This is a genomic window from Agrobacterium sp. 719_389 (assembly GCF_900188475.1).
In the GTDB taxonomy this organism is placed as follows: Bacteria; Pseudomonadota; Alphaproteobacteria; order Rhizobiales; family Rhizobiaceae; genus Agrobacterium; species Agrobacterium radiobacter.
On record NZ_FYEM01000005.1, the window covers coordinates 113,445 to 171,115 of the forward strand.

Sequence of the window (57,671 nt, forward strand, 5' to 3'; positions counted from 1 at the left end):
GACTTCCAGAATGGAGGCGGCGAAAGCCACGCCCAGCGCCAGGCTGATCTGCTGCAGTACAGACGCCATCGAGGTCGCCTGACTGGCCTGGCTGTCCTCGATATCGGAATAGCTGAGCGCGTTCGACCCGGTGAAGAAGAAGGAACGGGCAAACCCCGCCGTGACAAGGAAGATCATGATCAGCGGATAGGGCGTTTCCGGCGTGAAGAAGCTGTTGGCAAGCGTGGTGAAGGCGCCAACGATGCCGGCCCCAATCAGCGTTGATCGGAAGCCTGTCGCCGCAAAGACCCGCTTGGCCATGAATTTCGTGGTGATCGCACCGATCGCGCCTGCAAAGGTGATCATGCCTGACTGGAACGGGTTCAACCCGAAACCGATCTGCAGCATCAGTGGCATCAGGAAGGGAATGGCGCCCGTGGAAATGCGGAAAACGGTGCCGCCGACGGAAGCCGCCCGGAAGGTCGCGTTCTGGAATATGCGGAAATCCAGAATGGGGGCGGGGTGGCGTGCGGCGTGGCGCATGTAAAGAAAACCGCAGATAAAACCGATGATCGTCGAGGCGATGCCGATGGCGGGCGGCAGGGCCGGAAGGCTGACGACCGAGAGGCCGAATACGACCCCGGAGGCGGCGATGCCTGAGAGCACGAACCCTTTGCCGTCCATCGGCGGTGGGTTGGTGGTTTCGATTTCCGGCAGGAAGATCGTCGAGAGCCAGATGCCGATGACGCCGATGGGCACGTTGATCAGGAAAATCCAGTGCCATGAAAAATAGGTGGTGATGAAGCCGCCGATGGGCGGGCCGGTCAGTGGTCCCACAAGTCCGGGTATCGTCAGCAGCGCCATGGCGGAGACGAGCTCGCTGCGCTTGGTCGTGCGCAGCAGCACGAGGCGGCCGACGGGCGTCATCATCGCGCCGCCCATGCCCTGAAGGAATCGCGAAAGCACGAATTCGAACACCGACGAGGACACCGCGCAGCAGATCGACCCCACGACGAAGACGCCGATGGCGAAACGGAAGATTTTCTTCGCACCGTATTTGTCGGCCATCCAGCCGCTGATGGGAATGAAGATCGCCAGCGCCACCATATAGGCGGTTAGCGCGAGCTTCAGCGTGATCGGGCCAACATTGAGGTCGGCCGCAATCGCTGGAAGCGAGGTGGCGATGACGGTGGAGTCCATCTGCTCCATGAAGAGAGCGACTGCCAGGATAAGGGGAATGATGCGGTTCATGAGGCTGCCTGCGGCTTTCCGCTGCGACAAAGGATATCGCCGTTCCTCCTACGCCTGATGAGCGGGCTTGCCAACACGTTAATTATCAATTTCTCAAGTTCCGATCAAACCTGCGTGAGGCCGGTTTTCTTGCAACTTTCTCGCTCTATTGTCCGTTGGGTGAGTTCAGTTGGCGATCACGGCCAGTTGGCGATATCGGGAGAAAGATGATGACCAAATCCTTGAGCATGAGCAGACGCGGCCTCATCGGTGCGGCCGGTGCAAGCGTTCTCGGCGCGCCGCTTTTGATGGCGCGCAGCGCAAATGCCCAGACCAACCAGCCGCAGACTTCCATGGAGATCAAACACGCCATGCCGCCGGAAACCAACCGCTTCAAGCTCGGCAATTTCGAAGTGCTCGTGGTGAAGGACGGCTCGCGCGCCGCACCCAATCCCGGCGAGACCTTCGGCACGGATCAGTCGGCGGAAACGGTCGGCAAATTGCTGGAAGACAATTTTTTGCCGAAGGACCAATTCGTCAATTCCTTCTCGCCGGTTCTCGTCAATACAGGCACGGACCTCGTGCTGTTCGACACCGGTTTTGGTGAGGCCGGTCGCGGCGCCGGCAATGGCCGCCTGACCGAGGGCATGGCGGCGGCCGGTTATTCGCCTGAAGATGTAACCGTGGTGGTGCTGACCCATATGCATGGCGACCACATAGGCGGGCTGATGGAAAAGGGAGCGCCTGCGTTCTCTAAAGCGCGTTATGTTTTCGGACAGGCGGAATATGATTTCTGGGTGGACGAGAAGCGTGTCGGCACACCTGCTGAGGGCGGCCACAAGGGCGTACTCGCCGGCGTCAAGCCGCTGGCGGAAAAGGCGACCTTCATCGGTGATGGCGCCAATGTGGTGTCCGGCATCACCGGCATTGCGGCTTTCGGTCATTCGCCGGGACATATGATTTTCCGTGTCGAATCGGAAGGCAAACAGCTGATCCTGACGGCGGATACGGCCAATCATTTCGTCCTGTCGCTGCAAAGGCCGGACTGGGAGGTCAAGTTCGACATGGACAAGGCGGCAGCCGCCGCCACCCGCAAGAAGGTCTATGACATGATCGCCACCGACCGGCTACCTTTCCTCGGCTATCACATGCCTTTCCCTTCTGTCGGTTATGCGGAAAAACTGGATACGGGTTATCGTTTCGTGCCGAAATCCTACCAGTTCGACATCTGATCTCTGCTGCAATGCAGCAACAGAATAAGCCCGGAAGGCAATTCCGGGTTTTTTCTATTCCCTTCCTGTCATGAACGTGTTACCAGCCCTCGCCAACTTCCAAGCAATCCTTGCAGGGCGCCGGGGTGAACTTTTCGTTCCGGAACGGCCACGCATTTTCATTATGAAGGAATTTGGTCATGGCACGCATCATTCAAACACCCACTGGTTTGGACGCTCTCACATTTGACGATGTGTTGCTGCAACCCGGACATTCCGAGGTTATGCCGGGACAGACGAATATCGCCACCCGCATCGCCCGCGATATCGATCTCAACCTTCCAATCCTTTCTTCCGCCATGGACACGGTGACCGAAGGCCGTCTTGCCATCGCCATGGCCCAGGCCGGCGGCATCGGCGTTATCCACCGCAACCTGACCCCCATCGAACAGGCCGAAGAAGTCCGGCAGGTGAAGAAGTTCGAAAGCGGCATGGTCGTCAACCCGGTCACGATCGGCCCGGATGCGACGCTTGCAGAAGCACAGGCCTTGATGAAGGCGCACGGCATTTCCGGTATTCCGGTGGTTGAAAACGGCGGTTCCGGCGGCCACAAGAACGGTCGCCTCGTTGGCATTCTGACCAACCGCGACGTGCGCTTCGCCTCCGATCCGCAGCAGAAGATCTATGAACTGATGACCCGCGAAAATCTGGTCACGGTCAAGGAAAGCAGCGTTGATCAGCAGGAAGCCCGTCGCCTGCTGCACAAGCACCGCATTGAAAAACTGCTGGTGGTGGATGGAAAAGGCAATTGCGTCGGCCTCATCACCGTCAAGGATATCGAGAAGTCGCAGCTGAACCCCAACGCCACCAAGGATGCGCAGGGCCGCCTTCGCGCCGCAGCCGCCATCAGCGTCGGCGCTGACGCCATCGAGCGCGCCGAGCGCCTCATCGACGCCGGCGTCGATCTTCTGGTCGTAGACACGGCGCATGGCCATTCGCAGCGCGTGCTCGATGCCGTTTCGGTGGTCAAGAAGATGTCGAACTCGGTTCGCATCATTGCCGGCAATGTCGCGACCGCTGACGGCACCAAGGCGCTGATCGATGCCGGCGCCGATGGCGTCAAGGTCGGTATCGGCCCCGGTTCCATCTGCACCACCCGCATCGTCGCCGGTGTCGGTGTTCCGCAGCTCGCGGCCATCATGTCGTCGGTTGAGGTGGCCAATGCGGCTGACATTCCCGTTATCGCCGATGGCGGCATCAAGTTCTCGGGCGATCTGGCCAAGGCGATCGCCGCCGGTGCCTCCGCCGTCATGATCGGCTCGCTTTTGGCCGGTACGGATGAAAGCCCGGGTGAGGTGTTCCTCTATCAGGGCCGTTCCTTCAAGGCCTATCGCGGCATGGGCTCCGTTGGCGCCATGGCGCGCGGCTCGGCAGACCGTTATTTCCAGGCGGAAGTGCGCGATACGCTGAAGCTCGTTCCCGAGGGCATCGAAGGTCAGGTTCCCTACAAGGGTCCGGTTTCCGGCGTCCTGCACCAGCTGGCCGGTGGCCTGAAAGCCGCCATGGGTTATGTCGGCGGCAGCAACATCAAGGAATTCCAGGAGCGCGCCACCTTCGTGCGCATCTCCAGCGCCGGCCTGCGTGAAAGCCACGCCCATGACGTGACGATCACCCGCGAAAGCCCGAACTACCCCGGCGCAGTTTGATCTTTCGAGGCGAATCCGTAAAAGGATAATTGTATTTGGCGCTCCCCGATTCACGCCGGATCGGGGAGCGTTTTCATGATTGGAGGAGAAAGCATGTCACCAACGACCGCAATGTTCTGGCCGATGATCGCCCATGTCTTTCTCGTTTTCTGGCTTTACGCACTACTGCTCTACCGTCGCAAGAAATACACCTTCACGGATCGTGAATCGGCCATCCGGCTTCGCGACAAGAGCGAGGAAGCGCGGGAAAGCTATCTGGTGAACCGCAATATCGCCAACCAGTTCGAACTTCCCGTCCTATTTCACATCGCCTGCCTGCTGCTTTACATCACCGATGCGGACAATATCGTCACCATCGTGCTGGCCTGGCTGTTCGTGCTCTCGCGCTACGCCCACTCCTATGTCCATGTCACCAGCAACCGCCTGCGTCATCGCGGCGCATTGTTCGGCATCGGCTTTGCGCTGGTCGTCTGCCTGTGGGCATGGCTCGCCATATGGTTGGCGCTGGAATAAATCAGCACCGTGAGGTTGCCTCATAAGTGAGACAATCCCGCCTCGCAAAATGCTCCGATTTGCGATGGGTCAATTCCATGACGCCTCATCCCCGCTAATCTCCGCCTGCCGTCGAGGATTTCTGGCGGACAGAGATTAGGGAGTATGTCATGGCTAAGACAATGAAGGCGGCGGTTGTCCGCGCATTTGGAAAACCGCTGACCATTGAGGAAGTGGCGATAACGGATCCCGGTCCCGGTCAGATTCTCATCAACTACAAGGCGACGGGCATTTGCCATACCGACCTGCACGCCGCAACGGGTGACTGGCCGGTGAAACCCAACCCGCCCTTCATTCCCGGCCACGAAGGGGTCGGTTATGTCGCCAAGATTGGTGCCGGCGTTACCGGCATCAAGGAAGGCGACCGCGCCGGCACGCCGTGGCTCTACACAGCCTGCGGATGCTGCATTCCGTGCCGTACCGGCTGGGAGACACTGTGCCCAAGCCAGAAGAACTCAGGCTATTCCGTCAACGGCAGCTTTGCCGAATATGGCCTTGCCGATCCGAAATTCGTCGGCCGCCTGCCGGATAATCTGGAATTCGGCCCTGCCGCGCCCGTGCTGTGCGCCGGTGTCACCGTCTATAAGGGTCTGAAGGAAACCGAAGTCAGGCCCGGTGAATGGGTGGTCATTTCAGGCATTGGCGGGCTTGGCCACATGGCCGTGCAATATGCGAAGGCCATGGGCATGCATGTCGTTGCCGCCGATATTTTCGACGACAAGCTGGCGCTTGCGAAAAAGCTCGGTGCCGATGTCATCGTCAATGGCCGCGCCCCTGACGCGGTGGAGCAGGTGCAGAAGGCGACCGGCGGCGTCCACGGCGCGCTGGTGACGGCGGTGTCGCCGAAGGCCATGGAACAGGCTTACGGTTTCCTGCGCTCCAAGGGCACGATGGCGCTTGTCGGCCTGCCGCCGGGCTTCATCTCCATTCCGGTTTTCGACACGGTGCTGAAGCGCATCACGGTGCGTGGCTCCATCGTCGGCACACGGCAGGATCTGGAGGAGGCGCTGACCTTTGCCGGAGAAGGCAAGGTGGCCGCCCACTTCTCGTGGGACAAGCTCGAAAACATCAACGATATCTTCCATCGCATGGAAGAGGGCAAGATCGACGGCCGTATTGTCGTGGACCTCGCCGCCTGATGTGAAAAACCGGAGGCGGCGGTCACGCAAATGTGTGACGCCGCCTCCGCCCGCCTCGTTCCCCACCCTGCGATCTGCGCTATCCTTCCGCATCCGAGCGTTCAAGGAGGATAGAGCGATGGACAAGCCCAAGATTACGCAGGCCATGATCGACGCTTACGATGAATATACCCATCTCAGCCTCGACCGTCGCAAATTCATGGAAAAGCTCACCGTGCTGGCCGGCTCCGGCGCGGCGGCAGCCGCAATCGCCCCGCTGCTTTCCGCCAACAGCGCCCATGCGGCAATCGTAGCACCCGATGATGCGGGGATCGTTGTGGAAGATGTGACATATCCCGGCCCCGCCGGCGAGATGAAGGGTTACCTCGTTACGCCGAAATCGGCATCAGGTCCCATTGGCTCGGTCATCGTCATTCATGAAAACCGCGGTCTGAACGATCATATCCGTGACGTCGCCAGACGGGTGGCGCTTGCCGGTTTCCGGGCGCTTGCGGTCGATTTCCTCTCGCCGCAGGGCGGCACGCCCGCCGATGAGGAGAAGGCGCGGCAGATGTTCAGCGGCCTCGACATGGATGCGACCGTCGCCAATGCCGAAGCGGGCCGGGTGTGGCTGGCGGCAAGGCAGGGGGCGAATGGCAAGGTCGGTGCAGTCGGTTTCTGCTGGGGCGGCGGGCTGGTCAATCGTTTCGCCACGAAGTCGGCAGGTTTGAATGCGGGTGTCGCGTATTACGGCCAGCAGGCCCCGGCGGCCGATGTGCCTGCCATCAAGGCGCCGCTGCTTTTGCATTATGCGGGTCTCGACGAGCGCATCAATGCCGGCATCGACGCCTACAAGAAGGCGCTGGAGGAAAACGGCAAGACCTTCGAAATCTTCGTTTATGACGGCGTCAACCACGCCTTCAACAATGACACGTCCTCGGCGCGCTACGACAAGGCGGCGGCCGATCTCGCCTGGGGCCGGACGACGGAGTTCTTCAAGAAATATCTGGCGTGATGGGGTTTTGGCCACGTAGCGGACCGAAGATGCGTGGGGCTTACCCCCCTCTGCCCTGCCGGGCATCTCCCCCTCAAGGGGGGAGATCGATCTGCGGCGATGTTTCGTCCATCTTGAAGCTTGAGAGTGAAGCGACAAGCGGGCCTCTTGCCGATCTCCCCCCTTGAGGGGGAGATGCCCGGCAGGGCAGAGGGGGGTAAGCCCCACGCCCCTCCGGTCCGCTGATCTAAACGCCCCCAGCCCCGCGCTTCAAATGCTCATCGAGCCTCGGCATGATCTCCACGAAATTGCAGGGCAGGTGGCGATAATCGAGCTGGGCTTTTAAAATACCGTCCCACGCATCCTTGCACGCCCCCGGAGAACCGGGAAGCACAAATATGAAGGTCGCGTTCGCCACGCCGCCGGTCGCGCGTGACTGGATGGTGGCGGTGCCGATCTTGTCATAGGAGATGCGGTGGAAAAGGGCGGAAAACCCGTCCATGCGCTTTTCGAACAGCGGTTCCAGCGCTTCTGGCGTCACATCGCGACCGGTAAAGCCGGTGCCGCCTGTCGTGATGACCACATCCACGCCTTCAGAGAGCGTCCATTCGCGCACGGTGCCGGCAATCGCTTCCCTGTCATCAGGCACGATGGCGCGGGCGGCCAGCCTGTGGCCCGCATCTTCCAGCCTTGCGACGAGCGTATCGCCGGATTTGTCATTCTCCAGCGTGCGGCTGTCCGAAACGGTCAAAACCGCAATGCCCAAGGGGATGAAGGGTCGTTCGCCTGCCATAGCCTAATCCTCAAATGGTCCGAGTCGCCTGAAAGTACCAGCCGGGGCGTTTCTTTCGAAGCGATGTTTGCGCTATCAGGGCCGCTTCAAGGGAATGAAAAATCCCGAAACAGGTTGCACCCGAACCGGACATGCGGACAAGCGCAGCACCTTCCTGCGAGAGTAACCCGGCAATCTCCCCGATTTCCGGAAGCAGCGCCTGCGCTGGTGGTTGCAGATCGTTACGGCTCCGGGCGAGAAAATCCATCCAGCCAATTGTCGCATGGGCGGGCAGGGGCGGATTGGCCTTGTTCTGCAATCGCCGGAAAATCTCCGGTGTAGAGACGGCCTTCAGCGGATTGGCCAGAACCAGGAACAGTTCCGGCAAATTGGTGACCGGTTCAATGTCCTCGCCGATGCCGCGCGCGATCAGGGGTCGGCTCTCAAGGCACATCGGCACATCCGCTCCAAGCTTCAGGGCCATGGAGGAAAGCGCATCCGGCGCCACCCCGGCGCGCCAGTGCCGCAAAAGCCCTCGCAGCGTCGCCGCCGCGTCCGCCGAACCGCCGCCGATGCCTGATGCCACCGGCAGGTTCTTTTCAAGGTGAATGGCGACCGGGCGTGCTGGCCGACCCGTCGATACAAGTCTATCGCGCAACAAATCTCTGGCGCGGGTGACGAGATTGTCGCCGCCATCACCGGCGCGCAGAAGATCGCCGAAGGGGCCTGAGATGGAGAAACTGTCGGCATCGGCGTCGCGGATGCGGATCGTATCGCCGGCTTCGGTGAAGGTCACCAGCGTTTCAAGCAGATGATACCCATCCGCTCTCTGGCCGGTCACATGCAGCGCCAGATTGATCTTGGCCGGGGCCGCCTCGATTGTCTCAGCCGCCCCGGTGATGCCCTGCGTCGGCATATGGCGTCAGGATTTCTTGTCCGGAGCAGGGGCCGCCGGGGCAGGAGGAGCCGGCGGTTGCGGCGCTGCATCCTTCTTGGCGGTATTTTCGGCGTCCTTCTCCACCGGCGGCAGGCCGTTGGCGATCTTTTCCTTCACCTTGGCCTTGTCCACATCATCATTGTCGCCGATCAGGGCGCGGTTCCATTGATAGACCGCCTCGATCTTGCGGCCAACGCGCCAATAGGCGTCACCCAGGTGGTCGTTAATGGTCGGGTCGCCTGCCTTGAGCTCGATTGCCCGTTCCAGTTCGGTTACCGCCTCATCGAAAGCGCCGAGGCGATAATGCGCCCAGCCGAGCGAATCGACGATATAGCCGTCATTCGGCCTAAGCTCGACCGCGCGGCTGATCATCTTCATGGCTTCATCGAGATTGATACCCTTGTCCACCCAGGAATAACCCAGATAGTTCAGAACCTGCGGCTGCTCGGGGTTCAGCTCCAGCGCCCGCTTGAAATTCGGTTCGGCCTTGTCCCATTCCTTCAGCCGCTCATAGGCGATGCCGCGCTGGAAGAAGACCGTCCAGTCGGATTTCTGCGGCACGGAGCCGATCACCTCGATGGCCTTGTCGTAGTTTTCGGCCATCGCCCTGTAGTCCTTGGCGTCGGAAAGCACGCTGCCATAGGCGAGATAGGAACGGATGTCCTTCGGATCGGATTCGAGCAGGGATTTGAGATGCTTGCGCGCCTCATCCACCTTGCCCGTCTGCGCAAGCGTCAATCCGAGCTGCAGCTCGGAGATGCGATACATCGGGGAATCCTTCGGCACCTCGCGGTAGAACGCAATGGCGCGGTCAGGCTGTTTCAGGGCTTCAGAAAGGCCGCCGAGAAGGATGAGCGTATCCGGGCTCTTGGGATCGAGCGCGCGCGACGTCTGCAGATAAAGCGTCACGATCTCTTCGGCGCCTTCGCGGTTCAACGCGCCGGCGATGGAGAACATGACGCTGGCGGCGCCTTCCACGGCATTGGTGATCTGCTGCTCCGGCTTCTCACCATTTTCGATGGACTGACGAAGCGCTTTCAGCGGCGCGTAATTCGGCGCGAAAGTGTCGCCGACCGCAATCGCGTCCAGCGCCTTCTGCTTGTTGCCGGCGGAAGCTTCGAGCCGGGCAAGCGCCATGACCGCACGCATATAGGTGTCGGAGGCGGTTGCCCCGCCTTCGCGGTCCGTCACCGCTTCGTTCAGGCTCTTGCGGGCGGCTTCAGTATTGCCGGAAACAAGGGCGATGGCCGCCGCATTATATTTCTGGAAGATCGAAATCCAGCCCGGGCCCTTCATATTGTTGACGAGCGCCAGCGCTTCCTTGGGCTTGCCGGAACCGGCGCGCGCCCAGGCGGTCAAGAGCGTGTTGACCATGCGGTCGAGATCGTTCGGGCCCGCATATTTCAGGATCTTCTCGGCCTTGGCGAATTCCTTGTCCTTGATGGCGTCCAGACCGCGCACGATGGTCGTGACGCGCTCCACCGAGCTATCGTCCTTCATCGAATCGGCGATCTTGGCGCCGGCTTCGAAATTGCCGCTCAGAAGTTCGGCGATCATCAGCCGCTGGCGGATTTCCGAATTGGCCGGATCGAATTCCAGCGCCTTCTTGTAGAGCGAAATCGCGGTCGGATAGTCCTGATCGACATCGGCATTGCGCCCGGCGAGGAAGGCGCCGGAGAAGGTATTTACCTTGCCGGGATCGAAAGTGACGGCTTTGTCTTCCGGTGTCGCCTTCGTCTCCGCAAAGCCGGGGCTTGCACCCGCGCCGATTGCGAGAGCAGCGGCGAGAGCCGCGCTGCAGAGAAGACGGAGTGCTGGTTTACGCCGCATGAGGGAACCTTTGCCTTTGTGCAGAAGCACGGAAAAATCAGTTTCCATTGTTGGTCACGATAGAATGGCTTTTTTGAAGCAACGCCGCAAGAAATTATGGCCCCGGCCACAATCACGCCTTGCGGAGAAGCTGACCCGGACCCTCGGGCGGATGGTCTTTTCCATCCGCCGTTCGCCCGGCCTCCGGCGTCAGTTCAGACGCTCGATGCAGAAGTCGATCACTTCCAGAAGCGCATCTTTCCACGGGCTCTGCGGCAGCGGCGCGAGCGCGTCACGGGCAATGGTTCCGTAATGCGTGGCGCGGCCGATCGTATCGCCAAGACCGTTATATTTGGTGATCAGCCCAAGCGCCTTTTCGAGGTTCTCGTCGCTGCTTTCGCCTTTTTCGATGGCGGTGCGCCAGAAAGCGCGCTCATCCTGCGTGCCGCGGCGATAGGACAGAATGACCGGCAGCGTGATCTTGCCTTCGCGGAAATCGTCCCCGGTATTCTTGCCGAGATCGGCGGACTTTCCACCGTAATCCAGAACATCGTCGACCAGCTGGAAGGCAAGGCCGAGATTCATGCCGTAGGATTTCAGCGCGCTGCGGGTCGCCTTGTCGGTCTTCGCGACGATGGGGCCGACTTCCGCCGCCGCCGCGAAAAGGGCGGCCGTCTTGGCGCGAATCACCTGCAGATAATCGTCTTCGGTCGTTTCCATGTTCTTGGCGACCGAAAGCTGCAGCACCTCGCCCTCGGCGATGACGGAGGCGGCGGTGGAGAGCACGTCGAGCGCATCGAGAGAGCCGACATCGACCATCATGCGAAACGCCTGGCCGAGCAGGAAGTCGCCGACGAGAACGCTCGCCTGGTTGCCCCAGATGGTGCGGGCGGTGGATTTACCGCGGCGCAGATCGCTCTCATCGACCACATCGTCATGCAGAAGCGTCGCCGTATGCATGAATTCCACGCTGGTGGCGAGCTTGACGTGGTTGTCGCCCTCGTAACCGAACATCGAGGCCGAGGCGAGCGTCAGCATCGGCCGCAGGCGCTTGCCGCCAGAGGAGATGAGATGATTGGCCACTTCGGGTATCATCTGGACATCGGAACCGGCCTTGGAAAGGATAAGCTGGTTCACCCGTTCCATGTCGGGGCGGGTCAGGTCGACAAGCGGCTTGACGGATGCGAGTTTGTTTTTGCTTTCTTCAAGCGGTATGACGACGCCCAAGGGACAGGACTCCAGTTCGAATTTGAATTCGACAATAAAAACTGACGCCTTGCGCGGCAAGGGGCGAATTGCCGCTAGCCATTCAAAAAGATGGGAATTTAGGGCTTATCCATGCGTGAACTGATCCGTACCAACGATGCCGTACTTCTGTCCTTCGCGGAAAGCCTGATGAAGGATGCCGGCATCCATTGCCTCATTGCCGATCAGGCGATGAGTATTCTGGAGGGATCGCTCGGCCTTCTGCCTCGTCGGTTTCTGGTGGAGGAAGATCGCGCGGATCAGGCCCGCCGCATTCTCATCGATGCCGGGCTGGGCGACGAGTTGCGCAACGAAGAGGCTTGAACGGCGGTGGGCGACGGCATTTCCGAAACGATCGACGCCTTTCACCGGGGCCGGTTTCACATCATCCAGCCGAAGGGCAGGGGGCACCGGGCCGGAATGGACGCCATGCTGCTTGCCTCGCTTGTGGCCGATGACCGCGCCTGCCGGGTTGCCGATCTCGGCGCCGGAGCCGGCGCCGCCGGCATGGCGGTCGCAGCGCGGCTCCAGAAGGCCGATGTGACGCTCTACGAGCGCTCGCCGGAAATGGTAGAATTTGCCCGCCGCAGTCTCGAATTGCCCGAAAATGCTGCTTTTTCCGCCCGTGTCAGCGTGCGCGAGGCTGATGTGACCCTGCGAGCGAAAGCACGCATTGAGGCGGGATTGCCGGATGACTATTTCCACCACGTCATCATGAACCCGCCCTATAATGACGCAGGCGACCGCCGCACGCCGGATGCCCTGAAAGCCGAGGCCCACGCCATGACGGAGGGTCTGTTTGAAGACTGGATCAGGACCGCGGGTGCGATCATGGTTTCGGGCGGGCAGCTTTCCCTGATTTCAAGGCCTCAATCGGTGGCGGCGATCATTGCCGCCTGTGGCAGCCGTTTCGGTGGCCTCGAAATCACCCTTATCCATCCGCGTGCCCGTGAGGACGCGGTGCGCATGCTCGTCACCGCCATCAAGGGTTCACGCGCGCGGCTGTCCTTCCGCGCACCGCTCATCATGCATGAGAGCGGCAGTCACGCCTTCACCCCCTTCGTGGATGACCTGAACAATGGCCGCGTCGCCTATTCGCGTAATGTAAGGGCAATCCGGCCCGCGCCATAAATATCGCGGTTCCGCCAGCCGCAAACCATTGTGTTTTGCGGGGCGATACATACATCCGTGACGAACGGATAAATGCTGCGAGGATTGAATAGTGGGTTTTCTGAAGTATCTGGTGCCGAAACGCTTTCGTAAAAAAGAGCTCGTCATCCCGGTCGTGCGCATGCATGGCGCGATCATGGCCGGCGGCAACCAGTTCCGCCCCGCGCTCAATCTCGCCTCCTACGCAACCCTTCTGGAGAAGGCCTTCGCCGTCAAGGATGCGCCGGCCGTCGCCATTTCGCTCAACTCGCCCGGCGGGTCGCCGGTGCAGGCGAGGATGATCTATAACCGCATCCGCCAGCTTGCCGAGGAGAAGGAAAAGAAGGTCCTGATCTTCGTGGAGGACGTTGCAGCCTCCGGCGGCTATATGATCGCACTTGCCGGCGACGAGATCATCGCCGATCCCACCTCCATCGTCGGTTCGATTGGTGTCGTCTCGGGCGGTTTCGGTTTTCCGGAAATGCTGAAGAAGCTCGGCGTCGAGCGTCGCGTCTACACCGCCGGCGAGAACAAGGTCATCCTTGATCCCTTCCAGCCGGAAAAAGAAGGCGATATCGACTACCTGAAGTCGCTTCAGGTCGAAATCCACAATGTTTTCATAGACATGGTCAAGATGCGCCGCGGCTCGAAGCTGAAGGACGATCAGGCGATCTTCTCCGGCCTGTTCTGGACCGGCATGCGTGGTCTCGACCTCGGCCTGATCGACGGGCTGGGCGACATGCGCGAGATTCTGCGCCGCCGTTACGGTGAAAAGGTCAAGCTCCAGCTCGTCAGCGGCGGGCGTTCGCTGTTCGGCAAAAAAGTGCCCGGCGTGAATACGGCGCTCGGCCTCAATGCCGAAAGCCTCGCGGCAGGCGCCGTCTCGGGGCTTGCGGAGGTCGCCGAAGAAAAGGCATTGTGGTCGCGTTTCGGTCTATGATGTCGCAGGAATAGGGCCTTATGGCGCAGCTTATTACAATTATTCTTCTGGTGGTGGGATCCGTCATCCTTTACCGCCGCTTCGTCCGCGATGCGGAAAAGCTTTCCGCGAAATCGAAACAGCGCGAGAAGGAACGCGAAACCGGCGCCATTGGCACGCTGATCAAGGACCCCGAAACCGGTGAGTACCGCGTGAAGCGCGACGACGAGGCGTAAGCCGGCGTCGAAGCGCATAAATCCTTGACCCCTTCGCCATGCCGTGGCACCAGTCCGCATCCGAAGTAAGTCAATGCTTACTTGTCCTCCTAACGCCGCGATGACTGCAATGACCGATATTCCAGACCATATGAACCCCAAGCGTTCCTTTCAGGCGCTTATCCTGACGCTGCACAACTACTGGGCCGACAAGGGCTGCGCGGTGTTGCAGCCCTACGATATGGAAGTGGGCGCGGGTACGTTTCATCCGGCCACGACCCTTCGCGCACTCGGCCCGAAGCCGTGGAAGGCTGCCTATGTGCAGCCGTCGCGCCGACCGTCTGACGGCCGTTACGGTGAAAACCCCAACCGCCTGCAGCATTATTACCAGTATCAGGTCATTCTGAAGCCCAACCCTTCCAACCTGCAGGAACTCTATCTCGGTTCGCTGAAGGCCATCGGCCTTGATCCGCTGCTGCATGACGTTCGCTTCGTTGAAGACGACTGGGAAAGCCCGACGCTCGGCGCCTGGGGGCTCGGCTGGGAATGCTGGTGCGACGGCATGGAAGTGTCGCAGTTCACCTACTTCCAGCAGGTTTGCGGCATCGAATGCTCGCCGGTTGCGGGCGAGCTGACCTATGGTCTGGAACGCCTCGCCATGTATGTTCAGGGCGTCGACAATGTCTACGACCTGAATTTTAACGGCCGCGAGGGTGAAGAGAAGATTTCCTATGGCGACGTCTTCCTGCAGGCCGAGCAGGAATATTCCCGCCATAATTTCGAATTTGCCGATACGGCCATGCTGCATCGCCATTTCATCGACGCCGAAAAGGAGTGCCTGGCGCTTCTCGCTGCCGGTGCGCCCGGTGATAACGACAATCAGCGCCTGCATAAATGCGTGTTCCCGGCCTATGATCAGTGCATCAAGGCAAGCCATGTCTTCAACCTTCTGGATGCGCGCGGTGTAATTTCGGTAACGGAGCGGCAGAGCTATATCCTGCGCGTGCGCACGCTGGCGAAATCCTGCGGCGAGGCCTTCCTGCTGACGGATGCGGGCGGGCTGAACTGGAACCGGGCTGCCTGATTTTTGGTGGTAAGCTCTTGTCCAAAGTTTTGATGAATTTGAAAGGCCGTTCTTGACGGCCTTTTATTTTGTGTGGATTGGTATGCTGAATATAGCGATGGGTTTAACCGTGAATAATATTAGAAATTTCTGTTTTTTATTTGTGCTTACACTCGGATCCATTCTCGGCAACAGCGCGGCTGCGGAAACGACAGAGTGGATGAGCGGCAAGGAAGCCTTTGCCCGTGCCGACAAGCTGCGCTCTTTCGGAATGATCGTCACCCGCATGGATTGCAAGGATAGCGGCCAGCGCTCTCTCGATGTGGGCAGCGCGCTCGTTCGTATGCACTACACGCGCAACACGGAAATGCGCGACTGGGTTATAGACGGCTGGAACCACCTGCAAGAAAACAAGAACTATTGGGCCGAGCGCGGCTACAAGCTTGCCTCCCATACTCTTTTTGTACGCAAGACATCCGGCCTGAGATTGTATTGCACAGTCTTTTATAAATAACGGATGCTTGCTCCCCGCGGCGTGTCTCGGGCAAAAACGCAGAGAATGACCGAAGCCTCATGACTTTGCGGTAATGAGCGGCTATCGTGCGCGCAACGAAGCTGGGAATCGCAATTCATGTTCATCACGCTGGCAATCATCGCGGCAATCGCGCTTTATGTCGTCTTCATCTATAACGGGCTGGTCAAGGCGCGGCAGATGAAGGAAGAGGCGTGGTCGGGCATCGACGTGCAGCTGAAACGCCGCGCCGATCTCATCCCCAACCTCATCGAGACCGTGAAGGGTTACGCGGCGCATGAAAAGAGCACCTTCGAGGAAGTGATCGCCATGCGCAACCGGGCGCAGGCCGTGCCGGCTGGCGATGTCGAAGGCCGTGCCCAGGCGGAAGGCCTGCTGTCGCAGGCGCTCGGCAAGCTCTTTGCACTGGCCGAAGCCTATCCCGATCTCAAGGCCAACACCAATTTTCTGGAATTGCAGCGGTCGCTCGAAACCATCGAAGGCGAACTCCAGATGTCACGCCGTTATTACAACGGCGCTGCGCGCGATCTGAACGTCAAGGTGGAAAGCTTCCCGTCCAATCTGGTGGCCGGCCAGTTCGGTTTTGCGAAGGCGCCTTATTTCGAGATCGAAAACCCGGCCGACCGCGCCGTGCCGACCGTGAAATTCTAAGCGCATTGCTTCTCCGGCGGCTTAAAACCTCCCGTTCAAATTCCGATAATCCGGCTCTTCGCCGCATTCTTTGACAAGACGACAATCATGATCGAACTGACCATCACCCCGCCCGGCCACCCGCTTTCCGGTAAGGTCGAACCGCCCGGCTCCAAATCCATCACCAACCGCGCGCTTCTCCTGGCTGGCCTCGCCAAGGGCAAAAGCCACCTGACCGGCGCGCTGAAAAGCGATGATACGCTTTATATGGCCGAAGCCCTGCGCGAGATGGGCGTCACGGTCACCGAGCCTGATGCCACCACCTTCGTGGTGGAAGGCACGGGTGTACTGCAGCAGCCGGAAAAGCCGCTTTTCCTCGGCAATGCCGGCACCGCCACGCGGTTTCTCACCGCTGCCGCCGCACTTGTGGATGGCGCCGTCATCATCGATGGCGACGAGCACATGCGCAAACGCCCGATCATGCCGCTGGTGGAAGCCCTGCGCTCCCTCGGCGTCGAAGCCGAAGCGCCGACCGGTTGCCCGCCCGTCACCGTCTGCGGCAAGGGCACGGGCTTCCCGAAGGGCAGCGTCACCATCGACGCCAACCTCTCCAGCCAGTATGTGTCGGCACTTCTGATGGCGGCCGCCTGCGGCGACAAGCCTGTCGATATCATCCTCAAGGGCGAAGAAATCGGCGCGAAGGGCTATATCGATCTCACCACATCAGCCATGGAAGCCTTCGGTGCAAAGGTTGAACGGGTGAGCAACGCCATCTGGCGCGTACATCCGACCGGTTATACGGCGACCGATTTCCACATCGAACCGGATGCTTCCGCCGCTACCTATCTCTGGGGCGCGGAGCTTCTGACCGGCGGTGCGATCGACATCGGCACGCCCGCCGATAAATTCACCCAGCCGGATGCCAAGGCCTATGATGTCATGGCCAAGTTTCCGCATCTGCCCGCCGAAATCGACGGTTCCCAGATGCAGGACGCCATTCCGACCATTGCGGTTCTTGCTGCCTTCAACGAGACGCCGGTGCGTTTCGTCGGCATCGCCAACCTGCGCGTCAAGGAATGCGACCGCATCCGCGCCGTCTCGCTCGGCCTCAACGAAATTCGCGACGGTCTCGCGCATGAAGAAGGCGACGACCTGATCGTGCATTCCGATCCGGCGCTCGCAGGCCAGACGGTCGATGCCTCCATCGATACCTTTGCCGACCACCGCATCGCCATGAGCTTTGCGCTGGCGGCGCTGAAGATTGGCGGCATCGCCATCCAGAACCCGGCCTGCGTGGGCAAGACCTATCCCGGTTACTGGAAGGCGCTCGCCTCGCTGGGCGTCGACTATACCGAAAAGGAAAGCGCTGCCGAGCCGCAGCACTGAGCCATTGAGGAGGGACCGCCCGTGAAGACCATCGCCGCAAGACTTCTCGCGCTGCTCGTCTTCCTGGGCGCGGCCTTCCCGGCTTTCGCGGAGGAATTCATCCGCTCCTACCATTCCGTCATCGAGGTGGCGGCGGACGGCAAGCTGACGGTGACGGAAACCATCACCGCCCGCGCCGAAGGCCAGAACATCAAACGCGGCATCTTCCGAGATTTCCCGCTTTATGCGCTGGATGCGAATAACCGCCGCACCAAGGTGGATTTCAACGTCGTGTCGGTGGAGCGGGACGGCGCGCCGGAAAACTGGCGCACCGAGAATATCGATGGCGGCATCCGTATCTATACCGGCAGCGCCGACCGTTTTCTGCCGACCGGCGAGCATATCTTCCAGATCACCTACACCACCGCCCGGCAGATCCGTTATTTCAGCGATTATGACGAACTGACCTGGAACGTCACCGGCAATGGCTGGCAGTTCCCGATGGGCGAGATTTCCGCGACCATCACTCTGCCGGAGGGCGTGAAGGCAACGGATACCGCCGTCTTCACCGGGCCGCTGGGTGCGAAGGGCAAGGATGCGCGGGTTCTGAACGAAGGCAACGAGGTGTTCTTCGCCTCCACCCGCCCGTTTTCGGTGGGCGAGGGCATGACGGTTGCCGTCAAGCTGCCCAAGGGCGCCATCGCTGCCCCCGATTCCTCACAGGAGGCGGGCTGGTGGCTGCGCGATAACTTGGCCATCCTGCTTTCGGGCGGCGGCCTTTTCGCCATTTTGCTTTATTACCTGCGAGCCTGGTTCGCCGTGGGCCGTGATCCCGCCAAGGGCGTGGTCGTGCCGCGCTGGGATGCGCCGGAGGGGCTTTCTCCGGCTCTGGTCAACTACGTCGATAACAGGGGTTTTTCCGGTGCGGGCTGGACGGCGCTGTCCGCCTCGGCACTTGATCTCGCGGTCAAGGGTTTCGTCGTTCTGGAAGACCTGAAGAACGCCATCGTCATCAGGCGCACGGAAAAGGCAACCGCTGCCGATCTGCCAACCGGGCAGAAGACGCTGCTCTCCGCCATCGGCGGCGCGGGCGAGACGCTGACCATCGACAAGGCCCATGGTGCGGAAGTCGAAAAGGTCGGAACGCAGTTCCGCGCGGCGATAGAAAAAGAGCATCGCGGCAAATATTATCGCAGCAATGCCGGTTACATCGTTTTCGGCATTTTCCTCAGCATCGCCATCATCGTTGCGACGCTGGTGTTCGGTGATCTCGATGAAAGCGCCATTGCCGCCATTCTGGTCTTCGGCTTTTTCGCCTTCTTTTTCAGCATCCTGTCGATCGGCATCGGCCGGCAGTTCTCGCGCGGTGCACCGCTGCGCAAGCGCATTGGCGGTATTGTCATGCTGGCTTTTGCCGGTTTCGTGGCCTTTTCCGCCATTGGCGGCATCGCCACGCAAATCCTGCTGGATGTGACACATGACACCAAGTCGCTGGCTCTGGCCGCTATCGGCGGCATCGTGCTCACAAATGCGCTTTTCCTGTTCCTGATGGGCGCGCCGACGCCGCTCGGCCGCAAGCTGATGGATGGCATCGAAGGTCTCCGAACCTATCTGACGCTGGCGGAAAAGGACCGGATGAATACGGCGGGCGCCCCCGCCATGTCGCCGCAGCATTTCGAGAAATTGCTGCCCTATGCGGTGGCGCTCGGCGTCGAAAAACCGTGGAGCCGCACTTTCGAGACCTGGCTTGCGACAGCCGCTGCCGGTGCCGCTGCGGCAAGCTATGCGCCCGGCTGGTATTTGGGCAGCAATTACGGCAGCTTTGGCGACAGGATCGGCGGGTTCTCCACCTCCATGGCGAGCACCATCGCTTCCACCATCCCCCAGCCCGTCAGCTCCTCCGGCTCCAGCTTTTCGGGCGGTGGCGGCGGCGGTTTTTCCGGCTCGGGCGGCGGTGGCGGTGGCGGCGGCGGCTGGTAACGCCCGCCGGCGGTAATTTAACCGATTGCCTTGGTGACTTTTGCCGCGTTGCTTGCTAAGCCGACCTGTCGTTTTTCACGGCATACATCGTCCGACAAAAGATACAAAGATAAAGTCCTGATCCCATGCCTGATCTTCTGCTTGAACTCCGCTCCGAGGAAATCCCCGCCCGCATGCAGCGCAAGGCGGCTGGCGATCTGAAGAAACTCGTCACCGACGCGCTTGTGGAGAGAGGGCTGACCTATGAGGGTGCGCGTGAATATTGGACTCCGCGCCGTCTGACGCTGGATATTCGCGGCCTCAACGCCCGCTCCGCCGATGTGCGTGAGGAAAAGAAGGGTCCGCGCACCGACGCCAATGAAAAGGCTATCGAGGGCTTTCTGCGCGGTGCTGGCCTCAACGATGTCTCGGAAGCGCAGGTCGTTTCCGATCCGAAGAAGGGCGATTTCTATATCGCCATCATCAACAAACCCGGCCGCCCGGCGGAAGAGATCATCGCCGAGGTGATGCCCGGCATCATCCGCTCCTTTCCCTGGCCGAAATCCATGCGCTCCGGCCCGGCCTCCATGCCGAAGGGTTCCAGCTATGGCGGCATTGAAGGCAAGGGCTCGGAAAGCCTGCGCTGGGTGCGCCCGCTGCAATCCATCGTCTGCCTGTTTGGCCCCGAACACGACGAAACGCAGGTCATTCCTTTCGCCATCGACGGCATTGTCGCCGGCAACGTCACCTATGGTCATCGTTTTCATGCGCACGGCCCGATCACCGTGCGCCGTTTCGAGGACTATGTCTCCAGCCTTGAAAAGGCGAAGGTCATTCTTGATGCCGAGCGCCGCAAGGACATCATCCTGCACGACGCCAAGGACCTTGCCTTCGCCAATGGTCTCGACCTCGTGGAAGACGAAGGCCTGCTGGAAGAAGTTTCTGGCCTCGTCGAATGGCCGCAGGTGCTGATGGGCACTTTTGAGGAAGACTATCTGCAAATCCCGGCGGAAATCATCCGCCTCACCATCAAGACCAACCAGAAGTGTTTCGTCACCCGCGCGCAGGGTGCGGAAGAGGGACTTTCCAACCGCTTCATCCTGATCTCGAATATCGAGGCAAGCGACGGCGGCAAGGAAATCATCCACGGCAATGGCAAGGTCGTGCGCGCTCGCCTGTCGGATGCCCGCCATTTCTGGAGCCGCGACCAGGGCGATCTGCCAGATCTGGAAACGCTCAAAGGTTCGGCCGCTAAATTCAGCCTCGATCTCAAAAAGCCGCTCGACCAGCGCATGGCCAAGCTCGATGCGCTGAACGTTACCTTCCATGCCAAGCTCGGAACGCAGGGCGAGCGTGTGACGCGTATTCGCGAATTGGCGAAGGCGCTTGCGCCGATCGTTGGCGCGGATGCTGCGCTGGTGGACCGCGCCGTGGTGCTCGCGAAAGCCGACCTGCGCACCGAAGCCGTCGGCGAATTCCCCGAGCTTCAGGGCCTGATGGGCCGCAAATATGCGGCTCTGCAGGGCGAAAATGAAAGCGTCGCGGCGGCGATCGAAGATCACTACAAGCCGCAGGGCCCCTCCGACCGCCTGCCGGCGGACAAGGTGGCCATCACGGTTGCTCTGGCTGATAAGCTCGATACGCTCGTCGGCTTCTGGGCCATCGATGAAAAACCGACCGGTTCGAAGGACCCCTTTGCGCTGCGCCGTGCGGCGCTCGGCGTCGTGCGCATTCTGCTTGAGAAGAACGTGCGCCTTTCGCTGCTGAGCGTTGCGAAGGATGCGGACCTTCTCTCCTTCTTCCACGACCGCCTGAAAGTCTACCTCCGCGACCTCGGCGCCCGTTACGATCTGATCGACGCGGTGCTGACGCAGGAGTCGGACGATCTGCTGATGATCGCCCGCCGTGTCGAGGCGCTCACCGCCTTCATCACCGGAGAGGATGGCCGAAACCTTCTGGCAGGCGCCAAGCGCGCCACCCAGCTTCTGGCCGCGGAGGAAAAGAAGGGCACTGTGGTCGCTGACGGCGTTTCGGAAGAGCTGCTGAAGCTTGATGCCGAAAAGGCGCTTTACGCGGCGATCAAGACCGCTTCTGCCGATGCCGCGAAGGCCGTCGAGGCGGAAGATTTCCGCTCCGCCATGCAGGCGCTTTCGACGCTGCGCGCCCCTGTCGACAAGTTCTTCGAGGATGTGCTCGTGAATGACGAGGATGCGGCCATCCGCGCCAACCGTCTGGCGCTGCTGAAGGCCATCCGCGAGGCGACCGGAACGGTTGCGGATTTCTCGAAGATTACCGGGTGAGGGAATTGGGGGGCGGCCGTGACGGTAGCGTGCGCGGTTCACCCCCCTCTGCCCTGCCGGGCATCTCCCCCTCAAGGGGGAGATCGACCAGCGGCGGCCTACCAACTACATTGAACGTCGCGGGAAGCATGCCTCTTGCCGATCTCCCCCCTTGAGGGGGAGATGCCCGGCAGGGCAGAGGGGGGTAAGCTACGACCGCGACCCCCGCAGGATGATTTCCCAATGACTCACACGCCCCCCAAAATCCTCATCAGCGCCTGCCTTCTCGGCCAGCCCGTCAGATATGACGGCAAAGGCAAACCCTTCTCCCACCCGGCGATAGACCGCTGGCGGCAGGAGGGCAGGCTGGTGACAATCTGTCCGGAAATGGCCGGCGGCATGCCCGTGCCGCGTCCGCCGGCGGAAATCGAGAAAGGGGCCTCCGGTCTCGATGTGCTGGAAGGCCGCGCCCGCGTGCTGGAAGTGACCGGCGGCGATGTTACGGCGGAATTTATCGCCGGTGCGGAAAAAGCGGCCGCCTTTGCCAAAGCCAACGGCTGCACTCACGCGCTTCTGATCGACGGCAGCCCGTCATGCGGGTCGCTTGCGATTTACGATGGTTCGTTTTCGGGTATCAAGCACGCAGGCAATGGCGTGACGGCCGCCCTGCTGGAAAAAGCCGGTATTGCCGTATTTTCACCTGCCGATATCGACCGGTTGGATGCGCTCTCTCGTTGAGACGAGACCACGCAGACACGACATGGCTCGTTTCCGAACGTGCTGATACTCTCCTCCGTCATCCTCGCCCTTGAGGCGAGGATGACGCCGAATGCGTGGGGAACCTGTTGGAGAGCACGTAAAAATGCCGGGTCTGTGCCCGGCATTTTTGTTTCAATCGCATGAGACCGTTCGTTTCACCCCGCCATGCGCATCTGCTGCGCCATGCCATGAAGCTGATGGCCGGAGGAGACGCGGAAGCCGCGGATGAGGTTCAGCAGCTCTTCGGTATCCACCGCCAGCGCTTCCGCCGAAGCCGTGGTTTCTTCCGCCATGGCGGCATTGTGTTGGGTGGCGACGTCGAGCTGGTTGAGCGAGGAAGAGATCGAGCGAAGCGTCGTGTCCTGCTCGGCGGCCGAGTGGGCGATCTTGCTGACGATCTCGTTGGCGGATTTGATCTGGTCGGAGATGCGTTTCAGCGCGTCGCCGGCCTCGCCGACGAGCCGCACGCCATTTTCCACCTGGGCGGAAGAGCGGGCGATCTGGTCCTTGATCTCCTTGGCGGCGGCGGCGGATTTCTGCGCCAGTTCGCGCACTTCCTGCGCCACCACGGCAAAGCCCTTGCCGGCCTCACCTGCGCGTGCCGCTTCCACGCCGGCATTCAGCGCCAGAAGATTGGTCTGGAAGGCGATGTCGTCGATCACGCCGATGATGTTCGAAATCTGGTCGGAAGACTGCTCGATACCGCTCATCGCGGTAATAGCCTCTTCCACCACCCGGTCGCTGCGCATGGCTTCGGAGCTGACGGTGGTGACGCGCTTGGCGGCATCCGCAGCACCTTCCGCCGTCTGGCGCACGGCGACCGTCAGCTCGTCGAGCGCTGCGGAGGTTTCTTCCAGATTGGCGGCCTGTCGTTCGGTGCGCTGCGACAGCTCGTTGGAGGCCTTGCGGATTTCCTCCTTGGAGCCGCCAATATCGATGCTCTTGGAGTTCACCTTGGCCATGGCGGCGTCAAGGTGGGTCAGTGCTTCGTTGAAATTGTCACGCAGCGCCGCATAGCGATTGCCGAGATCGCCGCAACGCACGGTCAGATCGCCGCCAGCGAGCTTCTCGAGGGACTCGCCTATGGTAGCGACGACGCGTGCCTGCAATTCGGCCTCGTCGCGCTGCATGTCGAGATTGTTCTGGCGCTCGGCATTGAGCTGCCGCTGCTGCTCTTCCTCCCGGCGCTGCATGGCGTGGCGCTCACGCACCTTGTCCTGAAGCGAGGCGGTGGCCTTCGCCATCATGCCCACCTCGTTGGTGAGGCCGGTATGGGGAATGGCGAGCGAGACATTTTCATTGGCCACTTCGCCAAGCGCGCGGTGAATATCGCCGAGCGGCTTCGAGATACCTCGGATAACGTAGAAAGCGGCGGCAAGCGCCAGCACGAAGATCAGCGCGCCGATCGACAGCGCCTTCATCACATCGCCGCGAACCTGCGCGTTCAAATCATCGATGTAAACGCCGGTCACGACCACCACCTGCCAGGGTTCAAAGGCAAGGGCATAGGAGCTCTTGGCGTAATCATTGCCTTCCATGCCGGGTTTCGGGCCGTAGAAATCCGTCTGGCCGCCGCCATTGCGGCCAAGCCGCACCAACTCGTCACGATAGGCGAAACCCTTGCTGTCAGGCTTGCCCTTGAAGCTTTCGCCGACGCGCTTGGCATCGGGATGGAACTTCATCGTCACGTCGTAGTCGTAACCGAAGAGATAGCCGTCGGGAGTGAAGCGCATGGCGCTGACAGTCGCGTAAGCCTGTTTCATGGCCTCGTCGCGCGAAAGCGTTCCGGCCTTTTCCTTGTCGTTGAAGGATTGCAGGATGGAGATCGCCGATTGCACCTGCGTCCGCAGCATGCCGTAGCGTTCCTCATAGATGGCGTCGGTGGCGGATTTCAGCTGGTAAAACGTCGCCACGGCGAAGGCGGCCATCAGGGCCACCACGAGAACGATCAGTTGACGGGAAATGGAAAGGTTCTTCATGGGCGCTCACAAGCGTTTGGAATCGCGCGCCTGAAAATGCCGCGCGGTACCGATGTTTCAGAGAAGGGAGAGGCGCATGATGCGCGATAAAAGGCCAGAAAAGCGCGTGTGCGCGCCGTGGCCTCATCCTGTGCTGCATCGCACTGTAGACCCACTTAGCGGCTAAAAATTTGAATAAATATTTAATTAGCGAAAGCTTTATGAGGCTTCATGCGCAGAATAAGCAGCGGAGAAAGCAATATTCCCCGCGTGGTTGCGGCGTCATCTCGGGAATGCAGCGATGACGCGATTATTTGACGTTCGTCATGATAAAGCGTCATCGGCCGGTCAGTTGCCGCGCAATTTGAAATCCGGGAACTGGGGCGCGCCGATCACCGAGGCGCTGGCCGGCTCGGCTGCATTTTCGGTGGAAAGCTCCTTGACGGCTGCCGTGGTCGTCGTCACGTCGATACCGGCCGGTGTCGAAACCATCTCAGCCGGATGTGCCGCGGGCTCCGCCTCGTCATAGGTCGCGATGGCCGTGCTGGAGGTTTCCGCCATCCATGCGGGATTGGTGCTGACGAAGGTGACGGGCGCACCGCCAAGCCAGGCTTCGGTGCGCACCAGGGTACGCTTGCCGTCCACTTCGCGCATTTCCGTGTGCTGCGTGCCCGGCTCAATGGAAGGAATGGCATAATCCTGCGTTACGGCTTTGCCTTTCACGGGCTGGCAGCCCGCGCAATCGCGACGAACGAAGCTGCCATTGGCCACGTGCACGCCGTTTATATATTCGATGGAAGATGCCATTGCCGACCCGCCGGTCAGCGCGATAACAGCTGTCAGAAAAAGACGACGCATCGAAAAACCCCCGAAATGAAGGCGCGTCCTCGTGATCGAGACACAGTGCGCCATTCAATATTCCGGCAAGTATTACCGATGTTTCGTTTCCATCGGGTCAGCAAACTTGGTAAAAATTGAACGAAATAGTCGCGTCCAACCCCGTTTTCCTTAAGGATCAGGCCTTTTCGCGTGCGACGGCCTGCCAGCCGATATCGCGGCGGCAAAAGCCGTTTTCCCATTCCACCTTGTCCGCCAGCGCATAGGCGCGGGCCTGCGCTTCCGTCACCGTCTTTCCAAGGGCGGTGACGTTCAGCACGCGTCCACCCGTTGCCACTAGACCGCCGTCCTTCAGCGCGGTTCCGGCATGGAAGACCTTCGCCTCTTCGCTCGCCTCGGGAATATGGGCGATCGGCGTATTCTTGTCGTAAGCGCCGGGATAACCCTTCGAGGCGAGAACGACAGTCAGCGCTGCGTCGTCGCGCCATTCGGCCTCAACCTTGTCCAGCGTGCCAGTGGCGGTGGCGTAGAGGATCGGCAGCAGATCGCTTTTCAGGCGCATCATCAGCACCTGGCATTCGGGATCGCCGAAACGGACGTTATATTCGATAAGTTCCGGGCCTTTGGCGGTAATCATCAGGCCTGCGAAAAACACGCCGGAGAAGGGATTGCCGTCCTTGGCCATGCCCGAGATGGTCGGCTCGATGATCTCCTTCATGGTGCGCTCCACCATGGCCGGTGTCATGACCGGGGCGGGAGAATAAGCACCCATGCCGCCGGTATTCGGGCCGGTATCGCCATCGCCGACACGCTTGTGATCCTGTGCGGTGGCGAGCGCGAGAGCGGTCTTCCCGTCGGAAAGGCAGAAGAAGCTCGCTTCTTCGCCGTCGAGGAAGGCCTCCACCACCACTTCGGCGCCAGCTGCGCCGAAGGCGCCGTCGAAACAGTCGTCAATCGCGGCAAGCGCTTCCGCTTCGGTCATGGCCACGGTCACGCCCTTGCCGGCGGCAAGCCCGTCCGCCTTGATGACAATCGGCGCACCCTGTGCACGAACATAGTCCTTCGCCGGTTCTGCGGTCTTGAAGCGCTGGTAAGCGCCGGTCGGAATATCGTAGCGAGCGCAGAGATCCTTGGTGAAGCCCTTGGAGCCTTCAAGCTGGGCTGCCGCTTTCGACGGTCCGAAAGTGGCGATGCCGGCGGCACGCAGATCATCCGCCAGACCCGCAACCAGCGGCGCTTCCGGGCCGACGACAACGAAGTCGATTGCCTTTTCTTTCGTAAAGGCGATGACGGCCGTGTGGTCTTCCACATCAAGCGGCACAAGTGTCGCGTGGTCGGCGATGCCGGGATTGCCTGGAGCGGCATAAAGCTCATCGAGCAGGGGAGACTGGGCGATTTTCCACGCCAGCGCATGTTCGCGTCCGCCGGAACCGATCAACAGAACTTTCATGGTCAATACCCCTGCAAATTCGCCAGTAACCTTGTGTCAGGGGCGTTAAGGGCAGGGGGGCGAAAGGTCAAGGAGAAAGCGCCGCAAATGCCCGTCTTTCCCTTGAAGTGAGCCTTTCCTGTGGAATCGTTCCCGCCTCTTGTTGTCACGCCACAATCAGACATTATGTTCGCCGCTCCAGATGTGACATCAGAGAACCTCATGACCGCAGATAATGCCCGCCTCACCACGCTCATCGCCTCCGAAATCAACGCCCGCGCCGATCAGGTGAAGGCGGCGGTGGCCCTGCTGGACGAGGGCGCGACCGTTCCCTTCATCGCCCGTTACCGCAAGGAAGTGACCGGAGGACTTGATGATACCCAGCTACGCACGCTTTCGGAACGTCTCGTCTATCTGCGCGAACTGAATGCGCGCCGCGCCTCCATCATCGATTCCATCACCGGTCAGGGCAAGATGACCGACGAGCTGATGGTCAAGATCATGCAGGCCGTGACCAAGGCGGAGCTGGAAGACCTCTACCTGCCCTATAAGCCGAAACGCCGCACCCGAGCGGAAATCGCCCGCGAACGTGGTCTAGGCCCGCTTGCCGAAGCGATCTGGGAAAACCGCACTGCCGATCCGGCAAAGCTTGCTCAATCCTATGTGCAGGGCGAGGTGGCCGATGTGAAGGCGGCGCTTGAGGGCGCACGCGACATCGTGGCTGAAACCATGACGGAAAATGCCGATCTGCTTGGCCGCCTGCGTGATTACATGCGCCAGAACGCCACCTTCCGCGCCAAGGTCGTGGACGGCAAACAGGCGGCGGGCGAAAAATTCTCCGACTATTTCGATCATTTCGAGCGCTGGGCAACGGTGCCCGGTCACCGCGCGCTGGCCATGCTGCGCGGCTGGAACGAAGAAATTCTGACGCTGACGATCGATGTCGATGCGGATGATCCCTCACCGGTGAAACCCGCGCAGCGCAGCATCGCCGCCGCCTTCGATATCCGCAATATTGGCCCCGCCGATCAATGGCTGATGGAGGTCGCTGGCTGGACCTGGCGGGTGAAGCTTTCCATGTCGCTCTCCCTCGACCTGATGCGCGAACTGCGCGAGCGGGCGGAAGAGGAGGCGATCAATGTCTTCGCCCGCAATCTGAAGGACCTGCTGCTGGCAGCGCCCGCCGGCTCCCGCGCCACCATGGGACTTGATCCCGGTATCCGTACCGGCGTGAAGGTCGCGATCGTGGATGGAACCGGCAAGCTCCTGGACACCAGCACGGTCTATCCCTTCCCGCCGAAGAACGATGTGCGCGGCACGCAGGCGGAACTCGCTTTGCTCATCCGCAAGCACAATGTCGAGCTGATCGCCATCGGCAACGGCACGGGCAGCCGCGAGACGGAAAAGCTGGTGGCCGACCTTCTGGCGCAGATGCCGGCCTCTGCTTCCGGTGCAAAGCCCACCAAGGTCATCGTTTCGGAAGCGGGTGCATCCGTTTATTCCGCTTCGGAACGGGCGGCAGCGGAGTTCCCCAATCTCGACGTTTCGTTGCGCGGCGCCGTTTCCATCGCCCGCCGTCTTCAGGATCCGCTGGCGGAACTGGTGAAGATCGAGCCGAAATCCATCGGCGTCGGGCAATATCAGCACGACGTCGATCAGGGCCGTCTCAGCCGTTCGCTCGACGCGGTCGTTGAAGATGCGGTGAACGCCGTCGGCGTCGATCTCAACACGGCCTCGTCGCCGCTTCTGGCGCGGGTTTCCGGCCTCGGCACCTCGATTGCCGATGCCATCGTTGCGCATCGTGACCAGACCGGCCCCTTTGCCAGCCGCAAGGAATTGCTGAAAGTGCCGCGCCTCGGCCAGCGCACCTTCGAGCAATGCGCGGGCTTCCTGCGCATCCCGAACGGCAAGGAGCCGCTGGATGCTTCCTCGGTTCATCCGGAGGCCTATGGCGTGGCGAAAAAGATCGTTGCCGCCTGCGGCCGCGATCTGCGTTCGCTGATGGGCGACAGCGCCGCGCTGAAGGCGCTTGATCCGAAGACGTTCATCGACGAGCAATTCGGTCTGCCGACCGTAAAAGACATCATCGCCGAACTGGAAAAGCCCGGCCGCGACCCACGCCCGAGCTTCAAGACCGCGACCTTTGCCGAGGGTGTGGACGAGATCACCGATCTGAAACCGGGCATGCTGCTCGAAGGCACCGTCACCAATGTCGCCGCGTTTGGCGCTTTCGTTGACATTGGCGTGCATCAGGACGGGCTTGTGCATGTGTCGCAGCTTGCCGATCGTTTCGTGAAGGACCCGCATGAGGTCGTCAAGGCGGGCGATGTCGTCAAGGTGCGAGTCGTGGAAGTGGATGTGAAGCGCAAGCGCATCGGCCTCACCATGCGTAAGGATGGCGGCGAGGCAGCGCCGCAGCCGATGCGTGAAAAGGGCAACGCCAGCGCCATGCGCCACGCGACATCAAAACCGAAAGAGCGCAACGAGGGGTCGCAAACCGGTGGTGCGCTTGCCGCCGCGCTGGCTGAAGCCATGAAGCGGCGCTGACCCTGGGTTGAAATGATTTTTTACCAAAAAGCCTCGCCACATACCCCGGCGGGGCTTTTTCCTTGATGAAATCGTTCAATTTTTTTGAAATAAGACTATCTTGAAACTTGTGCCGAAAGGAATACGGTCTGCAAAATTGATAAGTGAGACTTAGCAATTGGGGGTGCCATGGCGTCGTCTCTGCATGTTCTTCTCGATAAGATAATCAAGATCGGTGATCTCACCGTCAACAGCCCGGGCGGCAGCCGTACTTTCGGCAACGGCACGGGAAAAAAGGTGGTTCTGGACTTCACCGATGAAGCCGCCATGCAGGAGATCGCCGCCGATCCGGCGCTGAAGCTCGCTGAAATGTACATGGAAGGCCGGGTGAAGGTTGCCGAAGGCGACATCTACGATTTCCTCGCGCTGGTCAAAGGCAATACGCTGAGCGAGGCGCTGTCCTTCGGCATGGTCTGGCGCGGCATGGCGCGCATCATCGCCGCCCGCATCAAGATGCATCTGCCGGTCAACCACAACAAGAGCAACGTCGCCCATCATTACGATCTGAGCGCCAAGCTGTTCGATCTCTTCCTCGATGAGGACTGGCAATATTCCTGCGCCTATTTCAACCCGCCTGGCATCAGCCTCTATGAAGCGCAGGTCGCCAAGAAACGGCATATTGCCGCCAAGCTGATGACCGAGCCGGGCCAGAGCGTGCTGGAAATCGGCTCCGGCTGGGGCGGCATGGCGATGTATATCGCGGAAAGCGCCGGTGCAGATGTCACCGGCATCACGCTCAGCGAGGAACAGCTGCGCGTTTCCCGCGATCGTGCGGCAAAACGCGGGCTTGCCGGTAATGTCCGTTTCGAATTGCAGGACTACCGCTATCTGCCGGCTTCGAAGAAATACGACCGCATCGTCTCCGTGGGCATGTTCGAACATGTCGGGCCGACCCACTATCGCGACTATTTCGACAAGGTGGCGGAGGTGCTTGATGACAAGGGCGTGATGGTGCTGCATTCCATCGGCCAGCCCTATCCGGCGCTGGCGACCAATCCCTTCATCGAAAAATATATTTTCCCGGGTGGGTATATTCCTTCGCTCGCCGAAGTGCTGCCGGCGATCCAGAAATCCGGGCTGCTGGTGAAGGATATCGAAATCCTGCCCATGCATTATGCGCACACACTGCGGCATTGGCGCGAGCGTTTCGTGGCGCGCAAGGCGGAAGCGGTCGCGCTTTACGACGAACGTTTCTTCCGTATGTGGGAGTTTTATCTGGCGGGGTCGGAAATGGCCTTTACCCACGAAAATTTCCATATTTTCCAGATTCAGCTCGCCAAGGACCGCGACGCCGTTCCGCATAATCGCGACTACATTGCGCAGAACGAGGCGAAGCTGCTGGAGTTCGAGAAGACGCGCGCACCGCTGGAGAAGGTGACATTCTGACGACGCCGCGGGTAACGGGCGACCGAATTGTGGAGATTGTTGACAAACATCTCCGCAATCTCGGCGTCATCCTCGGGCTTGTCCCGAGGATCTATCCACGTTGCTTAAAGTCTGTCGGATGCAGATGCTCGGGACAGGCCCGAGCATGACGGCGGTGAGGTTTTAGGCCTTGTCGCCACCCTCCCCAGGAAGCACATTTCTTCCCGCTCTGGTTAATGGAATGGAAAGACAATCCCTCTAATTCTACGGGCACCTTGTCTGTATTGCGTTTCTGGGGTTCTTTCATGTTCAAGCCATCAGCGGCCGCCGCCGCCTGTGTCCTGTCGCTTTTTTCCGTGGGCAATGCCCATGCGGAGGGCTGGTTTTCCGGCGACTGGTATCTGAAGCTCGGTGGTGCGGGTTTCACCGCGCCGAAATATCAGGGCGACAACAAGAACGAATTCGGCTTTTCGCCCATCATTTCGCTTGGCCGTCAGGGGCAGGGTGCACGTTTCACCTCGCGCAACGACAGTGCCTCGATTTCGCTTCTGGACAATGGCCCGATCAGCATGGGTCTGGCCGGTAAGCTGGTTTCCCCGCGTGACGAGGGCGATTCCGCCGATCTCAAGGGCATGACCCGCATCAAGCGTGGTGGTGAGCTTGGTGGTTTCGCCGAGGCTTATCCGACCGACTGGCTGCGCGTTCGCGGCGAAGTCCGTCAGGGCATTCGCAGCCATAGCGGTGTGGTCGGCGATGTCGCTGTCGATGCCTTCACCGATATCGCCCCCGGCATCCAGATTTCCGCAGGCCCGCGCGCCACATGGGTGAGCAGCAAGTACAATGAGCGTTATTATGGTGTAAGCGCCGCCCAGACGGCGGCCGGTGCGCCATCGCCCTATAGCACGGGCGGCGGCCTGCATTCGGCCGGCATCGGCGCCGCCATCACCTGGAAAGTCACCGAGAACGCCGAAGTCGGGTCTTTTGCGGAATATCGCCGCCTCACCGGTGACGCCGCCGATAGCTCGCTGGTGCGCGAGCGCGGCTCGAAAAACCAGTTCATCGTCGGTGTTCAGGCAAGCTATAAATTCAATTTTTCGCTGCCCTGAGACAAGAAACCGAATGTCTGAGGTTGATGGCCCGCAGGAAACCGTTGCGGGCCTTGATGTTTCTGCCAATCCGCGTTCGGCGTCGTCCTCGGACTTGACCCGAGGATGACGCCGGTGAGGTTTTCGCTTTGCCGGTAGCGTGTTGCAATCCGCCAAAAACCGCACATCTTTGCACTTTGAAATCCATTCCGATTTTCCCACCGATGCTGTAGAACATCCCTATGGTTCACCATAGCGATTTGTCAGACCGCGTCTCCGACGCGCCATCCAATAACTGGGTCTATCGGATTTTGCCGAGGTCCCTCTGGCCCTATGCGCAGCTTGCAAGATGGGATCGCCCCATCGGCTGGCAATTGTTGATGTGGCCGTGTTTCTGGTCCGCGACCCTTGCGGCCAATGTGGCGGTGGCAAGCGGCGGCTTTTCCTGGGCGATGCTGATCTGGCATCTGGCGCTGTTCTTCATCGGGTCGGTGGCGATGCGCGGTGCGGGCTGCACCTATAATGATCTGGCCGACCACAAGATCGACATGGCCGTGGCGCGCACCCGTTCGCGGCCCCTGCCTTCCGGCCGCGTGAGCCGGATGCAGGCCAAGGTCTTCATCGTCCTGCAGGCGCTTGCCGGGCTCGTCGTGCTTTTGCAGTTCAACAGTTTCGCAATCGCGACCGGCATATTCTCGCTGGTTTTCGTGGCGATTTATCCTTTCGCCAAGCGCTTCACCAACTGGCCGCAATTTTTCCTCGGCCTTGCCTTTTCCTGGGGCGCGCTGATGGGCTGGGCGGGACAGTTCGGATCGCTCGCCTGGCCGGCTGTCCTGCTTTATGTCGGCTCCATCGCCTGGACGATCGGTTATGATACAATCTACGCCCATCAGGACAAGGAAGACGACACCGCGGTGGGCATCGGTTCGACCGCATTGCTGTTTGGAGAGAACACACATCGCTGGCTGGTTTTTCTTTATGGCACAGCCCTTGTCATGATGTTCCTGTCGTTCTGGGTCGCGGGCGTTAACGTTCTTGCCTATAGCGGTCTTGCCGCTGCCGCGCTCATGCTGTTCCGCCAGGTCTGGGTGCTTGATATTGATGACGTTGACCAGTGCCTCGTCCTGTTCAAATCCAACAACCGCGTCGGCGTGCTGATTTTCGCAGGCCTGATCCTGCCGCTCCTGCTGGCGTAAACCGCGAGAACACGGAATGGAAAAAGCCCGGTTGCGTCATCCGCACCGGGCTTTTTGATTTGTCTGGCTGAGCCTGTCAGCTGCGGGCGATGATTTCCTTGCCCTCAATCTTCATGCTCATGCCGAGCGAACCGGTGGAGCGGCGAACGAGGAAGCGGGGACGGCGTTCCGCGAAATAGGAATGGCGGCGGCGCGGACGGGTATTCTGGGTGCGCACCTTGCCGAGATGTTCTTCCAGCGGACGAGCGACGCCATCGGCTTCCACCATCAGCATGGGAATACGGTAGGCTTCAGACCAGCTGCGCCAGTCGGCGGCGATATCGCAGAGATCGTGAGCGACGAGAAGCGGAACGCAGAGATCCGGATCATCATGGTGCAGTTCCAGGGTCACCGTCACCTGTCCATCGCCATGGTCGATGGCGCGGGCGGCAACACCCTTGAAAGCGCGGGCAGGCAGGGCGAAGGACAGAGGCAGGCCGGAAGAGGACAGAACCTTTCTCAGAACGGCGCCCCGTTCGTCGAGAGTGACGGCGACATCGGTCGCGCCATTGCCTTTTCCATAGGTGACCTGTTGCGGAAAACGTGCCGGGTCGAGTCTGAGAGTGGCGACGGCCCAGTCGGGCTTCAGAACGGTCTTGGTCATGTTTATTCTACCCTTGTTTTACCTGAGAGCCGGTTTCCGGTCTTCTCATCGGGACTTTTCGTCCTCTGATGTCGGGAGAATATCCGCCGCATGTTCGAGACTGCTTAAAAATCGCGGTTAAGAAAACTTTGCATTCCCAAATGGTTAGCAAAACACACTGTGGCATGGTTTCGTTTAGGTAAAGCAGATCGGGACAATGCGGTTTTTATCCCGATCGGAATTGTGCTCTTTCAAGCTACGGGCAAGGCGCGTCATGCATAGTCATGCCAAGGCTTGCCGTGCGTCCGGATGGGCGCGCGATGGGTGGTTCAAAACCGGAGCTTTTGGTGTCCCCGAGGGGATGCGCTGTGCTCCAGGGGGCATACGGATGGTATCGACTTATCTCAGCTACGACCTCATCAACCGCGACATGAAGGCAAGCATCTCGCGCGTGTCGCAGCAGGGGCTCGTGGAGCGGCAGACGAAATATTACAAGGAAAACATCGGCAATGTGAAAAGCGTCGATGAATTCCTCGATAACTACCAGCTCTATTCCTACGCCATGGATGCCTTCGGTCTGGGCGAGATGACCTATGCCAAGGCCTTTATGAAAAAGGTGCTCGACAGCGACCTGAACGACCAGAACAGCTTCGCCAACAAGCTGACCGACGAGCGTTATCGGGAATTTGCCGCCGCCTTCAATTTCAGCTCTTCGACAAAGACCGTGCAGACGGACGCGCAGCTCGACAAGATGATCGGGCTTTATGATACGTCGATCACCAATCTGAACAGCAGCCTTGCGGAAGAGACACGTTATTACAAGGCAATCATCGGCACCGTGACAAATGCCGACCAGCTGCTGCGCAACGACCGCACCCGCGCCTATATCTTCCAGGTCTTCGGCATCGATGAGAAGACCTATTCCTATGCCCATATCAAGGGATTGATGACGAGCGACGTCAGCGATCCCAATAGCTACATCAACCAGAAATACGGCGCGGCCTATAATGACGCAGTCGAAAAACTGACGATGAAGGGTAATATCGAACTGCATGCGCAGGTCACCGACCGGATTACGGCCATCGATACTGAACTTGCGGGTACGGGTCTGACAAACGAGGAGCGCACGAAACTCGAGGCGGAAAAAGTGACCCGCCAGGACCAGCTGACCCAGCTTGAGGCCGTTTTGCCACCAAAGGATGAGTGGGAGGCGAAGCTTGCGGCGATCAAGGCGGAACAGACGACGCTGTCGAACACCGTCACCCAATATAACAAGATGGCGCAGATCGCTAACGCCTTCGAGTTCAAGAATGACGGCACGGTAACTGCCGGCGGGGCACAGACGGCGGACAATCTGAAAGCCATCACGGACTCCTATATCGGCAGCGCAGCCCGTGTGACGCCGACCGTCGCGACGCTGAACCGCGACTACTTCGAATCGAAGATCGGCTCCATCACGACGGTAGAGGAACTGATGTCGGATGCGCGGCTTGTCAATTACATCAGAACGGCCTTCGACCTGAACGACCTGACCATCGTGCCGGCAACGATCAAGAACATCCTCACAAGCGATCTCAGCGATCCGAACAATTACATCGCGACCATGGGCAAGAACGACAAGCGTTACCTCGCCCTGAAAAACGCGTTCAATTTCCTGCCCGACGGGACGCTTGCGGCCGGCACGACGCCGCAGACGACGACACAGACCGCGACGACCACCAGCGGTTACATGACCCATTACAATGATGCGGACGAGGCAGCTGACGCAAAGGCGCTCACGCTGTTCAAGAGCAGCATTGGCAAGGTCACAAGCGTCAATGATTTCCTCGGAACCAATGCGGTTTATACCTATGCGCTGAAGGCTGTCGGCCTCGATCCCGCCAAGGTGAACATCTCCGATATCCAGAGGGTGCTGACCAGCGACCTTCAGGATAAGAAGAGTTACGTTTATACGCTGAAAGACGATCGGTATGTGAAGCTTGCCGAGCTCTTCAACTTCACCAAGGACGGTTCGGTCGGTGCACCCATTCTGGCGCAGTCCGAAATCGAGCTGCAGACCATGTCGGCCGACTACATCAAGAAGAAATCGGCTTTCGGTACTGCTAAGGACAAGGAAGCCGCCACGGCCGAGGCGAAATATTTCTCGGGCGAAATGCAGAAGATCAAGACGCTCAGTGAATTTCTGGCCAATGACCGCCTGACCAAATTCGCGATGGAATCGCTCGGCATTGACCCCACGAGCGTGACGAAAGAACAGCTGCAGAAGATATTCACGTCAAATCTTGATGACAAGGACAGCTACGTCAACAAGGAGATGGATCCGGTCTTCCGTCGCCTCGTCACCGCCTTCAATTTCGACACGGACGGCAAGCTCCTTCATGAAGACCGCAGCCTGATCCAGACCCGGCGCGGACTTTATGAAACGCTCGACAATTATCTGACCCAGACGCTGGAAACGCAGGCGGGTGAAGAAAACGCCGGTGTGCGACTGGCGCTCTATTTCAAGCGCATGGCGGCCGGGACGACGTCCTATTATTCGATCCTTGCCGATACCGCGATCCAGAACTTCATCAAGACCACCTTCGGCATTCCCGATGAGCTCGGCAATGCGGGCGTCGATACCCAGGTGGCGATGATGAAGAAATATTTCGACATCAAGGATTTTCAGGACCCGGATAAGGTCAAGAAGCTGATCGCCCGTTTCACCATCATGTACGACAACCAGCAGAACGTCGCCGATCCCATCATGACCCTGTTCAATGGCAGCGGCTCGGTGGGTATCAGCGGTGACACGTTGCTGGCGGTCGCGACGCTACGGGCACGATAGCTCGAAAAGAGGAAGGCCGGACATGTCCGGCCTTTGCCATACCCACTATCCCCTCACCACCCCGGCAGCATATGCCCGGCGCGCAGGCGCGGCATCTTGGGGTAGGTCTTCACATCATTGTCCATCTCGTCGGCAACGCTCATCGGCGAGATATTGTCGAGGCAGGCGGTGATGTGGTCGGTAATGGCATTCACCAGCGAAGGCGAGAGACCGGGGCGTTTCATCAGGCCGATCTGCACCGGCGGCAGCGGCGGGAAACCATCGGCGGCGGTCAGAACCTTCATGCCGGTGCGCAGCGCCGATTCCGGCAGTACCGAGACGGCCATTCCCGCCAGCACGGCGGCGGCGACCACGGTGGAAGACCAGCTGGTAAACAGTACCTGATAATCCCGCCCATCGGCATCGAGGGCCGAACAGGCGAGCTGACGCCAGTGGCAGTCGCGCCGGCCCACGGCGAGCGGCACCGGCGCGTCATCCTTCAGCGGATGGTTGGCGGAGGCCACCCAGCAGAGCGGTTCAGTGCGCACCACATCCGAAGAGCGCGCGCGTGGATTATGGGTGACGAGGGCAATATCCAGTTCCCCGCGCGCCATTTTTTCGGCCAGGCTGACCGAGGGTTCGCAGACGATATAGAGCTCGACATTGGGGTGAGTCTTGGCAAAACGCCCGATGATCTCAGGCATGTAGCGGTCGGCATAGTCATCAGGTGTGCCGATGCGCAGCGTCCCTTCCAGCCTGTTGTCGTCGAAGGCGGCGATTGCCTCGTTATTAAGGCGGATGATGCGGCGGGCGTAATTCATCAGCTTTTCGCCCTCCGCCGTCAGGCGGTTGCCGCGCCCGTCCTTGGCGAAAAGCTGCTTGCCGATGCGTTCCTCAAGCCGGCGCATCTGCATGGAGACGGCGGATTGCGTCTTGAAGACGCGATCTGCGGCCTTAGTGAAGCTGCCCGTATCAACGATGGCGATGAAGGTGTGCAGCTGGTCTATGTCGAGGGGTGCGGACATGGATGGTCATCCATCAGAATGATTGATGTCTCACATTAGAAACATTCGTTGGACTGATCAATAGTCTTGCGACATTTTGACACCAAGCAAATCAATATCAACCCCGGGCCGACGAGATGTCGGGCCCTCAACCCGAGGCAGCTTCCCGCGCGTGGTGCGCCGGGAGCGGTGCCGCATCGTGCCGTTACGGAAGGATAAGTGTCATGCGCACGGCAGAACGGAGAATGGAACTGGAACTCGCAACCGGCAGGGAAAGCGATGCGCTTCGTCGCCTCGTTGTCGGTGTTGCTTCGACCGTGAAAACCTTTCTGCAGCGCATCTATAACCGTATCTGCGCCAATGAGCTGACGGAACTCGATGACCGCCTGCTTGCGGATGTCGGCCTGGTGCGATCGGATGTGACGAACGCGCTCAATACCGGCCTTTTCGAGGACCCGACCGCCCATCTGACCCGGGCTGCACAGCTACGCGCGGCCACGCGGTTTGAGACGCTCTAAGTTTGCTCGCGCAATTCCGGCAGACCTCCAGCTGCCGGAACTGCTCCGCGCTGAAAAGTTTTCCCCGCAGGGTGATTTGCCAATAGCCCTGCCTTTGCCCGGTGTCAGGCCCCTCGGCCGCGCCGGGCTTTTTTAATGGCAGCGCAGTTTTAGCGGCAATGCCTCAATATTGATATTCCTCGAATACCGGCAGCACAGAACCGCCCCAGCGGCCATTGTAAAGCGCAAGCAGGTCTTCGGCGAGCGTGGTCTTCTTGGCCAGAACCTCATCCAGCGAAGACAGGAACACGGTCTCATCCTGGCCTTCGCCATTCAGGCGCTTGCGGTTTTTCAGGCCGGTGCGGGAAATGTCGAGCACTTCGCGGGCGATGCCGAGCAGCGGCTTGCCGGCGATCTCGGCGGCCAGACCCTTGGCGGGTACGGCGTCGCGTAGCGCAATGACCTCATCGAAATTCCAGCCGGCCGTCAGTGCATCGGCGGCATCCAGCGCTTCCTGATCATAGAGAAGTCCGACCCAGAACGCCGGCAGGGCGCAGATGCGTCTCCACGGGCCGCCATCCGCGCCGCGCATTTCGAGAAAACGCTTCAGGCGCACATCCGGAAACAGGGTGGAAAGATGGTTCGTCCAGTCGCCCATTGTCGGCTGCCACTCGGCGATTTCGCCCTTCAGCGCGCCATTCATGAACTGACGGAAGGTGACATGGGTGCAATCGTGATATTTGCCGTCGCGCACGATGAAATACATCGGCACATCAAGCGCCCATTCCACATAATCCTTGAAGCCGAAATCCTGGTTGAAGGTGAAGGGCAGGACGCCCGAGCGGCGATTGTCGGTGTCGCGCCAGATATCGCCGCGCCAAGAGAGCAGACCGTTCGGCTTGCCTTCGGTGAAGGGCGAAGAGGCAAAGAGCGCGGTTGCCAGCGACTGCAGCGTCATGGAAACGCGCATCTTCTGGCGCATGTCGGCTTCAGAGGAGAAATCGAGATTAACCTGAATGGTGCAGGTGCGGTACATCATGTCGAGACCCTTGGTCCCGACCTTCGGCATATAGCGCGTCATGATCGCGTAACGCGATTTCGGCATATGCGGTGTTTCGTCATAGCTCCACAACGGGCTGCCGCCGATGCCAAGGAAACGAATGCCCATCGGCTCGGCCACTTCGCGCACGGTCGCCAGATGCTGGTTGGATTCCTTGCAGGTCTGATGCAGGTTTTCGAGCGGCGCGCCTGACAGTTCGAACTGGCCGCCCGGCTCAATGGAGATGGCCCCCATGCCGTGCTGTTCGCCAAGCCCGATGATGTTCTCGCCGTCCATGATCGGCTCCCAGCCGAGCTTTTCCTGCATGCCCTTCAAAAGGGCCGAAATGCTGGCTTCGCCGAAATAGGGAACGGGACTGTTATCCTTGCGGAAAAACGCGAATTTTTCGTGTTCGGTGCCGATGCGGAAATCGGCTTCAGCTTTGCAACCGCCCGCCAGATAATCTGTAAGCTCCGTGACGGAGGAGAGGGGTGTCTGGTCGGTCGTGTCGCGTGCCATGGCTTACCTTGTTATGACGTCTCTGTTGCGGCGAGGCATATGATTGGCAGATAGGGCCGGATCGTATCCGGAGGCAAATGAATTTCTTTTAAAGATGCATGAAGCGCAATGGGGCCTTTCAGTTCCAGTCGCCGATAACAGCCTGAATGACCGCAAGTGCGGCGACGGCGGCCGTGTCGGCCCTCAGGATTCGCGGCCCGAGCGGAATGGGGGTAACGAAGGAAAGGCCGCGCAGAAGCTCCCGCTCCTCTTCGGAAAATCCGCCTTCCGGGCCGACCAGCAGGGCAATTTTGCGTTCCGTGACGGATTGCAGGATTGGCAACGGATTTTGCCCCGCATCGCCTTCGTCACAATAGATGATGCGCCGGTCGTGAGGCCAGGTCTCAAGCATGTCCTTCAGTTTCACCGGTTCGGCCACGTCGGGCAGGGACAGTATGCCGCACTGCTCGGCCGCCTCGATGGCGTTGGCGCGCAGTTTTTCGGTGTTGTGAATCTTGCCCTGAACATGCTGCGTCATTACCGGCTGCAACAGGCCGGCGCCCATCTCCACCGCCTTCTGCACCAGATAATCCATGCGCCCGACTTTCAGCGGTGCGAAAAGATAATGCAGGTCCGGTGCGTCCGGCTGCGGACGTGTCTGCTCCAGGGGCACGAGTACGATCTTCTTGCGGCTCGGAAAGGCGAGTCTCGTTTTCCATTCGCCGTCACGCCCGTTGAATAGCAGGATTTCCGCACCGTCGGTCATGCGCAGCACATTGGCGAGATAGTTGAACTGTTCGGTTGTTGCCTCCTGCGCGACGCCCTCGGCAAGGTTGGCTTCTATATAAAGGCGTTGCATCCGGAAATTAGCGCGCATGGGATTATTCGGTTTCAGAGAAAGAGGAAGGACATGAGCCAATAGAGCAGCGCCGCAAGCGTTGCACTTAAGGGAACGGTGACCAGCCAGGCGGCGATGATCGTCATGAAGTGGGAGCGCCGGACGAGGTAACGGCGGCGCACCTCGGAAGGATTGTCGGCATATCTTTCGGACCGGCGGGGTCTGCCGTCACCAGCCTGAACGAGCTCCTGCCGCCGCCGTGACGATTGCGTATACCATTCACGGAAGAAGCCGACGCCGAACACCGCGCCGATGGCGGTGTGGGTGGTGCTGACCGGCAGGCCCAAGCGCGAGGCGACGAGGACGGTGAGCGCCGTGGCCACGGAAACGCAAAATGCGCGCATCGGATTGAGCTTGGTGATCTGTTCACCGACGAGGCGGATGAGGCGCGGGCCATAAAGAAGAATACCGCAGGAAAGCCCGAATGCGCCGACCAGCATCACCCACAGCGGGGCGCGGGCGGAAGTGCTCACCGCCTCATCATGCAGGGCGCGCACGATGGCCACGACAGGGCCGATGGCGTTTGAAACGTCATTTGCCCCATGCGCAAAGGACATCAAGGCGGCGGCGAGAACGAGCGGCCATTGGAACAGGATTCGAAGCGACTGGTTGCGGTTCTCCAGCCCTTCCGATTGTTTGCGGATGATCGGCACACAAAGCCGCCACGCCACAAGCCCGGTCACCAGCCCTATGAGGCTGGCGTGGCCAAGCGACACATGCATGAGCTGCCGCAATCCGACCCAGATGAGATAGGCCATGAAGACGCCCGCCATCAGGCCGATGAGAACCGGAACCCACAGCCGGGCCGAGCCGATCTTGTCTTCGCGGTAAATGATGAATTCCTTGATGAAAGCAAGGATGGCGACGGCGATGAAGGCGCTGATGAAGGGTGCCAGTACCCATGCGAAGGCGATGCTGCCAAGCGAAAGCCAGTCGACCGCTTTCGCCCCGTAGGCGGCCATTCCAGCGCCGGCAACCCCGCCCACCACCGTATGGGTGGTGGAGATCGGCGCTCTTGTCCAGGTCGAGATATTGACGAGAAGGCCGGCGGCGAGAAGCGCCGACAGCATCGCCCAGGAAAATGCGGTCCTGTCGGGAATGGTCTCGACGTTGATGATGCCGCTGGAAATGGTCTCCACGACATTGCCGCCGGTGATCAATGCCCCGGCGATCTCACAGATGGCGGCGACGATGAGCGCAACGGCAAGCGGCATGGCCTTGGCGCCGACCGCCGGGCCGACATTGTTCGTCACGTCATTCGCGCCGATATTGATGGCCATATAAGCGCCGATGGCGACGGCGGCGATGATGATGACGGCACCCGCAGTGCCCGTGACAAAAGCGCCTGCGAAGACAGCCGCGAGAACAACGAACATGAACCCCGCGCCAAGGCCGGCAAGCTGCTGCGTGACGTGCAGCGTCGCCTCTTCGACACGGGTGAACTTGTCGAGATCCTTGTCGAGCGTCGGCTTCATGTTCGATGGCGGCTTCGTTGCCATTCACACCTCGTTTGCCAGCATTCCCTTTCGTCCGGCAGCGTCGCAGGTTGAAGGCAATTTACAGAAAGACTGTTACATCTCGCACATCTTTCCAAAAGGAAAGACGATAAAAGCCATGTTGGAAAAACAAACTGCACATTGCCACATCAGGGGCGGGCGCGCTATTTCGAATGCGTCATCCGCTTGTCGAAAGCGAGCATAAGCGCCTTCAGTTCCGGCTCGTTGACGCGCTTGCCGGCTTCCTGCGGACTGACCCATTCCAAACGTCTCGATTCCTTCTCGGGAAAGCTCTCCTGCATTTCCGAAACTTCGAGCAGATGCACCTGCACCCTGCACGGCACGTTGACGCCGCTGTTCAGCTTTTTCTCGTAGTCGTAATAACCGAAGGGCGCCTTTTCCACCGTGCCTTTGACACCGGCTTCCTCATAGGCTTCCTGTTCGGCCACCGCATGGGCCTTCTTGTTGGCCATCGGCCAGCCCTTGGGAATGACCCATCGGCCCGTATCCCTGCTGGTCAGCAGCAAGACTTCCGGCTCCGGATTTTTTTTCGACAATCGATAGCACAGCGCCGCATATTGCTGTCGCGGCGGTCTGCGCAACATCAAGCCAACATCTGTCGCCAATCGATTCAAAATCTTCAATCCGAATAAATCCTCTTTGCCGGGTAGTGATAATTGCTAATATAGAGATGCCGCAGATTCCGCCAATCCCCCTTTACCCATAACCCACTACTGTCTTCATGCTGATGAAGCCTTTGGGCGCAGGGGATGTGGTGGATTTGCGAACAAAGTTCTGACCGGGCGGTTCCCCGACCGTACAGCCGATGCGGTAATACTCTCTCTGCGTGCCTTCAAGCCATTCAGAATGCAAAGCCGCTATGAATTGTGGTCGGGGCTGCTTTAATCCGGGGTTATCCCCCAGTACCGGAGGCCCTCGACCACACCGTCCGCTTCTCTCGCAGCCGCGTGAAAAAAGCGCGTATCCTGATGTGCCAGCGATACAAGCTCCGGCAGGGCATTGCCGACGATCACGCCGCGAATATTCTTCAACTCGAACATCGCCCGATCATTGCCAGTATCGCCCGCAACCGCTGATTCGTCGAGGCCGATGCGCAATTGTCCACATAACCATGTGAGCGCTGCACCCTTGTCCGCGGCTTTCGGCAAGATGTCGAGGTCGCGATCGCTGGAATAGACGATACGGGCGTCGATATCGGCCGCCACGAGCGCTGCTTCGATCTCCCCGAGCGCGGCGTCATCGGCGTCATGCAGGAACCAGCTCGATTTCAAGCCGTGCTGGTAACGCTCCTCCTGCATCGTCACACCGGGAATTCCAGCCATGACGTCGGCAATCTTCCGAGGGTCGAAACCGGTGCCGAGCGACTGTGTGTAGGCGCTTTCCAATTCGCTCCGCTTTTTGGCGTGCAGCATCGTGCCGACGCCGCCGATGATATAGTCGGGCTGCGGCAGAGGCACCTCGTCCAGAAGGGCAAGCTGGTCGTCGATCAGCCTGCCGCTGTTGAAAACGAGGAGGGGACGCCGCGCCTCGGGCAATGCGTGCCAGAAATCGCGAAACCGCCGTGTGGCGTCATTGTCGCCGACAACGGTTCCGTCGAGATCGGTGGAAAAAAGACGAAGCGTTTTCAATCGCCGTCGTTCCATGGTTCTGCCCAGTCGGCTTCTTCCAGAACCGGCATCATGGTCCTGCCTTCCACAAGGGCGAGCAGCTGCTGGGCAATGCCGGTCCAGGTGAACAGGCTGCGCGCCTTGTGTGCCCCCATGCGGGAAAGCCGCCCGTAAAGCCGCTCGTGCTTGAACGGCTTCATCATGGTGATGCCGAGGTCTTCCTTGTCGAAAGGATCGGCAAACAGCGCATGACGGCCATAGCTCACGGCCCGGAACAACCCTCCATGGATGGTGACGACGGTTGGCGTGCCGCTCGCCATCGCCTCGATCGCGGTCATGCCGAACGGCTCATAGCGACTGGAAAGCACGAAAAGATCGGCAGCGCGATAGATATCCGGCAGGTCCTCGTCCGCGACATACCCGGAAAACGCGACCTTGTCTTCCAGGCCGAGCGCTTTCACCCGCTCCTTCAGCTGGTTGAGGATCGTGGTTTCCTGTTCGTCCATATTCTCACCGCCAACGGCGAGATGTAGACGGGCTTCCGGTTCGCGCTCCGCAAGAACGGAGAAGCCGTCTATCAGCAGATCATAACCCTTGTTCGTCGCGAGCCGCCCGAGCGCCAGCACCACCTTGCCCTCGAAGCCGAAACGCTGCCGGATCATCTGCCGCGTCGCATCCGAAACCGGGAAGAAACGGTTGTCGTCATAACCCGGCGGGATCATGTGGATCTGCTTGCGTTTTTGCCCGTAATCCTCGATCAGGACATCCAGCTGTACCGGAGTGGTGGCGATAACCATGTCGCAGCTGCGATAGATGATCAGTTCGTGCTGGATGCGCTCCCTGAAGTTGAACTCCAGTTCGAACGTATCGGCCTTTTCCGGATAGTCCGTCTCCATCTGGCGCTTCTTCCAGATGCCGAGCGAATGCGGCGTGTGCAGATGCGGGATTTTGAGCGCTTCGGAGAGCCTCTGGCCTGCCACGCCGGCGTCCCAGTAATGGCTGTTGATGAAAGAATAATTCAGGTCGTTCTTCTTGATGAAACGCAGCGCGTTTTCGCACCATTCCATCAGGTGACGGTGGAGATATTCCTTGGGAATGAAATCGCGCCCGCCGCAGGGAATGCGCACCACACGGACGCGCTCGTCAACCTCATCGAATTCCGGCTGGTCTTCGAAACGGCGGGTATAAAGATCGACAGTGTAACCGAGCTGGCCGAGTTTGCGTGCAAGCTCAAGCACATAAACCACCTGTCCCCCGGTATCGGCCGCGCCCAGTGGCGGGTGCGCGGCGACATAGCCATGTGTCGATATGAGAGCTATCCGCGGATAGCGTTCAGTTTCGCTCGTGGTTGTCATGGGTCCCATCTTGGTAAATTTTTCCAATTAACCCGATAAAAAGACCGAAGAGCACAAAAGGTTCCATCAAAAATCGAATAAAATGGATGGCGCATTTCGCAAGACGGTGTTTTCAGCCGCTGCGCTGCTGCTGTCGCAAACGGGAAATCCGGTCCCATTCCTGCGCCTGATGCGCCTTGGATGTCGTCTCGACGATGAAGTCGATATGGGCCTCTGCCGCCGCTCTTGCCGCTGCCGGATCGCCGGCGGCGATGGCGTCGTGGATGGCGATATGCTGCCTCAATACCTCGTCATGGGCGCCTGCGACGGTGAAGATGAGATGGCGATTGTAAAAGATGTCGTCGCTCAGAAGCCGGTAGCAGGAGCGTAGCGTGTGCATCAGCACGATATTATGCGCTGCCTCACCAATGGCATTGTGAAACTCCACATCGCCCGAAAGCTCCTCTTCGAAGCGGCCCGCCTCATGCGCTTCACGCATTCTGTCGACGATGGCGGCAAGGTTGCGCCGGTCCGGCTCTGTCGCCCGCTGTGCGGCAAGTTCGGCGGTCATGCCTTCGATATAACGGCGATATTCGAGGAAATCCCGCGTCGCCCTGCTGTGGCGGGTGATCAGTGCGCTGAGCGGGTCTGAAAAGACCGCGCCGACAATATCGGCGACATAGGTGCCGCCGCCATGTCTGCTCACGAGAAGGCCGCGGGTCTCAAGCTCCTTCAGCGCTTCCCGCAGGATCGGGCGTGATACATCCAGCTTCTGCGCCAGTTCCCGTTCGCCCGGCAGCCGGTCGCCATCCCGCAAGATGCCGTCGAGGATCAGTTCCTCAAACCGCAGCACGACCTCCTGCGATGTGCGGCTGTGCTCGATGCGCGCAAAAAGCGTTTCGTCCATCGCAGAAGTCTCCGGCGAGATGCCGCCCCGTATTTGATGCCGGGCAAAGTACCAGCGAAGCGTCGCACTGGTCAAATATTCTATCCAGTTCTTCGCGTGCCTTTCCTGCCTGCGGCAACACGGCATCTGCCCTTTGAAACTGGCTTTTGTTAAAGCAGCAGCTGGACAGGGTGATGATGGCGGATTCTTCCGCCAGATGGATCAAAACAATTACATTGGCTTCGATTGCGGTGTTTTCATTGCGATCGATGGCTTAGAAATCCGGGACAAGAAGCGGGGACGATATCGCAATGGCCAAGGGTAGATTTGCATTCGCAAGCGCGCCGGAAAGGTCGCTGGCACTGGGCGAGGTGCATGCGCGGCCGACCGTGCTGCTCGCCCCATCGCGCATCATCGTGCAGCTTGCCTTCATGATGGATGGCGGTTCGGCCGTGCATCACTCGGTCATCGCGGAAATGTCGCGCAGCCGTGGTGTCGCGCCGCCGGAACGTGACGCCCGCCACCATGCCATGCCCTGGGGGCAGGGGACATTGCGCTGGGAGCGGCACACGGAATTCTCGACCTGGTTCTGGGACGGCCCGGCGCCGGAAAAATTCGGCGGCGAGATCGCCGGCGATCCCTTCGGTGACGGTTTTTCGCCGCCCGGCTCACTGATTTCAGGCGTGCGGCTGGAAATTCGTCCTGAGAACGGCGTCACCTCCCAGGCGGAAGCCATGTTCGAACCGACCAGCCTCTGTCACAGCGATGTGCGCGACGGGCAGGCCGCTATCCTCACCGATTTCCGCCAGGATCGCGACGGGCTGACGCAGATATTGGTGATCGACCGGGGCCTCACCGATTACAGCCGCGGCGCGCTGGTGCAGCGGTTGCTGGATATCGAGACCTATCGCACGCTCGCCATGCTCGGCCTGCCGATGGCGCAGACGCTGTCGCCGGAAATCCGCCGCATCGAGGACGGTCTGACCGGCATCACCCAGCGCATGAAAAACGGTGCGCGCGACGAGGCCGATGCGCTGCTGGCGGAGATGACCCGGCTTGCGGCGGAACTCGAAGCCAATGCCGCGCTCAGCCTCTACCGTTTCGGCGCCAGCCGCGCCTATGACGGCATCGTGCGCGAACGCATCCGGGCGCTCGCTGAAACCCCGGTACAGGGCCATGAGACCATGGGCAGCTTTCTGGAACGGCGTATGGCGCCCGCCATGCGCACCTGCCAGTCGGTGGAGGAGCGGCAGGCCAACCTGTCGCGCAAGCTCTATCGCGCCACGGCGTTGGTTCGAAGCTGGATCGATGTGGAACTGGAACGGCAGAATACGGTGTTGCTCAACACCATGAACAAACGCGCCGCCATGCAGCTTCGCCTGCAGCAGACGGTCGAAGGCCTCTCGGTCGCCGCCATTTCCTATTATGTCGTCGGCCTCGTCGGTTATCTCACCAAGGCGATCAGCCATGACGTTCTGCCGGTCGATCCGGCCGTCGTCACCGGTATCTCCGTTCCCTTCGCCGTGCTTGGTGTGTGGTGGGTCGTGCGCCGCATCCGCCGCTCCCATGCCGAGGGCGGGCATTAAGGGATCTCCAACTTCCCTCATTCCTGTGACGAGCGCAGGCGTGAGGGAGGAGAGGTGGTGCTGATACGGCGTCGCCGCCTCAGCCCTGCTCCCAATAGGGTGAAGGCCCATAAAGCCCGGCCAGATAATCGATGAACAGTCGCACCTTCGCAGGCAGGAACTGCCGGCTCGGATAAACCGCCGAGAGCGTGACGTTTCGCGATCCCTCATATTCAGGCAGGACCTGCACCAGCTTGCCGCTACGCAGTTCATGGCCGATATCCCAGGTGGAGCGCAGCGCAATGCCGAGCCCTGATATCACCGCCTCGCGGATCACTTCGCTCGAATTGGTGACCAGCATGCCCTCCGGCCGGATGCTGAGCGCGCCGCCCGGTCCCTCCAGTCGCCACACGTCGTTATTGTGCGCCGGCAGGCAGCGGTGTTTCTTCATATCCTCGATTGTCGCCGGCATGCCGTGGGCCGCCACATAATCCGCCGAGGCGCAGAGCACGCGGCGCACCGGCGCCAGTCTGCGGGCCACGAGGCTGGAGGAGTTGAGATCGGCAATACGGATAGCCAGATCGTAACCGCCCTCGATGATATCGATGAACTCGTCGCTGAGCACCAGATTGACCGAGAGGTCCGGATGCCGCTCCATGAATGTCTTCAGATGCGGCGCGATATGCATGCGCCCGAAGGAGGTGGGTGCGGAAACCTTCAGTGTGCCGTTGACGGTGTTGGCGCGGCCGGAGACGAAATCCTCCGCCTCTTCAAGCCCTTCCAGCACGGCCAGCACCCGCTCGTAAAAACCCTGTCCCGCTTCGGTCAAAGAAATCTGCCGCGTGGTGCGCTGGAAAAGTCGTGCGCCGAGTTTTTCTTCCAGCCGCTTGATGCGCTTGGAAATGACGGCGGGCGAATAACCAAGCTCCTTGGCGGCAAGCGACATGCTGCCGGAGGCGGCAACGCTTGCGAAGACTTCCAGGTCGCCCAGATTTGTCATAGTTGCCCTTGATTGTTTCCGGAATGGAAAAAATCCATATCATTTGATTGCGCTGTTTCAAAGTGGTAAAGAAACAATACCAGTTGGTGAAATGGCATGGAGGAGGGGCGGTGACACAGCCGATCAAGTTTCTGGAGCCGCGCGCGAAGGTGGTCGCAGATCGCGACCGCATCATAGCGGATCTCAAGGATATTCTGCCGGCGGACTGTCTTGTGCATGAGCCGCGCGAACTCGTGCCTTTCGAAACCGACGCCTTCGTCTCTTATCGCCGGCTGCCGCTTGCCGTGGCGCTGCCGAAGACGACCGAGGACGTGGCGGCGGTGATGAAATATTGTTACCGCTACGGCATTCCGGTCGTGCCGCGCGGCGCCGGCACCTCGCTTTCCGGCGGCGCGATCCCGCAGGAGGATGCGGTGGTGATCGGCCTTTCGAAGATGAGCGCGATCCTTGAGCTTGATTTTTATAATCGCACGGCGCGGGTGCAGGCCGGCGTCACCAATCTCTCCATTTCCGATGCGGCCGGCGCTGAAGGCTTCTTTTATGCGCCGGACCCAAGCTCGCAGCTTGCCTGCACCATTGGCGGCAATATCGGCATGAATTCCGGCGGCGCGCATTGCCTGAAATATGGCGTCACCACCAATAATCTACTTGGTGTGAAAATGGTGCTGGTGGATGGCACTGTTCTCGAACTGGGCGGCAAATATCTCGATGCCGGCGGTTACGATCTGCTCGCCCTCGTCTGCGGCTCGGAAGGCCAGCTCGGCATCGTCACCGAGGCGACGGTACGGCTGATCGCCAAGCCGGAAGGCGCGCGCCCGGTGCTGTTCGGTTTCGAAACCTCGGAAGAAGCGGGTTCATGCGTGGCCGATATCATCGGTGGGGGCATCATCCCTGTTGCCATCGAGTTCATGGACAAGCCGGCCATCGAGATTTGCGAGGCCTTCGCCAAAGCGGGCTATCCGCTGGATGTCGGCGCGCTTCTGATCGTGGAGGTCGAAGGCTCCGAGGCGGAAATGGACGCCATGCTTGCCGATATCGTCACTATTGCCCGAAAACATGGCGTGAAGACCGTGAAGGAATGCCAGTCGGCCATGGAGGCGGCTGCGATCTGGAAAGGCCGCAAATCCGCCTTCGGCGCAACGGGACGCATCGCGGATTATATCTGCATGGATGGCACGGTGCCGCTTTCCCAGCTTTCTTATGTGCTGAAAAAGACAAGCGAGATCACCGACCGTCTCGGCCTGCGCGTCGCAAACGTCTTCCATGCCGGTGATGGCAACATGCATCCGCTCATTCTGTTCAACGCCAATGATCCCGAAGACGCGGCCCGCGCGGAAGAGGCAGGCAATGAAATATTGAAGCTCTGTGTGGATGCGGGTGGCTGTTTGACCGGCGAGCATGGTGTGGGCATCGAAAAGCGTGACCTGATGCGCCATCAATATGGCGAGGCCGATCTTGCCCAGCAGATGGCGGTGCGTGCTGCCTTTGACGAGGGCTGGCTGATGAACCCTTCCAAGGTGTTTCCGCTGGAGGGGAGGGAGTGATGGGTTTGAGTTTTATGACGTTGACGGGTGTGGTTTACCCCCCTCTGCCCTGCCGGGCATCTCCCCCTCAAGGGGGGAGATCGACTCGCAGCAAGGTCTCGTCTTTCTTATCGGTCGAGATAGAGCGACGCAGGTGCGCCTTGTCGATCTCCCCCCTTGAGGGGGAGATGCCCGGCAGGGCAGAGGGGGGTATCCCTTGCGCAAACTTCGCTGTCCCATGCCCGGAGCCCGCAACCCCATGCTGACGCCTTACGCAGAAACCCAGGTTGCCGATATCATCCGCGACCACGCGACCCGAAAAAGCCCGCTGAAAATCTTCGGTGGCAATACCCGCTCGGGTTTCGGCAATGCGGTAGTGGCAGATGAGACGCTTTCCTCCCGCGCAATGGCCGGTATCGTCTCCTACGTCCCCGCCGAAATGGTCATGACCGTCAGGGCAGGCACCCCGCTCGCCACCATCGAAGCGGCCCTTGCACAAAACCGTCAGATGATGGCCTTCGAGCCGATGGACCACCGCCCGATCATGGGCACAGAAGGTGAGCCGACCATCGGCGGCGTCTTCGCCGCCAATGTCTCCGGCCCGCGCCGTTATGTGGCGGGTGCCGCCCGCGACAGCCTGCTCGGCATCCGTTTCGTCAATGGCAGCGGCGAGATCATCAAGGCCGGCGGACGGGTGATGAAGAATGTCACCGGGCTCGACCTTTCGAAGTTCCTCGCCGGGTCTTTTGGCACACTCGGTTTTCTCACAGAGGTGACTTTCCGCGTATTGCCGAAACCGCCTGCGGAAAAAACCGTGATCGTGTCCGGCCTCGATGACGAGGCGGCGACACGCATCATGGCGGCGGCGATGGCGCTCAGTGTCGAGGTCTCCGGAGCGGCGCATCTGCCGGAAAGCGTGCGTTCCCGCTTCATCGACGGCAACCTGCCGGAAGGTCCGGCGACAATTCTGCGGCTGGAAGGGCTTTCCGCCTCGGTGGAAGCGCGCGCCCGCAAACTCCTCTCCGTCATGGACCGGGTCGGGCCATGGGCGCTATTGGAGGGCGAGGAAAGCGGGCTTTTATGGCGGCAGGTGCGTGATGTCGCGCCCTATGCCGGGCAGGGTGCAAAGCCGCTGTGGAAAGTTTCGGTCGCACCTGCGGAGGGGCACCGGCTTGTCGCGGCGCTGCGCATGGAAGCGGGCATCGACGCCTTTTACGACTGGCAGGGCGGTCTTGTCTGGATGCAGATGGAGGCGGACCCGGAGGCGAACTTGCTGCGCGGCGCGATCCGGGCGCTGGGCGGCGGTCATGCCACGCTGGTGAGGGCAGGCGATGCCGTGCGCGCCACCGTGGCGGCCTTCGAACCGCGCCCGGCGGCGGAAGCGCTGCTGTCGGCGCGTATCAGGGAAAAACTCGATCCGGCGGGCATCTTTAATCCCGGCAAGATGGCCGTAACGATGGAAAGGGCGGTCTGAACCATGCAAACATCCTTCACGCCGCAGCAGCTGGCCGATCCGCATGTGGCGGAATCCGAAAAAATCCTGCGCAAATGTGTGCATTGCGGTTTCTGCACTGCCACCTGTCCCACCTATGTGACACTCGGCAACGAGCTGGACAGCCCGCGCGGCCGTATTTACCTCATCAAGGACATGCTGGAAAACAGCCGCCCGGCCGACCGTGAGGTCGTCACCCATATCGACCGCTGTCTTTCCTGTCTTGCCTGCACCACCACCTGTCCCTCCGGCGTGGATTACATGCATCTTGTCGATCATGCCCGCGCCCACATCGAACAGACGTACAAGCGGCCTTTCATGGATCGGCTGATCCGCAATCTTCTGGTCGCGGTTCTGCCGCATCCCGCCCGTTTCCGGCTGGCGCTGCATCTGGCAAGGCTGGCGCGGCCTTTCGCGGGCCTGCTTGCAAAGGCTCCGGCGCTGAAGCCGCTGCAATCCATGCTCGCTCTCGCCCCCACTGCCGTGCCTCCTGCCTCCGCCTCCAGCCGTCCGGGAGAAAGACCGGCCGAGGGCGAAAAGCGCGGGCGCGTCGCCATCCTCACCGGCTGCGCCCAGCCGGTGCTCGACCCCGGTATCAACGAGGCAACGTTGCGGCTTCTTGCGCGGCTCGGCATCGAGGTTGTGGTGCCGAAAGGCGAGGGCTGCTGCGGCTCGCTGGTGCATCATATGGGCCGGGAGGAAGAGGCGCTCGCTCAGGCAAGGCGCAATGTCGATGTCTGGACCCGGGAGATGGAAAGTGGCGGCCTTGACGCCATCATCATCACCGCGTCGGGCTGCGGCACCACCATCAAGGATTACGGCCACATGCTGCGGCTTGATCCGGCCTATGCCGAAAAAGCTGCGCGGGTTTCGGCGCTGGCGAAGGACATCACCGAATATCTCGCCGGTCTCGATCTGCCGCAAAGGCAGAGCCAGGGGCTGACGGTTGCCTATCATTCCGCCTGCTCGATGCAGCACGGCCAGAAGATAACGCTCGCACCGAAGCAGCTGCTGAAGGCGGCGGGTTTCATAGTGCGTGATCCGGCGGAGGGGCATCTCTGCTGCGGCTCGGCCGGAACCTACAACATCCTGCAGCCGGAGATTTCCAGCAAGCTGAAGGCCCGCAAGGTGAAAAACATCGAGGCCACACGGGCGGATGTCATCGCCACCGGCAATATCGGCTGCATCACGCAGATCGGGACCGGTACTGACATGCCGATCCTGCATACGGTGGAGCTGCTGGACTGGGCTTATGGCGGGCCGAAACCGGCGAGGCTTTCGGTTTAGCGCGATGCGCCCATGAGGTGCGACAGAGCGTCAATGCACGACGCAAACATTGGACGCGGTGTATCTTCACTCTCCTCATCCCCGTGCTTTTCACAGGGGGGCCAGCCAGCCCAAGTCCATGGGCTTAAAGGTCTCCCCCCGCCGCGCAGACGCGCGTCGGCTGGTTTCCTGTGACAGGCACGGGAATGAGAGAAGAGAGCTAGAACTTATACGCCACGCCGAAATTCACCGCATTGGTAATGATATCGGTCTTCAACGAGCCGCCATTGTCGATATCGACGTCGACGAAGGAATAAGTGCCCTTATATTCCACGAAGGTCGACCAGTTGTCGGTGATGCGGTAGCTGAGGCCGGCCTGCGCCTGCAGGGTTGCGCCGCCGAACTGGTATTCGAAGGTCTTGCCCGAGGGACGATATACTTCCACATGCGGCACGTTGATGCCGACGCCGGCGCCGACGTAAGGGGTGATCGGCAAGGATTCCAGCGGAAAGCGATAGAGCGCGTTCAGCGTCAAAAGGTTCAGGCCGTCGGTGAATTCGAAGTGCGACCAGCCGGAACGGGCAAGCGTCTGATCGTCAGCATAGACCTTGTCATGGGTGAAATCGAGCGAAATACCGAAATTCCGGAGCTGGCCCTCATCGAACCAGTAGGTGCCGCGCACGCCCCAATAGGGCGGGTTGGAAAAGGACTTTCCTTCCCATCCGGCCCGGAAATCCGGCCCGTCGGAAACCTTCACGTCGCTGTGCGGCGCGCTTTGCCAGCCGCCATAACCGGAAATTTCAAATTCGCCCGCGATCGCGGCAGAGAAGGAAACGCCGCTGAAGAGCAGGGCGCAAACAAATGAAGTATGGCGCGGCATGAAGTGAATCCAGATTGATATCAGTAATTCACCAAAGCGTTTTTTGATAACATTTGAATGACAGAAACGAAAAACGGGCGGTCGATTGACCACCCGTTTTAAGGCCGTTCCGTCATCCCCTGAGAGAGGTCCGGCGCCTGGCGTCCCCCGCCAAGTCTCAATTCCATTGAAGTGAGCCGGATTGTACCGCTGCAAGGCGGCAATTCAAGCGGATACGCCGCCATTCCGGCCCTTGAGCGGCCGGAATGGCGGAACCGTTGCCATCATATCACTATGACCCTGGTTCCCACATTCACGCGCTCGTAAAGATCGGTGACATCCTCGTTGCGCATGCGGATGCAGCCGGAGGAATTGTTGCTGCCGATCGTCCAGGGCTGGTTGGTGCCGTGGATTCGGTAAAGCGTCGAGCCGAGATACATGGCGCGCGCGCCCATCGGGTTGGCCGGGCCGCCTTCCATGAAGGCCGGCAGGTAATGTCCCTTGGCCGCCTCGCGGGTGATCATTTCCTTCGGCGGGGTCCAGCTCGGCCATTCCGCCTTGCGGGTCACCTTGTGGGTTCCGGCCCATTCGAAACCGGGCTTGCCGACGCCGACGCCGTAACGCCGGGCCTTGCCATCGGCGAGCACGAGATAGAGGAAGCGGTTCGGCGTATCGATGACGATGGTGCCGGGCTTCTCAGCGGTGTCATAGTTCACGATCTGCGGCAGGAATTGCGGCGCGATCTGGGTGCGCACCGGCGCGTTGGGGCGTACGGCGGCATTCTGCACCCGCGCCGGGCGCTGCGATGTGACGCCGGAGCTGGGTCGCTGCGGCATGGCGGCCGCCTGGCGTTGCTGGAACAGCGGCTGGCGTGCGGCAGGCGCGCGCGGATAGACCACGGGCCGGACATTGCCGCGGCCACCGAGCTGGGTTACCCAGGGGGCTGACAGGTCCGGGCTGACGACGACGGGCGGACGCTCGCGATAACGTTCATTGGCCATGGCGGCCGGGGCGGCAAAGGTGGAAACGAGGCTCAGCGCCAGAAAAACGGACTTCATCGGCATCGGGTGGACTCTCTCTGCGGGATGTCGCAACTATGGATTTGCGGGACTGTTCGCCCGCTTTGCCGGACACGTTCGCACCTTGACGCCAGCGAATCGTAAATGGCTGTTCATTAAAAAGCGCTTGATTAGGGAAAGCTTGATTTAAGGTTAGCGCCCGGTTTTGAAACGTGGTGAATGAGTGGTAAGCGCGCAGGTTCACACCACTTGCGGGCGGCAGCGAAAGGGATTGTCGGCACAATGAGCGAAGCGGGACTTGAAACGGGCGCGGATGGCCTTGTGCGGTGTTTCTGGCAGCAGGGGCTGGAAGATTACAGCCGTTATCACGACGAGGAATGGGGTTATCCCGTCACCGATGATCGCCGCCTGTTCGAGAAGATATGCCTGGAAGGTTTTCAGTCCGGCCTTTCCTGGCTGACGGTTCTGCGCAAGCGCGAGGCTTTCCGTCTTGCCTTCGCCAATTTCGAATTTGAAAAAGTGGCGGAATTCGGCGAGGCGGATATCGAGCGCTGCCTTGCCGACAAGGGCATCATCCGCCATCGCGGCAAGATCGTTTCGACCATCAACAATGCCCGCCGCGCCGTGGCGCTGCGCGATGAATTCGGTTCGCTCGCGCGTTATTTCTGGGGTTTCGAACCCGCCGCCGCAGAAAGGCCGCAAAGGCTCGACTATGCGACGTTAAGGGCCAATCCCACCAGCGCCGCCTCCACGCGTCTTTCCAAGGATCTGAAGAAGCGGGGCTGGACTTTCGTCGGCCCGACGACCGTCTATGCATTCATGCAGGCCATGGGTATGGTCAACGATCATATCGAAGGCTGTCATTGCCGCCAGCCGATAGAGGTCATGCGGCGGGAGTTTGTACGTCCATGAAGGTAACCTCCCTTCTCCTGGCTCTCACCATGGCCGCGGCCGCCGTGCCGCATTCCTCCTTCGCCGAAGAAGGCCGCAATGTAGACGGCATCTGGCTCGATGACGGCGAGAGGCTGAAAGAAGTGGCGCTGCCGCCGGCCGGCCCGCTGAAGCTTGACGGCTGGACGCGGCGCGGGCGCGGCGATGTCTATCGCCTGAAAGTGAAGGCCGGGCAGACGGTGAAGATCGAGCTTGCCGCCTCCAGCGAATTCGTCCTGATGGCGGTCTTCGATTTTTCGACACCGGATGAGGACGCGATCTTCTTCAGCGATTCCGAAGGCAAGGTCGCAACGCTGACGCCGAAGGCGGATACGCAATGGCTGATCCGCCCGACGCTTATTCTGGGATCACCGCGCCGTGGGCTGGGCGCGCACTACACCTTGACGGTCAGCACCGGAAAATAACGGCCCGCCTTTTGCTCAGGCCGCCTGGGTCAGCACAATCAGGCCGAAACTCAGAACACAAAGCAGCACGAGCGACAGGCTGGCGGCGATGATGACCTTGCCGCCGGCATGACGCAGGCTGCGGATATCAACCGAAAGGCCCAAAGCCGCCATCGACATGATTGTGAGGATGTTGGAGAGCGAGGCGACGGGGCCGATCAGAGCCTCGGGAATGAGTCCGAAGGACCGGGCCATGATCATCAGCACGAAGCCGATGATGAACCACGGAACCATCTGCTGCAGCTTCAGGCGTCCCTTGCCGGAGCGACCGTGGATGACGGAGAGGGCAGCGATCACAGGCCCCAGCATCAAAACGCGGATAAGCTTGACGATGGTGCCGGTCTGCACGGCGATCGCGCCGAGCGGGGCGGTGGCCGCCAGAACCTGCGGCACCGCATAGACCGTCAGGCCGGCGAAAATACCGTATTGGGTGGCGTCGAGACCGAGGAGCTGCGGCAGGAACGGCATCAGCAGAACGGCGGCGACGCCGAGAACAGCGGTAAAGGCGATCGAGGCTGCAACATCTTCCGGCTTGGCGCCAATGGCGGGGGCTGCGGCGGCAATGGCGGAATTGCCGCAGATGGAGTTGCCGCAGGCAATCAGCGTCGCGAGCTTGGGCGGCAGGCCGAGCATTCGCCCGGCGGCATAGCTCACGACCAGCGAGAGCGCGACAATCAGCGCAATGCCGCCGATCAGCAAACCGCCTGCGCCTTTGAGAATGGAAAGGCTGAGGGATGCGCCAAGAAGCGCCACCGCGATTTCGAGCAGCGTCTTGGCGCTGAACTTTATGCCGGCCGAAGCGACGGCAGGCAGAGACACCAGCGAACGCAGCAGCGTGCCGATCAGAATGGCGAGCACGAGATCGCCAAGCCATGCGTGGCCCGCCAGCCGCACCTGAAAGCGCTCCGCCAGAATGGCGGCGCAGCTGACCGCCGCGCAGATGAGAATCCCCGGCAGAAGCGGGGTTAGCCAGCGAAGCGAAAACTGAAAGGGATGAGCGAGGGTGCGATGTTGTGCCATGGCCAGACAATGCCGCAGCCGCCTGTTTTATTCTATCAAATAATATGGCATATATTATTCGATAAAATCGAATGAATGATCATGACCTTTGAACAACTTCGCATCTTCATCGCCGTTGCCGAACGCGAGCACCTCACAAGGGCCGCAGAAGCCATCGGTTTGACCGCCTCCGCCGTCAGCTCCGCCATCAAGAATCTCGAAGCATTTTATAATGTCGAGCTGTTCCATCGCGTCGGCCGCAACATTGAATTGACCGAAAGCGGTCGGGTTTTTCTGGGTGAAGCCAAGGCGACGCTGGCGCGTGTGCGCAATGCGGAATTGATTCTCTCCGAAATGGGTGGGCTGACACGCGGCGAAATCACCGTCTGCGCCAGCCAGACCATTGCAAGCTACTGGCTGCCGCCGATCCTGATGCAGTTCAAGAAGCTCTATCCTGGCGTGACCGTGCGGCTCGATATCGGCAATACCAAGACGGTGACGCAGGCGGTGCTTGATGGTCTGGCGGAGGTCGGTTTCATTGAAGGCAGGATTGATGAGCCGGCACTAATGGTGCAGCCCGTCGTGTCCGACAAGCTGCTGGTCGTCACCGGTTCCGCCCACCCCTTCGCTGATGGCCGTTACCTTACCGCGCTCGATATGCTCTACGGCACCTCATGGGTCTTGCGCGAGCAGGGCTCCGGCACCCGCTCCGCCTTCGAGGCGGCGGTGCGGCAGATGGGGGTGGACCCCGCTGAACTGTCCGTCATGCTGGAACTGCCGTCCAATGAGGCGGTGGTGATGGCGGCACGCTCCGGCGGCGCGGCCACGGCGGTCTCGGCCTCGGTGGCATCCCTGTTCCTGCGGCAAGGGTTACTCGTCCGCGCCGGCATCGATCTGCCTGCCCGCAACTTCGCTTTGCTGCGTCACAAGGAACGTCACACCAGCCGGGCCGCGATGGAACTGGAGC

50 protein-coding genes (2 of these 50 cut by a window edge) are annotated in these 57,671 nt (G+C 60.3%); 29 read left to right on the plus strand and 21 right to left on the minus strand.

The annotated features are described in order from the left end of the window. On the minus strand, nucleotides 1-1,230 hold the 5' portion of the coding sequence (locus CFB10_RS11205; RefSeq protein WP_020010474.1) for an MDR family MFS transporter. 168 nt of this gene lie to the left of the window's left edge; only the first 1,230 of its 1,398 coding nucleotides appear in the window; the start codon lies at nucleotides 1,228-1,230; its stop codon lies beyond the left edge, outside the window. 209 nt (nucleotides 1,231-1,439) lie between these two features. Between CFB10_RS11205 and CFB10_RS11210 the strand changes: the two genes are divergently transcribed. The 5 genes from CFB10_RS11210 (at nucleotide 1,440) to CFB10_RS11235 (ending at nucleotide 6,811) form a co-directional block, all read left to right on the plus strand. Continuing rightward, nucleotides 1,440-2,441, plus strand: a complete 1,002-nt coding sequence (locus tag CFB10_RS11210) for an MBL fold metallo-hydrolase (protein WP_026363670.1) — start codon at nucleotides 1,440-1,442, stop codon at nucleotides 2,439-2,441. A gap of 179 nt (nucleotides 2,442-2,620) precedes the next feature. Further along, the gene (guaB, locus tag CFB10_RS11220) at nucleotides 2,621-4,126 is read left to right on the plus strand and encodes an IMP dehydrogenase (RefSeq protein WP_020812622.1); all 1,506 of its coding nucleotides are present in this window, start codon (nucleotides 2,621-2,623) and stop codon (nucleotides 4,124-4,126) included. A 111-nt stretch (nucleotides 4,127-4,237) separates the two neighbouring features. Continuing rightward, a complete protein-coding gene (locus CFB10_RS11225) occupies nucleotides 4,238-4,639 on the plus strand; it encodes an MAPEG family protein (protein ID WP_020010478.1) in 402 nt (133 codons plus the stop codon). Between the two features lie 149 nt (nucleotides 4,640-4,788). Continuing rightward, entirely contained in the window at nucleotides 4,789-5,817 is a 1,029-nt protein-coding gene (gene adhP, locus CFB10_RS11230; protein ID WP_026363671.1) for an alcohol dehydrogenase AdhP, read from the plus strand. 118 nt (nucleotides 5,818-5,935) lie between these two features. Continuing rightward, nucleotides 5,936-6,811 (plus strand): dienelactone hydrolase family protein, encoded by an 876-nt coding sequence (locus tag CFB10_RS11235; protein ID WP_020010480.1) that lies wholly within the window; start codon nucleotides 5,936-5,938, stop codon nucleotides 6,809-6,811. Between the two features lie 226 nt (nucleotides 6,812-7,037). Here CFB10_RS11235 and moaB read toward each other — a convergent pair whose 3' ends face one another. From moaB to CFB10_RS11255, 4 genes are all read right to left on the minus strand, one after another. After that, nucleotides 7,038-7,583, minus strand: coding sequence for a molybdenum cofactor biosynthesis protein B (gene moaB / locus CFB10_RS11240; RefSeq protein WP_020010481.1), 546 nt, complete (start codon nucleotides 7,581-7,583; stop codon nucleotides 7,038-7,040). A 10-nt stretch (nucleotides 7,584-7,593) separates the two neighbouring features. Next, nucleotides 7,594-8,478, minus strand: coding sequence for a 4-(cytidine 5'-diphospho)-2-C-methyl-D-erythritol kinase (locus CFB10_RS11245; protein ID WP_020010482.1), 885 nt, complete (start codon nucleotides 8,476-8,478; stop codon nucleotides 7,594-7,596). Between the two features lie 6 nt (nucleotides 8,479-8,484). Then, nucleotides 8,485-10,377, minus strand: coding sequence for a tetratricopeptide repeat protein (locus CFB10_RS11250; RefSeq protein WP_020010483.1), 1,893 nt, complete (start codon nucleotides 10,375-10,377; stop codon nucleotides 8,485-8,487). Between the two features lie 141 nt (nucleotides 10,378-10,518). Beyond that, nucleotides 10,519-11,535, minus strand: a complete 1,017-nt coding sequence (locus CFB10_RS11255) for a polyprenyl synthetase family protein (protein ID WP_026363672.1) — start codon at nucleotides 11,533-11,535, stop codon at nucleotides 10,519-10,521. Between the two features lie 111 nt (nucleotides 11,536-11,646). Here CFB10_RS11255 and CFB10_RS11260 point away from each other — a divergent pair, with 111 nt between their 5' ends. The 11 genes from CFB10_RS11260 to CFB10_RS11310 all read left to right on the plus strand — a co-directional run bounded on the left by CFB10_RS11260 (nucleotide 11,647) and on the right by CFB10_RS11310 (nucleotide 22,402). Beyond that, nucleotides 11,647-11,877: a DUF2007 domain-containing protein gene (locus tag CFB10_RS11260; RefSeq protein WP_003503261.1), complete on the plus strand. Its 231-nt coding sequence runs from the start codon at nucleotides 11,647-11,649 to the stop codon at nucleotides 11,875-11,877. Between the two features lie 6 nt (nucleotides 11,878-11,883). Then, entirely contained in the window at nucleotides 11,884-12,684 is an 801-nt protein-coding gene (locus CFB10_RS11265; protein WP_020010485.1) for a tRNA1(Val) (adenine(37)-N6)-methyltransferase, read from the plus strand. An 88-nt stretch (nucleotides 12,685-12,772) separates the two neighbouring features. Next, nucleotides 12,773-13,642 (plus strand): S49 family peptidase, encoded by an 870-nt coding sequence (locus tag CFB10_RS11270; RefSeq protein WP_026363673.1) that lies wholly within the window; start codon nucleotides 12,773-12,775, stop codon nucleotides 13,640-13,642. Between the two features lie 20 nt (nucleotides 13,643-13,662). Then, a complete protein-coding gene (locus CFB10_RS11275) occupies nucleotides 13,663-13,857 on the plus strand; it encodes an NfeD family protein (protein WP_020010487.1) in 195 nt (64 codons plus the stop codon). Between the two features lie 100 nt (nucleotides 13,858-13,957). Beyond that, nucleotides 13,958-14,920, plus strand: a complete 963-nt coding sequence (locus CFB10_RS11280) for a glycine--tRNA ligase subunit alpha (RefSeq protein WP_026372527.1) — start codon at nucleotides 13,958-13,960, stop codon at nucleotides 14,918-14,920. Nucleotides 14,921-14,972: 52 nt separating this feature from the next. Further along, the gene (locus CFB10_RS11285; RefSeq protein WP_020010488.1) at nucleotides 14,973-15,413 is read left to right on the plus strand and encodes a hypothetical protein; all 441 of its coding nucleotides are present in this window, start codon (nucleotides 14,973-14,975) and stop codon (nucleotides 15,411-15,413) included. 117 nt (nucleotides 15,414-15,530) lie between these two features. After that, nucleotides 15,531-16,082 carry a LemA family protein gene (locus CFB10_RS11290; protein WP_020010489.1) on the plus strand — a complete coding sequence of 184 codons (552 nt, stop codon included), beginning with the start codon at nucleotides 15,531-15,533 and terminating at the stop codon, nucleotides 16,080-16,082. A gap of 87 nt (nucleotides 16,083-16,169) precedes the next feature. Continuing rightward, entirely contained in the window at nucleotides 16,170-17,447 is a 1,278-nt protein-coding gene (locus CFB10_RS11295) for a 3-phosphoshikimate 1-carboxyvinyltransferase (RefSeq protein ID WP_020010490.1), read from the plus strand. Nucleotides 17,448-17,468: 21 nt separating this feature from the next. Next, nucleotides 17,469-19,406, plus strand: coding sequence for a DUF2207 domain-containing protein (locus CFB10_RS11300; RefSeq protein WP_020010491.1), 1,938 nt, complete (start codon nucleotides 17,469-17,471; stop codon nucleotides 19,404-19,406). A gap of 125 nt (nucleotides 19,407-19,531) precedes the next feature. Continuing rightward, the gene (gene glyS / locus CFB10_RS11305; RefSeq protein ID WP_020010492.1) at nucleotides 19,532-21,685 is read left to right on the plus strand and encodes a glycine--tRNA ligase subunit beta; all 2,154 of its coding nucleotides are present in this window, start codon (nucleotides 19,532-19,534) and stop codon (nucleotides 21,683-21,685) included. Nucleotides 21,686-21,907: 222 nt separating this feature from the next. Further along, nucleotides 21,908-22,402, plus strand: coding sequence for a DUF523 domain-containing protein (locus CFB10_RS11310; protein ID WP_020010493.1), 495 nt, complete (start codon nucleotides 21,908-21,910; stop codon nucleotides 22,400-22,402). A 176-nt stretch (nucleotides 22,403-22,578) separates the two neighbouring features. Here CFB10_RS11310 and CFB10_RS11315 read toward each other — a convergent pair whose 3' ends face one another. The 3 genes from CFB10_RS11315 to purD form a co-directional block, all read right to left on the minus strand. Continuing rightward, the gene (locus CFB10_RS11315) at nucleotides 22,579-24,402 is read right to left on the minus strand and encodes a methyl-accepting chemotaxis protein (RefSeq protein ID WP_020010494.1); all 1,824 of its coding nucleotides are present in this window, start codon (nucleotides 24,400-24,402) and stop codon (nucleotides 22,579-22,581) included. Between the two features lie 327 nt (nucleotides 24,403-24,729). Continuing rightward, a complete protein-coding gene (locus CFB10_RS11320) occupies nucleotides 24,730-25,239 on the minus strand; it encodes a plant virulence effector HPE1-like domain-containing protein (protein ID WP_026363674.1) in 510 nt (169 codons plus the stop codon). 157 nt (nucleotides 25,240-25,396) lie between these two features. Continuing rightward, nucleotides 25,397-26,668, minus strand: a complete 1,272-nt coding sequence (gene purD, locus CFB10_RS11325) for a phosphoribosylamine--glycine ligase (RefSeq protein WP_020010496.1) — start codon at nucleotides 26,666-26,668, stop codon at nucleotides 25,397-25,399. Between the two features lie 201 nt (nucleotides 26,669-26,869). Here purD and CFB10_RS11330 point away from each other — a divergent pair, with 201 nt between their 5' ends. The 4 genes from CFB10_RS11330 (at nucleotide 26,870) to ubiA (ending at nucleotide 32,879) form a co-directional block, all read left to right on the plus strand. Then, nucleotides 26,870-29,194, plus strand: a complete 2,325-nt coding sequence (locus CFB10_RS11330) for a Tex family protein (protein WP_020010497.1) — start codon at nucleotides 26,870-26,872, stop codon at nucleotides 29,192-29,194. Between the two features lie 168 nt (nucleotides 29,195-29,362). Beyond that, entirely contained in the window at nucleotides 29,363-30,619 is a 1,257-nt protein-coding gene (locus tag CFB10_RS11335; RefSeq protein ID WP_020010498.1) for a cyclopropane-fatty-acyl-phospholipid synthase family protein, read from the plus strand. Between the two features lie 284 nt (nucleotides 30,620-30,903). Beyond that, nucleotides 30,904-31,704, plus strand: coding sequence for a MipA/OmpV family protein (locus CFB10_RS11340; protein ID WP_026363675.1), 801 nt, complete (start codon nucleotides 30,904-30,906; stop codon nucleotides 31,702-31,704). A 221-nt stretch (nucleotides 31,705-31,925) separates the two neighbouring features. Beyond that, the gene (ubiA, locus tag CFB10_RS11345; protein ID WP_026363676.1) at nucleotides 31,926-32,879 is read left to right on the plus strand and encodes a 4-hydroxybenzoate octaprenyltransferase; all 954 of its coding nucleotides are present in this window, start codon (nucleotides 31,926-31,928) and stop codon (nucleotides 32,877-32,879) included. A 76-nt stretch (nucleotides 32,880-32,955) separates the two neighbouring features. Here ubiA and CFB10_RS11350 read toward each other — a convergent pair whose 3' ends face one another. Further along, nucleotides 32,956-33,522 carry a DUF6101 family protein gene (locus tag CFB10_RS11350; protein WP_003503226.1) on the minus strand — a complete coding sequence of 189 codons (567 nt, stop codon included), beginning with the start codon at nucleotides 33,520-33,522 and terminating at the stop codon, nucleotides 32,956-32,958. Nucleotides 33,523-33,889: 367 nt separating this feature from the next. On the opposite strand from CFB10_RS11350, the gene CFB10_RS11355 reads away from it, so the two are divergent. Next, nucleotides 33,890-36,328 carry a DUF1217 domain-containing protein gene (locus tag CFB10_RS11355; protein ID WP_020010501.1) on the plus strand — a complete coding sequence of 813 codons (2,439 nt, stop codon included), beginning with the start codon at nucleotides 33,890-33,892 and terminating at the stop codon, nucleotides 36,326-36,328. Between the two features lie 53 nt (nucleotides 36,329-36,381). On the opposite strand, the gene CFB10_RS11360 is transcribed toward CFB10_RS11355, so the two are convergent. Continuing rightward, entirely contained in the window at nucleotides 36,382-37,332 is a 951-nt protein-coding gene (locus tag CFB10_RS11360; RefSeq protein ID WP_020010502.1) for a LysR substrate-binding domain-containing protein, read from the minus strand. Between the two features lie 203 nt (nucleotides 37,333-37,535). Between CFB10_RS11360 and CFB10_RS11365 the strand changes: the two genes are divergently transcribed. Then, complete coding sequence (locus tag CFB10_RS11365) at nucleotides 37,536-37,829, plus strand: DUF1127 domain-containing protein (RefSeq protein WP_026363677.1); 294 nt, start codon at nucleotides 37,536-37,538, stop codon at nucleotides 37,827-37,829. A 163-nt stretch (nucleotides 37,830-37,992) separates the two neighbouring features. Here CFB10_RS11365 and CFB10_RS11370 read toward each other — a convergent pair whose 3' ends face one another. The 7 genes from CFB10_RS11370 to CFB10_RS11400 form a co-directional block, all read right to left on the minus strand. Beyond that, nucleotides 37,993-39,366, minus strand: coding sequence for a glutamate--cysteine ligase (locus tag CFB10_RS11370; RefSeq protein WP_020010504.1), 1,374 nt, complete (start codon nucleotides 39,364-39,366; stop codon nucleotides 37,993-37,995). Between the two features lie 118 nt (nucleotides 39,367-39,484). Then, entirely contained in the window at nucleotides 39,485-40,222 is a 738-nt protein-coding gene (locus tag CFB10_RS11375; RefSeq protein WP_026363678.1) for a 16S rRNA (uracil(1498)-N(3))-methyltransferase, read from the minus strand. A gap of 14 nt (nucleotides 40,223-40,236) precedes the next feature. After that, a complete protein-coding gene (locus tag CFB10_RS11380; RefSeq protein ID WP_020010506.1) occupies nucleotides 40,237-41,742 on the minus strand; it encodes an inorganic phosphate transporter in 1,506 nt (501 codons plus the stop codon). 161 nt (nucleotides 41,743-41,903) lie between these two features. Beyond that, on the minus strand, nucleotides 41,904-42,344 hold the full coding sequence (locus CFB10_RS11385) for an NUDIX hydrolase (protein ID WP_020010507.1): 441 nt from the start codon (nucleotides 42,342-42,344) through the stop codon (nucleotides 41,904-41,906). Nucleotides 42,345-42,641: 297 nt separating this feature from the next. Beyond that, complete coding sequence (locus tag CFB10_RS11390) at nucleotides 42,642-43,388, minus strand: HAD family hydrolase (protein WP_020010508.1); 747 nt, start codon at nucleotides 43,386-43,388, stop codon at nucleotides 42,642-42,644. Then, nucleotides 43,385-44,731 (minus strand): glycosyltransferase family 1 protein, encoded by a 1,347-nt coding sequence (locus tag CFB10_RS11395; RefSeq protein ID WP_170940899.1) that lies wholly within the window; start codon nucleotides 44,729-44,731, stop codon nucleotides 43,385-43,387. The genes CFB10_RS11390 and CFB10_RS11395 overlap by 4 nt, the downstream gene beginning before the upstream one ends. 103 nt (nucleotides 44,732-44,834) lie before the next feature. Continuing rightward, entirely contained in the window at nucleotides 44,835-45,608 is a 774-nt protein-coding gene (locus tag CFB10_RS11400) for a FadR/GntR family transcriptional regulator (protein ID WP_020010510.1), read from the minus strand. A 290-nt stretch (nucleotides 45,609-45,898) separates the two neighbouring features. Between CFB10_RS11400 and CFB10_RS11405 the strand changes: the two genes are divergently transcribed. Further along, the gene (locus tag CFB10_RS11405) at nucleotides 45,899-47,173 is read left to right on the plus strand and encodes a DUF3422 family protein (protein WP_020010512.1); all 1,275 of its coding nucleotides are present in this window, start codon (nucleotides 45,899-45,901) and stop codon (nucleotides 47,171-47,173) included. Between the two features lie 79 nt (nucleotides 47,174-47,252). Here the strand turns inward: CFB10_RS11405 and CFB10_RS11410 are convergent, their stop codons facing one another. Further along, entirely contained in the window at nucleotides 47,253-48,152 is a 900-nt protein-coding gene (locus tag CFB10_RS11410) for a LysR family transcriptional regulator (RefSeq protein WP_020010513.1), read from the minus strand. 110 nt (nucleotides 48,153-48,262) lie between these two features. On the opposite strand from CFB10_RS11410, the gene CFB10_RS11415 reads away from it, so the two are divergent. The 3 genes from CFB10_RS11415 (at nucleotide 48,263) to glcF (ending at nucleotide 52,454) form a co-directional block, all read left to right on the plus strand. Then, nucleotides 48,263-49,696 (plus strand): FAD-binding oxidoreductase, encoded by a 1,434-nt coding sequence (locus CFB10_RS11415; RefSeq protein WP_020010514.1) that lies wholly within the window; start codon nucleotides 48,263-48,265, stop codon nucleotides 49,694-49,696. A 238-nt stretch (nucleotides 49,697-49,934) separates the two neighbouring features. Beyond that, on the plus strand, nucleotides 49,935-51,149 hold the full coding sequence (gene glcE, locus CFB10_RS11420; RefSeq protein ID WP_020010515.1) for a glycolate oxidase subunit GlcE: 1,215 nt from the start codon (nucleotides 49,935-49,937) through the stop codon (nucleotides 51,147-51,149). A 3-nt stretch (nucleotides 51,150-51,152) separates the two neighbouring features. After that, nucleotides 51,153-52,454 carry a glycolate oxidase subunit GlcF gene (glcF, locus tag CFB10_RS11425; RefSeq protein WP_020010516.1) on the plus strand — a complete coding sequence of 434 codons (1,302 nt, stop codon included), beginning with the start codon at nucleotides 51,153-51,155 and terminating at the stop codon, nucleotides 52,452-52,454. A 199-nt stretch (nucleotides 52,455-52,653) separates the two neighbouring features. Here the strand turns inward: glcF and CFB10_RS11430 are convergent, their stop codons facing one another. Continuing rightward, nucleotides 52,654-53,313: an outer membrane beta-barrel protein gene (locus CFB10_RS11430; protein ID WP_020010517.1), complete on the minus strand. Its 660-nt coding sequence runs from the start codon at nucleotides 53,311-53,313 to the stop codon at nucleotides 52,654-52,656. A 263-nt stretch (nucleotides 53,314-53,576) separates the two neighbouring features. Next, nucleotides 53,577-54,356, minus strand: a complete 780-nt coding sequence (locus CFB10_RS11435; RefSeq protein WP_020010518.1) for a L,D-transpeptidase — start codon at nucleotides 54,354-54,356, stop codon at nucleotides 53,577-53,579. Nucleotides 54,357-54,593: 237 nt separating this feature from the next. Between CFB10_RS11435 and CFB10_RS11440 the strand changes: the two genes are divergently transcribed. Then, nucleotides 54,594-55,223, plus strand: a complete 630-nt coding sequence (locus CFB10_RS11440; RefSeq protein WP_020010519.1) for a DNA-3-methyladenine glycosylase I — start codon at nucleotides 54,594-54,596, stop codon at nucleotides 55,221-55,223. After that, the gene (locus CFB10_RS11445; protein ID WP_020010520.1) at nucleotides 55,220-55,666 is read left to right on the plus strand and encodes a hypothetical protein; all 447 of its coding nucleotides are present in this window, start codon (nucleotides 55,220-55,222) and stop codon (nucleotides 55,664-55,666) included. Before CFB10_RS11440 ends, CFB10_RS11445 begins: the two co-directional genes overlap by 4 nt. A 15-nt stretch (nucleotides 55,667-55,681) precedes the next feature. Here CFB10_RS11445 and CFB10_RS11450 read toward each other — a convergent pair whose 3' ends face one another. Then, nucleotides 55,682-56,725 carry a YeiH family protein gene (locus CFB10_RS11450; RefSeq protein ID WP_020010521.1) on the minus strand — a complete coding sequence of 348 codons (1,044 nt, stop codon included), beginning with the start codon at nucleotides 56,723-56,725 and terminating at the stop codon, nucleotides 55,682-55,684. Between the two features lie 81 nt (nucleotides 56,726-56,806). Between CFB10_RS11450 and CFB10_RS11455 the strand changes: the two genes are divergently transcribed. Further along, nucleotides 56,807-57,671, plus strand: the 5' portion of a protein-coding gene (locus CFB10_RS11455; protein WP_026363679.1) for a LysR substrate-binding domain-containing protein. The gene runs 53 nt beyond the window's last position; 865 of the gene's 918 nt are visible here — the first part of the coding sequence; it begins with the start codon at nucleotides 56,807-56,809; the stop codon falls past the right edge of the window.

Excerpts from the sequence above, each read along its gene's own strand:
- CFB10_RS11370 (WP_020010504.1), bottom strand. The coding sequence starts at position 39,366 with ATGGCACGCGACACGACCGACCAGACACCCCTCTCCTCCGTCACGGAG.
- CFB10_RS11380 (WP_020010506.1), bottom strand. The coding sequence starts at position 41,742 with ATGGCAACGAAGCCGCCATCGAACATGAAGCCGACGCTCGACAAGGAT.
- CFB10_RS11385 (WP_020010507.1), bottom strand. The coding sequence starts at position 42,344 with ATGTTGCGCAGACCGCCGCGACAGCAATATGCGGCGCTGTGCTATCGA.
- CFB10_RS11350 (WP_003503226.1), bottom strand. The coding sequence starts at position 33,522 with ATGACCAAGACCGTTCTGAAGCCCGACTGGGCCGTCGCCACTCTCAGA.
- purD (WP_020010496.1), bottom strand. The coding sequence starts at position 26,668 with ATGAAAGTTCTGTTGATCGGTTCCGGCGGACGCGAACATGCGCTGGCG.
- CFB10_RS11405 (WP_020010512.1), top strand. The coding sequence starts at position 45,899 with ATGGCCAAGGGTAGATTTGCATTCGCAAGCGCGCCGGAAAGGTCGCTG.
- CFB10_RS11235 (WP_020010480.1), top strand. The coding sequence starts at position 5,936 with ATGGACAAGCCCAAGATTACGCAGGCCATGATCGACGCTTACGATGAA.
- CFB10_RS11445 (WP_020010520.1), top strand. The coding sequence starts at position 55,220 with ATGAAGGTAACCTCCCTTCTCCTGGCTCTCACCATGGCCGCGGCCGCC.
- CFB10_RS11310 (WP_020010493.1), top strand. The coding sequence starts at position 21,908 with ATGACTCACACGCCCCCCAAAATCCTCATCAGCGCCTGCCTTCTCGGC.
- glyS (WP_020010492.1), top strand. The coding sequence starts at position 19,532 with ATGCCTGATCTTCTGCTTGAACTCCGCTCCGAGGAAATCCCCGCCCGC.
- CFB10_RS11430 (WP_020010517.1), bottom strand. The coding sequence starts at position 53,313 with ATGCCGCGCCATACTTCATTTGTTTGCGCCCTGCTCTTCAGCGGCGTT.
- CFB10_RS11395 (WP_170940899.1), bottom strand. The coding sequence starts at position 44,731 with ATGGGACCCATGACAACCACGAGCGAAACTGAACGCTATCCGCGGATA.
- CFB10_RS11225 (WP_020010478.1), top strand. The coding sequence starts at position 4,238 with ATGTTCTGGCCGATGATCGCCCATGTCTTTCTCGTTTTCTGGCTTTAC.
- CFB10_RS11340 (WP_026363675.1), top strand. The coding sequence starts at position 30,904 with ATGTTCAAGCCATCAGCGGCCGCCGCCGCCTGTGTCCTGTCGCTTTTT.
- CFB10_RS11330 (WP_020010497.1), top strand. The coding sequence starts at position 26,870 with ATGACCGCAGATAATGCCCGCCTCACCACGCTCATCGCCTCCGAAATC.
- guaB (WP_020812622.1), top strand. The coding sequence starts at position 2,621 with ATGGCACGCATCATTCAAACACCCACTGGTTTGGACGCTCTCACATTT.
- CFB10_RS11335 (WP_020010498.1), top strand. The coding sequence starts at position 29,363 with ATGGCGTCGTCTCTGCATGTTCTTCTCGATAAGATAATCAAGATCGGT.
- CFB10_RS11450 (WP_020010521.1), bottom strand. The coding sequence starts at position 56,725 with ATGGCACAACATCGCACCCTCGCTCATCCCTTTCAGTTTTCGCTTCGC.
- CFB10_RS11250 (WP_020010483.1), bottom strand. The coding sequence starts at position 10,377 with ATGGAAACTGATTTTTCCGTGCTTCTGCACAAAGGCAAAGGTTCCCTC.
- CFB10_RS11400 (WP_020010510.1), bottom strand. The coding sequence starts at position 45,608 with ATGGACGAAACGCTTTTTGCGCGCATCGAGCACAGCCGCACATCGCAG.
- CFB10_RS11280 (WP_026372527.1), top strand. The coding sequence starts at position 13,958 with ATGACTGCAATGACCGATATTCCAGACCATATGAACCCCAAGCGTTCC.
- CFB10_RS11365 (WP_026363677.1), top strand. The coding sequence starts at position 37,536 with ATGCGCACGGCAGAACGGAGAATGGAACTGGAACTCGCAACCGGCAGG.
- CFB10_RS11320 (WP_026363674.1), bottom strand. The coding sequence starts at position 25,239 with ATGCGTCGTCTTTTTCTGACAGCTGTTATCGCGCTGACCGGCGGGTCG.
- CFB10_RS11295 (WP_020010490.1), top strand. The coding sequence starts at position 16,170 with ATGATCGAACTGACCATCACCCCGCCCGGCCACCCGCTTTCCGGTAAG.
- adhP (WP_026363671.1), top strand. The coding sequence starts at position 4,789 with ATGGCTAAGACAATGAAGGCGGCGGTTGTCCGCGCATTTGGAAAACCG.
- CFB10_RS11260 (WP_003503261.1), top strand. The coding sequence starts at position 11,647 with ATGCGTGAACTGATCCGTACCAACGATGCCGTACTTCTGTCCTTCGCG.
- CFB10_RS11275 (WP_020010487.1), top strand. The coding sequence starts at position 13,663 with ATGGCGCAGCTTATTACAATTATTCTTCTGGTGGTGGGATCCGTCATC.
- CFB10_RS11440 (WP_020010519.1), top strand. The coding sequence starts at position 54,594 with ATGAGCGAAGCGGGACTTGAAACGGGCGCGGATGGCCTTGTGCGGTGT.
- CFB10_RS11290 (WP_020010489.1), top strand. The coding sequence starts at position 15,531 with ATGTTCATCACGCTGGCAATCATCGCGGCAATCGCGCTTTATGTCGTC.
- CFB10_RS11315 (WP_020010494.1), bottom strand. The coding sequence starts at position 24,402 with ATGAAGAACCTTTCCATTTCCCGTCAACTGATCGTTCTCGTGGTGGCC.
- glcE (WP_020010515.1), top strand. The coding sequence starts at position 49,935 with ATGCTGACGCCTTACGCAGAAACCCAGGTTGCCGATATCATCCGCGAC.
- ubiA (WP_026363676.1), top strand. The coding sequence starts at position 31,926 with ATGGTTCACCATAGCGATTTGTCAGACCGCGTCTCCGACGCGCCATCC.
- glcF (WP_020010516.1), top strand. The coding sequence starts at position 51,153 with ATGCAAACATCCTTCACGCCGCAGCAGCTGGCCGATCCGCATGTGGCG.
- CFB10_RS11435 (WP_020010518.1), bottom strand. The coding sequence starts at position 54,356 with ATGCCGATGAAGTCCGTTTTTCTGGCGCTGAGCCTCGTTTCCACCTTT.
- CFB10_RS11210 (WP_026363670.1), top strand. The coding sequence starts at position 1,440 with ATGACCAAATCCTTGAGCATGAGCAGACGCGGCCTCATCGGTGCGGCC.
- CFB10_RS11360 (WP_020010502.1), bottom strand. The coding sequence starts at position 37,332 with ATGTCCGCACCCCTCGACATAGACCAGCTGCACACCTTCATCGCCATC.
- CFB10_RS11410 (WP_020010513.1), bottom strand. The coding sequence starts at position 48,152 with ATGACAAATCTGGGCGACCTGGAAGTCTTCGCAAGCGTTGCCGCCTCC.
- CFB10_RS11355 (WP_020010501.1), top strand. The coding sequence starts at position 33,890 with ATGGTATCGACTTATCTCAGCTACGACCTCATCAACCGCGACATGAAG.
- CFB10_RS11375 (WP_026363678.1), bottom strand. The coding sequence starts at position 40,222 with ATGCGCGCTAATTTCCGGATGCAACGCCTTTATATAGAAGCCAACCTT.
- CFB10_RS11245 (WP_020010482.1), bottom strand. The coding sequence starts at position 8,478 with ATGCCGACGCAGGGCATCACCGGGGCGGCTGAGACAATCGAGGCGGCC.
- moaB (WP_020010481.1), bottom strand. The coding sequence starts at position 7,583 with ATGGCAGGCGAACGACCCTTCATCCCCTTGGGCATTGCGGTTTTGACC.